The 55,739-nt window shown below is 64.3% G+C and carries 55 protein-coding genes, 2 tRNA genes and 4 pseudogenes (2 of these 61 cut by a window edge); 27 read left to right on the forward strand and 34 right to left on the reverse strand.

Translation table 11 applies throughout. From position 1 onward, the window contains the following. Both GT370_RS04335 and GT370_RS04340 read right to left on the reverse strand, forming a co-directional pair. Nucleotides 1-1,067, reverse strand: the 5' portion of a protein-coding gene (locus tag GT370_RS04335) for a dihydroorotase (RefSeq protein WP_008493011.1). The gene continues 175 nt to the left of window position 1, outside the view; the window shows 1,067 of its 1,242 coding nt (coding positions 1-1,067); its start codon is at nt 1,065-1,067; its stop codon lies off the left edge, out of view. Nucleotides 1,068-1,093: 26 nt separating this feature from the next. Further along, nucleotides 1,094-2,017, reverse strand: coding sequence for an aspartate carbamoyltransferase catalytic subunit (locus GT370_RS04340; RefSeq protein WP_008493010.1), 924 nt, complete (start codon nt 2,015-2,017; stop codon nt 1,094-1,096). 103 nt (nt 2,018-2,120) lie between these two features. Between GT370_RS04340 and GT370_RS04345 the strand changes: the two genes are divergently transcribed. Continuing rightward, nucleotides 2,121-2,528, forward strand: a complete 408-nt coding sequence (locus tag GT370_RS04345) for an OmpA family protein (protein WP_008493009.1) — start codon at nt 2,121-2,123, stop codon at nt 2,526-2,528. A gap of 695 nt (nt 2,529-3,223) precedes the next feature. Next, nucleotides 3,224-4,390, forward strand: a complete 1,167-nt coding sequence (locus GT370_RS04350) for a Hint domain-containing protein (protein ID WP_051060187.1) — start codon at nt 3,224-3,226, stop codon at nt 4,388-4,390. Nucleotides 4,391-4,534: 144 nt separating this feature from the next. Here GT370_RS04350 and GT370_RS04355 read toward each other — a convergent pair whose 3' ends face one another. The 9 genes from GT370_RS04355 to GT370_RS04395 all read right to left on the reverse strand — a co-directional run bounded on the left by GT370_RS04355 (nt 4,535) and on the right by GT370_RS04395 (nt 11,038). Beyond that, nucleotides 4,535-5,248, reverse strand: coding sequence for an MBL fold metallo-hydrolase (locus GT370_RS04355; RefSeq protein WP_333490017.1), 714 nt, complete (start codon nt 5,246-5,248; stop codon nt 4,535-4,537). A gap of 70 nt (nt 5,249-5,318) precedes the next feature. After that, a complete protein-coding gene (locus GT370_RS04360; protein WP_008493006.1) occupies nt 5,319-6,098 on the reverse strand; it encodes a TatD family hydrolase in 780 nt (259 codons plus the stop codon). After that, a complete protein-coding gene (metG, locus tag GT370_RS04365) occupies nt 6,098-7,624 on the reverse strand; it encodes a methionine--tRNA ligase (RefSeq protein WP_008493005.1) in 1,527 nt (508 codons plus the stop codon). The genes GT370_RS04360 and metG overlap by 1 nt, the downstream gene beginning before the upstream one ends. Beyond that, nucleotides 7,621-8,589 (reverse strand): DNA polymerase III subunit delta', encoded by a 969-nt coding sequence (locus GT370_RS04370; protein ID WP_008493004.1) that lies wholly within the window; start codon nt 8,587-8,589, stop codon nt 7,621-7,623. Before GT370_RS04370 ends, metG begins: the two co-directional genes overlap by 4 nt. Further along, the gene (tmk, locus tag GT370_RS04375) at nt 8,589-9,209 is read right to left on the reverse strand and encodes a dTMP kinase (RefSeq protein WP_008493003.1); all 621 of its coding nucleotides are present in this window, start codon (nt 9,207-9,209) and stop codon (nt 8,589-8,591) included. Before tmk ends, GT370_RS04370 begins: the two co-directional genes overlap by 1 nt. Further along, nucleotides 9,210-9,695 (reverse strand): SPOR domain-containing protein, encoded by a 486-nt coding sequence (locus tag GT370_RS04380; protein WP_270183943.1) that lies wholly within the window; start codon nt 9,693-9,695, stop codon nt 9,210-9,212. It abuts the gene before it with no gap. Next, nucleotides 9,656-10,081 carry a septal ring lytic transglycosylase RlpA family protein gene (locus GT370_RS04385; RefSeq protein WP_270183944.1) on the reverse strand — a complete coding sequence of 142 codons (426 nt, stop codon included), beginning with the start codon at nt 10,079-10,081 and terminating at the stop codon, nt 9,656-9,658. The genes GT370_RS04380 and GT370_RS04385 overlap by 40 nt, the downstream gene beginning before the upstream one ends. Further along, the gene (locus GT370_RS21240) at nt 10,078-10,209 is read right to left on the reverse strand and encodes a lytic murein transglycosylase (RefSeq protein WP_442865488.1); all 132 of its coding nucleotides are present in this window, start codon (nt 10,207-10,209) and stop codon (nt 10,078-10,080) included. Before GT370_RS21240 ends, GT370_RS04385 begins: the two co-directional genes overlap by 4 nt. Further along, nucleotides 10,163-11,038: a lytic murein transglycosylase gene (locus tag GT370_RS04395; RefSeq protein ID WP_442865489.1), complete on the reverse strand. Its 876-nt coding sequence runs from the start codon at nt 11,036-11,038 to the stop codon at nt 10,163-10,165. Before GT370_RS04395 ends, GT370_RS21240 begins: the two co-directional genes overlap by 47 nt. Nucleotides 11,039-11,119: 81 nt before the next feature. Here GT370_RS04395 and GT370_RS04400 point away from each other — a divergent pair, with 81 nt between their 5' ends. From GT370_RS04400 to GT370_RS04420, 5 genes are all read left to right on the forward strand, one after another. Continuing rightward, the gene (locus GT370_RS04400) at nt 11,120-11,608 is read left to right on the forward strand and encodes a YcgN family cysteine cluster protein (protein WP_008492999.1); all 489 of its coding nucleotides are present in this window, start codon (nt 11,120-11,122) and stop codon (nt 11,606-11,608) included. Continuing rightward, complete coding sequence (locus tag GT370_RS04405) at nt 11,605-12,354, forward strand: M48 family metallopeptidase (RefSeq protein WP_270183946.1); 750 nt, start codon at nt 11,605-11,607, stop codon at nt 12,352-12,354. Before GT370_RS04400 ends, GT370_RS04405 begins: the two co-directional genes overlap by 4 nt. A 27-nt stretch (nt 12,355-12,381) precedes the next feature. Beyond that, nucleotides 12,382-13,392 (forward strand): zinc-binding alcohol dehydrogenase family protein, encoded by a 1,011-nt coding sequence (locus tag GT370_RS04410; RefSeq protein WP_008492997.1) that lies wholly within the window; start codon nt 12,382-12,384, stop codon nt 13,390-13,392. Nucleotides 13,393-13,395: 3 nt separating this feature from the next. Continuing rightward, complete coding sequence (locus GT370_RS04415; protein ID WP_008492996.1) at nt 13,396-14,349, forward strand: aldo/keto reductase; 954 nt, start codon at nt 13,396-13,398, stop codon at nt 14,347-14,349. 364 nt (nt 14,350-14,713) lie between these two features. Then, on the forward strand, nt 14,714-15,745 hold the full coding sequence (locus tag GT370_RS04420) for a sensor domain-containing diguanylate cyclase (RefSeq protein WP_008492994.1): 1,032 nt from the start codon (nt 14,714-14,716) through the stop codon (nt 15,743-15,745). Between the two features lie 307 nt (nt 15,746-16,052). Here GT370_RS04420 and GT370_RS04425 read toward each other — a convergent pair whose 3' ends face one another. After that, complete coding sequence (locus GT370_RS04425) at nt 16,053-16,409, reverse strand: hypothetical protein (protein ID WP_270183947.1); 357 nt, start codon at nt 16,407-16,409, stop codon at nt 16,053-16,055. Between the two features lie 219 nt (nt 16,410-16,628). Here GT370_RS04425 and GT370_RS04430 point away from each other — a divergent pair, with 219 nt between their 5' ends. Then, nucleotides 16,629-17,684, forward strand: coding sequence for a PQQ-dependent sugar dehydrogenase (locus GT370_RS04430; protein ID WP_270183948.1), 1,056 nt, complete (start codon nt 16,629-16,631; stop codon nt 17,682-17,684). Here the strand turns inward: GT370_RS04430 and glnT are convergent, their stop codons facing one another. The 4 genes from glnT to GT370_RS04450 all read right to left on the reverse strand — a co-directional run bounded on the left by glnT (nt 17,685) and on the right by GT370_RS04450 (nt 22,092). Further along, nucleotides 17,685-18,986, reverse strand: coding sequence for a type III glutamate--ammonia ligase (gene glnT, locus GT370_RS04435; protein ID WP_008492991.1), 1,302 nt, complete (start codon nt 18,984-18,986; stop codon nt 17,685-17,687). It abuts the gene before it with no gap. A 174-nt stretch (nt 18,987-19,160) separates the two neighbouring features. Beyond that, a complete protein-coding gene (locus tag GT370_RS04440; protein WP_008492990.1) occupies nt 19,161-20,498 on the reverse strand; it encodes an FMN-binding glutamate synthase family protein in 1,338 nt (445 codons plus the stop codon). A gap of 2 nt (nt 20,499-20,500) precedes the next feature. Then, nucleotides 20,501-21,217 (reverse strand): protein glxC, encoded by a 717-nt coding sequence (locus GT370_RS04445; protein ID WP_008492989.1) that lies wholly within the window; start codon nt 21,215-21,217, stop codon nt 20,501-20,503. Beyond that, nucleotides 21,214-22,092: a class II glutamine amidotransferase gene (locus tag GT370_RS04450; RefSeq protein WP_008492987.1), complete on the reverse strand. Its 879-nt coding sequence runs from the start codon at nt 22,090-22,092 to the stop codon at nt 21,214-21,216. The genes GT370_RS04445 and GT370_RS04450 overlap by 4 nt, the downstream gene beginning before the upstream one ends. A 172-nt stretch (nt 22,093-22,264) precedes the next feature. Here GT370_RS04450 and GT370_RS04455 point away from each other — a divergent pair, with 172 nt between their 5' ends. The 3 genes from GT370_RS04455 to GT370_RS04465 all read left to right on the forward strand — a co-directional run bounded on the left by GT370_RS04455 (nt 22,265) and on the right by GT370_RS04465 (nt 24,202). Further along, nucleotides 22,265-23,320 (forward strand): NAD(P)-dependent alcohol dehydrogenase, encoded by a 1,056-nt coding sequence (locus GT370_RS04455; protein WP_008492986.1) that lies wholly within the window; start codon nt 22,265-22,267, stop codon nt 23,318-23,320. A gap of 121 nt (nt 23,321-23,441) precedes the next feature. Next, nucleotides 23,442-23,516: transfer RNA gene (locus GT370_RS04460), tRNA-Lys, on the forward strand. Between the two features lie 35 nt (nt 23,517-23,551). Further along, nucleotides 23,552-24,202, forward strand: a complete 651-nt coding sequence (locus GT370_RS04465) for a phosphorylase family protein (protein ID WP_008492984.1) — start codon at nt 23,552-23,554, stop codon at nt 24,200-24,202. A gap of 91 nt (nt 24,203-24,293) precedes the next feature. Here GT370_RS04465 and hpnH read toward each other — a convergent pair. After that, nucleotides 24,294-25,458 (reverse strand): annotated as a pseudogene (gene hpnH / locus GT370_RS04470) (adenosyl-hopene transferase HpnH). A 12-nt stretch (nt 25,459-25,470) separates the two neighbouring features. Then, the gene (gene ispH, locus GT370_RS04475) at nt 25,471-26,424 is read right to left on the reverse strand and encodes a 4-hydroxy-3-methylbut-2-enyl diphosphate reductase (protein WP_008492982.1); all 954 of its coding nucleotides are present in this window, start codon (nt 26,422-26,424) and stop codon (nt 25,471-25,473) included. A 317-nt stretch (nt 26,425-26,741) separates the two neighbouring features. On the opposite strand from ispH, the gene dxs reads away from it, so the two are divergent. The 4 genes from dxs to hpnJ all read left to right on the forward strand — a co-directional run bounded on the left by dxs (nt 26,742) and on the right by hpnJ (nt 31,921). Further along, nucleotides 26,742-28,673: a 1-deoxy-D-xylulose-5-phosphate synthase gene (gene dxs, locus GT370_RS04480; protein WP_039884997.1), complete on the forward strand. Its 1,932-nt coding sequence runs from the start codon at nt 26,742-26,744 to the stop codon at nt 28,671-28,673. A gap of 18 nt (nt 28,674-28,691) precedes the next feature. Beyond that, nucleotides 28,692-29,303 carry an ABC transporter substrate-binding protein gene (locus GT370_RS04485; protein WP_039884996.1) on the forward strand — a complete coding sequence of 204 codons (612 nt, stop codon included), beginning with the start codon at nt 28,692-28,694 and terminating at the stop codon, nt 29,301-29,303. Nucleotides 29,304-29,471: 168 nt separating this feature from the next. Further along, entirely contained in the window at nt 29,472-30,476 is a 1,005-nt protein-coding gene (gene hpnI, locus GT370_RS04490; protein WP_270183949.1) for a bacteriohopanetetrol glucosamine biosynthesis glycosyltransferase HpnI, read from the forward strand. A gap of 8 nt (nt 30,477-30,484) precedes the next feature. After that, on the forward strand, nt 30,485-31,921 hold the full coding sequence (gene hpnJ / locus GT370_RS04495) for a hopanoid biosynthesis associated radical SAM protein HpnJ (RefSeq protein ID WP_008492977.1): 1,437 nt from the start codon (nt 30,485-30,487) through the stop codon (nt 31,919-31,921). A gap of 222 nt (nt 31,922-32,143) precedes the next feature. Here the strand turns inward: hpnJ and GT370_RS04500 are convergent, their stop codons facing one another. The 10 genes and pseudogenes from GT370_RS04500 to GT370_RS04545 all read right to left on the reverse strand — a co-directional run bounded on the left by GT370_RS04500 (nt 32,144) and on the right by GT370_RS04545 (nt 41,214). Next, on the reverse strand, nt 32,144-32,632 hold the full coding sequence (locus GT370_RS04500; RefSeq protein ID WP_008492976.1) for a peptidylprolyl isomerase: 489 nt from the start codon (nt 32,630-32,632) through the stop codon (nt 32,144-32,146). A gap of 56 nt (nt 32,633-32,688) precedes the next feature. Then, nucleotides 32,689-33,195: a pantetheine-phosphate adenylyltransferase gene (gene coaD, locus GT370_RS04505; protein WP_008492975.1), complete on the reverse strand. Its 507-nt coding sequence runs from the start codon at nt 33,193-33,195 to the stop codon at nt 32,689-32,691. Beyond that, nucleotides 33,188-35,922: pseudogene (gene gyrA / locus GT370_RS04510) on the reverse strand (DNA gyrase subunit A). The gene coaD and the pseudogene gyrA overlap by 8 nt, the downstream one beginning before the upstream one ends. Nucleotides 35,923-36,063: 141 nt before the next feature. Further along, on the reverse strand, nt 36,064-36,651 hold the full coding sequence (gene gmk / locus GT370_RS04515) for a guanylate kinase (protein WP_083878472.1): 588 nt from the start codon (nt 36,649-36,651) through the stop codon (nt 36,064-36,066). Further along, nucleotides 36,644-37,543, reverse strand: a complete 900-nt coding sequence (locus GT370_RS04520; protein WP_008492971.1) for a YicC/YloC family endoribonuclease — start codon at nt 37,541-37,543, stop codon at nt 36,644-36,646. The genes gmk and GT370_RS04520 overlap by 8 nt, the downstream gene beginning before the upstream one ends. 742 nt (nt 37,544-38,285) lie before the next feature. Continuing rightward, entirely contained in the window at nt 38,286-39,263 is a 978-nt protein-coding gene (locus GT370_RS04525) for a KpsF/GutQ family sugar-phosphate isomerase (protein ID WP_008492969.1), read from the reverse strand. Next, a pseudogene (gene kdsA, locus GT370_RS04530) lies at nt 39,260-40,092 on the reverse strand (3-deoxy-8-phosphooctulonate synthase). The gene GT370_RS04525 and the pseudogene kdsA overlap by 4 nt, the downstream one beginning before the upstream one ends. Before the next feature lie 222 nt (nt 40,093-40,314). Beyond that, nucleotides 40,315-40,620 carry an ETC complex I subunit gene (locus tag GT370_RS04535; RefSeq protein ID WP_026438692.1) on the reverse strand — a complete coding sequence of 102 codons (306 nt, stop codon included), beginning with the start codon at nt 40,618-40,620 and terminating at the stop codon, nt 40,315-40,317. Nucleotides 40,621-40,637: 17 nt separating this feature from the next. Beyond that, a tRNA-Pro gene (locus GT370_RS04540) sits at nt 40,638-40,714 on the reverse strand. 14 nt (nt 40,715-40,728) lie between these two features. Beyond that, on the reverse strand, nt 40,729-41,214 hold the full coding sequence (locus GT370_RS04545; protein WP_008492966.1) for a DUF192 domain-containing protein: 486 nt from the start codon (nt 41,212-41,214) through the stop codon (nt 40,729-40,731). Here GT370_RS04545 and GT370_RS04550 point away from each other — a divergent pair. After that, complete coding sequence (locus tag GT370_RS04550; protein ID WP_270183950.1) at nt 41,213-42,697, forward strand: hypothetical protein; 1,485 nt, start codon at nt 41,213-41,215, stop codon at nt 42,695-42,697. The two genes, GT370_RS04545 and GT370_RS04550, sit on opposite strands and share 2 nt — an antisense overlap. 4 nt (nt 42,698-42,701) lie before the next feature. On the opposite strand, the gene GT370_RS04555 is transcribed toward GT370_RS04550, so the two are convergent. Further along, nucleotides 42,702-43,196 carry a hypothetical protein gene (locus tag GT370_RS04555; RefSeq protein WP_008492963.1) on the reverse strand — a complete coding sequence of 165 codons (495 nt, stop codon included), beginning with the start codon at nt 43,194-43,196 and terminating at the stop codon, nt 42,702-42,704. A 150-nt stretch (nt 43,197-43,346) separates the two neighbouring features. Between GT370_RS04555 and GT370_RS04560 the strand changes: the two genes are divergently transcribed. Continuing rightward, the gene (locus GT370_RS04560) at nt 43,347-43,970 is read left to right on the forward strand and encodes a 2OG-Fe(II) oxygenase (protein WP_008492961.1); all 624 of its coding nucleotides are present in this window, start codon (nt 43,347-43,349) and stop codon (nt 43,968-43,970) included. Continuing rightward, nucleotides 43,963-44,616, forward strand: coding sequence for a 2OG-Fe(II) oxygenase (locus GT370_RS04565; protein WP_008492959.1), 654 nt, complete (start codon nt 43,963-43,965; stop codon nt 44,614-44,616). Before GT370_RS04560 ends, GT370_RS04565 begins: the two co-directional genes overlap by 8 nt. 299 nt (nt 44,617-44,915) lie before the next feature. Here GT370_RS04565 and GT370_RS04570 read toward each other — a convergent pair whose 3' ends face one another. After that, nucleotides 44,916-46,373, reverse strand: coding sequence for an amino acid permease (locus GT370_RS04570; RefSeq protein WP_205619767.1), 1,458 nt, complete (start codon nt 46,371-46,373; stop codon nt 44,916-44,918). A 209-nt stretch (nt 46,374-46,582) separates the two neighbouring features. After that, nucleotides 46,583-47,199 (reverse strand): annotated as a pseudogene (locus tag GT370_RS04575) (YjbE family putative metal transport protein). 96 nt (nt 47,200-47,295) lie between these two features. On the opposite strand from GT370_RS04575, the gene purB reads away from it, so the two are divergent. The 9 genes from purB (at nt 47,296) to GT370_RS04620 (ending at nt 53,667) form a co-directional block, all read left to right on the forward strand. Further along, a complete protein-coding gene (gene purB, locus GT370_RS04580; RefSeq protein ID WP_008492956.1) occupies nt 47,296-48,627 on the forward strand; it encodes an adenylosuccinate lyase in 1,332 nt (443 codons plus the stop codon). 84 nt (nt 48,628-48,711) lie between these two features. Beyond that, nucleotides 48,712-49,062: a hypothetical protein gene (locus GT370_RS04585; RefSeq protein ID WP_270183951.1), complete on the forward strand. Its 351-nt coding sequence runs from the start codon at nt 48,712-48,714 to the stop codon at nt 49,060-49,062. Nucleotides 49,063-49,132: 70 nt separating this feature from the next. Then, complete coding sequence (locus tag GT370_RS04590) at nt 49,133-49,273, forward strand: hypothetical protein (protein WP_270183952.1); 141 nt, start codon at nt 49,133-49,135, stop codon at nt 49,271-49,273. Between the two features lie 289 nt (nt 49,274-49,562). Continuing rightward, nucleotides 49,563-50,204 carry an NUDIX domain-containing protein gene (locus GT370_RS04595; protein WP_008492953.1) on the forward strand — a complete coding sequence of 214 codons (642 nt, stop codon included), beginning with the start codon at nt 49,563-49,565 and terminating at the stop codon, nt 50,202-50,204. Beyond that, nucleotides 50,197-50,529 (forward strand): NRDE family protein, encoded by a 333-nt coding sequence (locus tag GT370_RS04600; RefSeq protein ID WP_270183953.1) that lies wholly within the window; start codon nt 50,197-50,199, stop codon nt 50,527-50,529. Before GT370_RS04595 ends, GT370_RS04600 begins: the two co-directional genes overlap by 8 nt. Continuing rightward, complete coding sequence (locus GT370_RS04605) at nt 50,433-50,882, forward strand: hypothetical protein (RefSeq protein WP_270183954.1); 450 nt, start codon at nt 50,433-50,435, stop codon at nt 50,880-50,882. Before GT370_RS04600 ends, GT370_RS04605 begins: the two co-directional genes overlap by 97 nt. An 80-nt stretch (nt 50,883-50,962) precedes the next feature. Next, a complete protein-coding gene (locus tag GT370_RS04610; protein ID WP_026438682.1) occupies nt 50,963-51,151 on the forward strand; it encodes a DUF3311 domain-containing protein in 189 nt (62 codons plus the stop codon). Beyond that, the gene (mctP, locus tag GT370_RS04615; RefSeq protein WP_008492950.1) at nt 51,148-52,665 is read left to right on the forward strand and encodes a monocarboxylate uptake permease MctP; all 1,518 of its coding nucleotides are present in this window, start codon (nt 51,148-51,150) and stop codon (nt 52,663-52,665) included. Before GT370_RS04610 ends, mctP begins: the two co-directional genes overlap by 4 nt. Nucleotides 52,666-52,908: 243 nt before the next feature. Then, nucleotides 52,909-53,667, forward strand: coding sequence for a MipA/OmpV family protein (locus GT370_RS04620; protein WP_008492949.1), 759 nt, complete (start codon nt 52,909-52,911; stop codon nt 53,665-53,667). Between the two features lie 121 nt (nt 53,668-53,788). Here GT370_RS04620 and GT370_RS04625 read toward each other — a convergent pair whose 3' ends face one another. The 3 genes from GT370_RS04625 to GT370_RS04635 form a co-directional block, all read right to left on the reverse strand. Beyond that, nucleotides 53,789-54,199, reverse strand: coding sequence for a hypothetical protein (locus GT370_RS04625; protein WP_008492948.1), 411 nt, complete (start codon nt 54,197-54,199; stop codon nt 53,789-53,791). Nucleotides 54,200-54,289: 90 nt separating this feature from the next. Then, a complete protein-coding gene (locus GT370_RS04630) occupies nt 54,290-55,045 on the reverse strand; it encodes a gamma-glutamyl-gamma-aminobutyrate hydrolase family protein (protein ID WP_008492947.1) in 756 nt (251 codons plus the stop codon). 5 nt (nt 55,046-55,050) lie between these two features. Next, a protein-coding gene (locus GT370_RS04635; RefSeq protein WP_008492946.1) for a multidrug effflux MFS transporter crosses the window boundary here: on the reverse strand, nt 55,051-55,739 show its 3' portion. 502 nt of this gene lie beyond the right edge of the window; only the last 689 of its 1,191 coding nucleotides appear in the window; its start codon lies beyond the right edge, outside the window — the gene reads right to left on this strand; its stop codon occupies nt 55,051-55,053.

A 55,739-nucleotide genomic window follows, 5' to 3' on the forward strand; every position in this document is an offset into this window, starting at 1 on the left:
GCCTCGATGCCCAGCCAGGCGGCGGGCCTGGCGGTGAGCAGAGCCAGCGCCTGGGGCAGAGAGAGATCGCCATTCTGCACCCGCGCCAGCGTCACGCTGAGCAGCGTCGCCAGGCCGCATCCGCCGGGGGCGGCCTCGGCGAAGGGTTGGCGCTTGTCATCGGCATCGCGCGGCTGGTGGTCGGAGGCGATGGCGTCGATGGTGCCGTCCTTCAGCGCTTCCACCACGGCCAGACGGTCGGCTTCCACCCGCAGCGGCGGGGACAGCTTGGCATAGGTGCGGTAATCGCCGATGGCGGTTTCGTTCAGATCGAAATAAGGCGGGGCGGTGTCGCAGGTGATCTTCAGGCCCTTCTCCTTGGCGCGGCGGATATGCTCCAGCGCCTCGGCGGTGGTCACATGCGCGAAATGCAGCGCGCCATTGGTGAGTTCAGCCAAACGGATGTCACGGGCCACGCAGATCGCCTCGGCGGCGGCATAGACGCTGGGCAGGCCCATCCAGGTGGCGCGGGGCCCGGCGGTGGCGGCGGCCCCACGAGCCAGCTCCACATCCTCAGGATGCTGGACGATGCGCATGTCAAAGCCCGAAGCGTAGAACAAAGCCAGGCGCATGGTGCGCGAGGAGGCGATGGCTTTGGAACCGTCGGTAAAGGCCACGGCGCCGGCGGCCTTCATCAGCCCGTATTCGGCCAGCTCCTTGCCCTCCAGCCCGCGCGTGGCGGCGCCATAGGGCAGCAGAGTGAGGCTGCCGGTTTCCTCTCCGCGCGAACGCAGGAAGCGCACCAGGGCGGGATCGTCGATTACCGGATCGGTCTCTGGCAGCACGGCGATGGAGGTGATGCCACCGGCGGCGGCGGCCTGCGCGGCGCTGGCGATGGTCTCGCGATATTCAAAGCCCGGCTCGCCGATGGCGGCGCGCAGATCGACCAGGCCGGGGCAGAGGATGGCGCCCTCTGCCTCGATGATCTCAGCGCCGTCCGGGTTGCCCAGAGAGGGCCCGAAATCGGCGATCTTGCCGTCCTGCACCAGCAGCTCGCCTTCATGCAGGCTCCGCGCTGACGCATCCAAATATCGGATTTTACGAAATAAAGTGCTCAATGGTTGCTCCGCGCGCAGGTTTCCAGAACCGCCATGCGGACGGCCACACCCATTTCCACCTGTTCCTTGATCAGCGAGCGCGCGGCATCGTCCGCCACCTCGCTGTCGATCTCCACCCCCCGGTTCATCGGGCCCGGATGCATCACCAGCGCATCCGGCTTGGCGTAGGCCAGCTTCTTGCGGTCCAGCCCGTAGAAGGCGAAATATTCGCGGCTTGAGGGGATCAGCCCGGCGGTCATGCGCTCTTTCTGCAGGCGCAGCATCATCACGATGTCCGCACCTTTCAGCCCTTCCTCCATGTCGTGGAAAATCTCCACGCCATTCACGCCGATCGAGCCCGGCACCAAGGTCGGCGGGCCGACCAGGCGGACGAAATTGCCCATCATCGTCAGCAGCAGGATATTGGAGCGGGCGACGCGGGAATTCAGCACATCGCCGCAGATGGCGACGGTGAGGCCGGAGATCCGGCCCTTGTTGCGGCGGATGGTCAGCGCATCCAGCAGCGCCTGGGTCGGGTGCTCATGCGTGCCATCCCCGGCATTGATCACCGAGGCCCCGACCTTCTGCGCCAGCAGGGCAGGGGCGCCGGAGGATTTATGGCGCACCACCAGCAGATCGCAATTCATCGCGTTCAGCGTGGCGGCGGTATCCAGCAGCGTCTCGCCCTTGGTGACGGAGGAGGTGGCGACGGACATGTTCACCACATCAGCCCCCAGCCGCCGGCCGGCCAGCTCGAAGCTGGTGCGGGTGCGGGTGCTATCCTCGAAGAACAGATTGATGAGGGTGCGGCCGCGCAAGCTGTCGCGTTGGGTTTTGCCGGAGCGGTTCAAAAGCGCGTAGCTTTCGGCCAGATCCAGCAGGGTGGTCACGGAGGCCGGGTTGAGCCCCTCGATCCCGAGCAGATGTTTCAATGACGCCATGGCGAGCCGCCTTAGACCATAATCCAGCCCGCCAGGGAATGCGCCAGTTGATTTTTTGGCCCGGCTCCTGAAATGATGTATTGTAAAGCAATACGGGGGCTCGATGAAAAAACTTCTGATTCTCAGCGTTCTGGCCGGTTTGGCCGGGTGCGCCGAACTCGAGGGGCCGGTCGGCCCGCCGCCGCCGGCAACCCCTGTGTTTTTCCAGCCATTCTCCGCCGCGCTCGACCAGCCGGCGCTGACCACCATCGCCACCATCGCCAAGGCCGCCAATGAGCAGCCCGATGCGCCGGTCACCGTTATCGGAGCGGCGGACAGTGTCGGCGACCCGCAGGCCAATCTGTATCTGTCCAAAACCCGGGCCCAGGTGGTGGCGGACCAGCTGGTGGCGGATGGCGTGGATCGCGCCAGGCTGCGGATCCATGCGCGCGGCGAAATCCGGCCCACGAGCGAGGCGCCAGGGGCGCCGGTGCAGGCGGCGCGGCGGGTGCTGGTCGAAATCGGGCACTGAAGGAAGGCGGCTTCGGCCGCCTTTTTCACGCCTCAGCAAAACGCAGAATCTATATTATGGAAAGTAAGCATGCCGGCGGCGTTACGGCGGGCTGGCGGGGCGTGTGAGGATCATCACTGAACGCTGAACAACCGGCGCGGCGCGCGCACCCCCCATGGCCGCCATAGGCCTCCCAGCTGTCTTTGTCCTCGACTTAATCCTCGCCGCGTGCTGGAGTTATTCGTTAATATATCGAAGTTTTTAAAGATTTTTTGCGGCTTTTGTTAACATATAAATCTAACCAGATCCGTGGCTTTAAATTTGTTTTTCCACGAACCACTTCGCCCGCCCCGCCCTCAAAGGCGGGGTTATTACCGCCCTGAAACCCAAAGCGCCGCATTGATGACGAATAGATCGCCTGTTTTACTTCATCTATGGCAACAAACCCTACCATTTCATAAACTTTTATTTAGGACAATTATCTTGATCCGCCCGCAAATGTAGGCCGAATATGCTTCGGGATCGATATATTGATCGATTCACGGCGGGTAAATGTTAGTTATCTAATCGCGTCTTTGTCACGGTTATGTTTTGAAGCCGTCCTGGATGTGCGCCTCGTTAGAGAGCTGACCTGGAGCCGTAAAACCAGTTTGGGGAGAAAAAAGATGGCGAATTACGGTACAGGCACTTTTGACTTGACTGGGGTTATCCTCCCGGTGACCGCGGCGGCGGATACCAACTCCACGACGACGTTCAACCTGATCGGCCTGCTGGACACCTTCAACATCTACTCCGCCGCCGGCTCGTCGGTGACGGTCAACAACAATGTCGACGTCGCCAACACTCTCAATCTCTACACCAATGGCGGCAGCCTGACGCTGGCCTCCTCGGTCGGGGCGCTGGGTGCCACGACTGTCAACATCAATGGCGGCTCCTTCACCATTGCCTCCAGCCTGATTTCCGCACAGCTCCTGTCGAATACCGTGCTGAGCTTCGGCAGCAGCGGCGGCACCGCCGTGTTCGGCTCGGCGAGCAGCGGCCTGCTCAATCTGAGCCTGGTCTCGGTCTTCGGCCCGATCCAGAACTTCGTCGCCGCGACCGACAAGCTGGACGATCCGGCGCTGAATTTCACCAATGTCACCGGCTACACGATCTCCGCCGTTTCCGGCCAGGCCGGCGTGCAGCAGATCGTCGTCAACGCCAATAATGGCGGCAGCTTCACCTTCGATGTCACCGGCGCCGGGCTGACCAACGGCACCTACAGCACCACCAATGGCCCGCTTTACCTGGTGTCCGACGGTACCGGCGGCACCATCATCGAGGCGGCCTGTTTCCTCACCGGCACGGCGATTTCCACCCCCCATGGCGAGGTGGCCGTTGAGAGCCTGAAGATTGGCGATCTGGTGCTCACCGATACGGGCGAAGCGGTGCCGGTGCGCTGGATCGGCACGCGCCGCGTCTCGCCGCGCTTCGCGGACCCGGTGCGCAGCCAACCCATCCGCATCGCCGCCGGCGCCCTGGGCGACGGGCTGCCGCGGCGCGATCTGCTGATCTCGCCGGATCATGCGCTGCTGGTCGATCATGTGCTGGTGAATGCCGGGGCGATGGTGAATGGCAGCGACATCACCCGTGAGGCGATGAGCGAGATTTTCACCTATTATCATGTCGAGGTGGATGCGCATGAGCTGATCCTCGCCGAAGGTGTTTCGGCGGAGACCTTCATCGACCATGTCGGTCGCATGGCCTTTGATAACTGGGCCGAGCATGAAGCGATTTTCGGTGACACGCCGGAGAAACCCGAAATGGGCTATGCGCGCGTGAAATCCGCGCGCCAGCTGCCGATGGCGCTGCGCCGCCGGCTCGGCATCGCCGCCGCCGCCTGAGCATTCGAGGGGGAAGCCGGGGCCAGCGATGGCTCCGGTTTTTTAGAGCAATATGTGTTTAGGTCGACGCGACAGCGTCAACCTAAACACATGAAATTGCTCGCCAAAACAAAGCCTGGAGCGTCAAGCTAAAAGCTTGATGCTCTAGGCGTGAAATTCCATGCCGTCATAGCCGGGCTCGATGCAGTCCGGCAGCGTGCGGCGCAGTTTCGCGTAATCCATCGCAGGGCCCATATGGGTGAGGATGGTGCGCTCGATTTTCAGCGCCTGCACCCAGCCTTGCACGGTGCCAAGCCCGGCATGGGTGGGATGGTTATTGTCCGGGGTGAAGCAATCCACCACCAGGGTTTTCACCCCTTGCAAGGCCTCCATCTGCGCCGGCTCGAAGCGCACCACATCCGTGCAATAGGCGAAATCGCCGATGCGCAGGCCAAGCGAGCGCGAATAGCCGTGATCCTGGTCGATGGGCAAAATCGACAGGCCGAAAAGTTCGAAGGGCGTGCCTTCGACGATGTCATGGGTGAAAAAGGCCGGGCGGCCGAAGAAGCCGCCTTTCCACTCCCTGAACGCGTAGGAGAAGCGCGCGCGCAGCTGCTCCCAGACCGAGGCGATGGCGTAGGCCGGCATCGGCGCTTCCAGGATGCGGTTGAGGATGCGCACATCATCCAGCCCGGCGACATGGTCGGCATGGTCATGGGTGTAGATCACCGCATCGATTTTCGGGATGGCGCAGTTGAGGAGCTGTTCGCGCAGATCCGGCCCGGTATCGACGAGGATGCGCAGGCCAGTATCGGTTTCGATGACGATGCTGGGCGGGTGCGGCGGTTGCGGGGTTCGGCCGGGTCCGCCTGGCCCCAATCGCCTCGCCCGTCCGGCCCGCCGATTTGCGGCAGCCCCGCCGAGCCGCCGCTGCCCAGCAGGGTGATTTTCATGAAGCCGCTTTCGGGAAGAGGGTGCGGAAATTGCGCGTGGTCAGCGCCGCCAAATCCGTTTCCGAAAGCCCCCTCACCTGCGCCAGTTTCGCCGCAGTGTAGGCGGTGTAGGCGGGTTCATTGCGCTTGCCGCGATATGGGGCGGGGGCGAGGTAGGGGCTGTCGGTCTCCACAAGGATGCGATCCGCCGGGACCATCGCCGCGACCTCGCGGACAGCCTCGCCTTTCGGGAAGGTGATGATGCCGGAGAAGGAGAAATAGCCGCCGAGTTCCATCGCCTGCTCGGCCAGCCAGCGTGAGGAGGAGAAGCAATGCAACAGGAACTCGAAATGCCCCCCTTCCCTTTCCTCACGAAGAATCCTGGCGATATCCTCATCGGCGTCGCGGGCATGGATGCAGATCGGCATGCCGGCCAAGCGGGCGGCGCGGATATTGGCGCGGAAATTCTGTTCCTGTACGTCCTTCGGCGCCTTGTCGTAGAAATAATCCAGGCCGGATTCGCCGATGCCGATGACTTTCGGATGTTCGGCCAGCTTGGCCAGCACCTCCGGCTCCACCACCGGCAGCACATCGGCGGCGTGATTGGGATGCACGCCGACACAGGCCCAGACATTTTCATGCGCCTCGGCGATGGCGAGGATCTCGCGGCTTTGCGCCAGCGTCACGCCGATGCTGACCATCTCGCTGACCCCGGCGGCGACGGCGCGGGCGATCACCTCCGCCTGTTCGCCGGGCTGGTTGAAATAATCGAGATGGCAGTGGGAATCGACGAGCATCACACACCCACGCGCGGGAACAGGCCGGTCGGCGTCGGCAGCGCTGTGCCTTCCACCAGCGCAGTGTCCAGCACGGCCAGCGAACGGGCTTCGTCCAGACCCAGATAATCCAGCAGCTTGGCCATCGTCTCCGGCATGAAGGGTTGCAGCACCACGCCCAGCGTGCGCAGCACCACGCAGAGCGTGTAGAGCACGCTGTTCATGCGATCGAGATCGGTCTTGCGCAGGCTCCAGGGGGCCTGGGCGTCGATATAGCCATCGGCGGCGCGGATCAGGCGCCAGATTTCATCAAGCGCTTCATGGAAGGCGAGCTTGTCCATCGCGGCATGCAGCTTGGCCGGCAGCGCGGCGGCTTCGGCGAGCAGCGCTTCATCCGCCTCGGTCAGCGTGCCTTTCGGCGGCACCACCGCGCCGGCATTCTTGCCGATGAAGGAGAGCGTGCGCTGGGAGAGATTGCCGATGCCGTTGGCGAGGTCCGAATTGATCCGGCGATGCAGAGACTCCTTGGAGAAATCCCCATCATTGCCGAACGGCACCTCGCGCAGAATGAAATAGCGGATCTGGTCCAGACCGTATTCCTGCACCAGCGGCCGCACATCGATGAAATTGCCGAGCGATTTCGACATTTTCTCGCCCTCGACCGTCCACCAGCCATGCGAGAACACCTTCTTCGGCAGCTCCAGCCCGGCGCCCATCAGGAAAGCCGGCCAATAGACGGCGTGGAAGCGGATGATCTCCTTGCCGACCAGATGCAGGCTGGCGGGCCAGAATTTCGCGCGCGGGCCGGACATCTCAGGATAGCCGATTGCGGTGAGATAATTCACCAGCGCATCCAGCCAGACATACATCACATGCTTTTCATCGCCGGGCACCTTCACGCCCCAGGAGAAGGAGGTGCGGGAGATGGAGAGATCATTCAGCCCGCCGCGCACGAAGGAGAGGATTTCGTTGCGCTTCGCGGCGGGCGCGATGAATCCTGGATTTTCCTCATAGAACGCCAAGAGCCTGTCCTGGAAGGCGCTCAGCTTGAAGAAATAGCTGGGCTCCACCACCCATTCCACCGCAGCACCGGAGGCGAGCGCGTAGCGTGTGCCGTCCGGCTTCAGCGCGGTTTCGCCCTCGTCGTAGAAAGCTTCGTCGCGCACCGCGTACCAGCCTTCATAGGCGCCGAGATAGATGAAGCCGTTTTCCTGCAGCTTGGTCCAGATCGCCTGGCAGGCGGCCTTGTGGCGCGGCTCGGTGGTGCGGATGAAATCATCGTTGGAGATGTTCATCGCCTGCGCCATGTCGCGGAAATCGGCCGAGACGCGGTCGGTAAACTCCTGCGGGGCGATGCCGGCATTACGGGCGGCGGCTTCCACCTTCTGGCCATGCTCATCGGTGCCGGTGAGGAAAAACACCTCATCGCCGGCGAGGCGGTGCCAGCGGGCCAGCACGTCGGCGGCGGTGGAGGTGTAAGCATGGCCGAGATGCGGCGCGCCGTTCACGTAGTAGATCGGCGTGGTGATATAAAATGTCTTGCTCATGACCTATGCAACTGTTCCAGCGCCACGAGGATGGCGGCGCGCTTATCCAGGTTCAGTCCTAACACCTCACGCTCCAGTTTTCCAAAATCCTGCCAAAGCGTGACGTTATGGGAGAGGTTGCCCGTCCCGGCGCGGGCGGCGGCACGGGTGCGCGCCGCCAGGCGGGTACGCAGCAGGGAGAAGAACAGCTCGAACTTGTCGGTCCCCTCCACGCTGCGGGCGACGCTGTCGGCCATCGCCTGGGCGCGGGCGGGGGCGACAGGCGCGTCCAGCGCCTCGTCCACCAAGGCGGCGACGGCGACACCGCCGCCCTCCGCCAGGTTCAGCGCATTGCCGATGCTCCCTTCCGCCAGCTCGATCAGCCGGGCCGCATCGGCGTCCGGGGCGTAATCGGCCAGCAAGGCGCGCATCACCGCATCCGGCAGCGGCGACATTGGCAGCACCCGGCAGCGGCTGCGGATGGTGGGGAGTAGCCTTCCGGGTGCAGCGCTGGTCAGCAGCAGGATTGAGCGCGGCGGCGGCTCCTCCAGCAGCTTCAGCAGCGCGTTGGCGGCGTTGCTGTTCATATCCTCCGCGCCATCCACCAGCACCACGCGCCAGCCGCCCTCGGCGGGGGTCAAGCGCATGAAGGCGCTGGCCTCCTGGATCGTGGCGATGACGATTTCGCCTTGCAGCTTCTCGGTCTTGGCGTTGATCCGCCGCTCGACGGTGAAGAAATCCGGATGGGTGCCGGCGGCGATGCGCCGGAACGGGCCGGAGGATTCGGGGATGGAGAGATCCTCGCTCTGCCCGGCCGCCAGCAGCCAGCGGCCGAAGCGATAAGCCAGGGTCGCCTTGCCGATGCCGGGCGGGCCGGCGAAGAGCCAGCCATGATGCAGCCGCCCGGCGGTGACCGCCGAGCGCAGCGCATGGATCGCCGCCTCATGGCCGCGAAAATGCGGGTTGGCGCGCGGATCGGGCGGCATCAGCGTCCGGTCCGGGCGCGCAGTGCCGCCCGCATGGTGGCAACCACCGCCTCCGGCGCCGGGCTGGCATCGATGGTGACGACACGCTCAGGCGCGGCGGCGGCGATTTCGGCAAAGCCTGCCTGCACCCGGGCGAAGAAATCGCGGTTCATCTGCTCATAGCGGTCGGTCGCGGCGGCGCGCTGGGCCAGCCGCGCCTGGGCCTGGGCTTCGGGGAGGGCGAGCAAAAAGGTGATGTCCGGCTGAAGCCCGACCAGCTCGATCAAGGCGCGCACCTGGGCAATGGGCACGTTCTGGCCATAGGCCTGATAGGCCATGGTGGAATCATAGAACCGGTCGCAGATGACGATGGCGCCGCGCGCCAGTGCCGGGCGGATCAGCCCGGCCACATGGTCGGCGCGGGCGGCGAAATGCAGCATGGTCTGGGCCAGCGCATCCAAGGGCAGGTCCTGGTCGAGCAGCAGCGCGCGGATCGCCTCCGCCCCCTTGGTGCCGCCGGGCTCGCGGGTGAGCACCACCTCATGCCCCTCGGCCCGCAGCGCCTCGGCGAGGCCGCGGGCGGCGGTGGATTTGCCAGCCCCCTCCCCGCCCTCCAGCGTGATGAACAGACCCTGCGCCACTTACCGGACGATGATCTCAGGGTCGGTCATGCCGGCATTCAGCACATGCTGCAGCGCCTGGTCGGCATCCTCCACCGAATGATAGGGCCCGATATTCACCGCCCAGAGCGTGCGGTCCGCCCCGAACACCGGCACGATGCGCGCCGGCATCCCGTAGAGCCGGGCCATCACCCGCGCCGCGTCGCTTTCTCTTCCATAGCCGGGCAGTTGCACGAAGAGCGGGCCGGGGGCGGGCTGGGCCTGGATGACCTGGCCGGAGAGGGTCGGGCCGGTATTTTGCGGGGCGTTGTCGTTGGCCTGCACCAGCTGATGCGCCACCCCGATCGGCCCGGCACTGCCTGGCGCGCCCAGCGATTGCGCGGTGATGCCGGCGACCGGGGCGGCCTGCAGCTTCGGCCCGGCGCCGAGCGCGCCCTGCAGCGCCGAACTGGCCTGGGCGTTCAGCTTCACCTCGACCTCGACCACGCCGCCGGACGGGAAATCCAAGAGCCGGGCCACCCGCGGGTGACGGCGATGACGCGCCCGGGCACGTTCGGCCCGCGCTCATTCACCCGCACCTGCAGCGAACGGCCATTCACCAGATTGGTGATGGTGACGATGCTGGGCAGCGGCAGAACCGGGCTCGCGGCCATCAGCCCGTCAGGGTCATAGAGCTCGTTATCGGCGGTGTAGGGATCGTCCCCATGTTCGATGATGATGCCCAACCCGGTGACGTCATAGGCGCCGAATTCACGCGGATAGCGCCATTCCCCGCCGACCTGATAGGGGTTGCCGATCGTATAGGTCACCGGCCCCGGGGCGGGCGGTGGCGGCGCCTTGGGCATGCAGCCGGCCAGAAACGCGCACAGCCCCAGGATCAGCCGGCTGCTCATGACAGGATCATCCGCCCCAGCGCGCCGACCGCCAGCGCATAGAAATCGGACGGGTTATAGCGGCGGATCGCCTTGAAATTCTCATAGACCAGAAAGGCCTGGCCGCCGGCGCCATCGGGCAACAGCAAGGCGGCCGGGTGGCGGCGGAGAGCTGCGGCGCGCCGGGCAGGCGCTGCACGCCGAGTTTTTCCCAATAGCCGATGGTCTGCATGTTTTCGCGCCCGGCCATCGCGGCATTGAAACTGGCCGGGCCAGCACCGGCTCGGAGGAGGGCGCATCCGCCTGCCAGCCGGCCTTGGCGAGGTAATTCGCCATCGAGGCCAGGGCATCGGCATCGGAATTCCAGATATCCGGCGCGTGGTTGCCGGAGAAGGAGACGGCGGTGGTGAGATAGGTGCTGGGCATGAATTGCGGCTGTCCCATGGCGCCGGCATAGGAGCCGAGCAGATTGGCCACCGGCGCATCGCCGCGCGCCACGATGGTCATCGCCTTGATCACCTCATTGCCGAAATAATGGCTCTGGCGGTCCCAGGCCAAGGTGGTCAGTGCGTCGATCACGTTGAAATCGCCCTGGTTGGCGCCGAAATTCGTTTCCAGCGCCCAGATCCCCAGCATCACATCGGCGGAGACGCCGTAGCGGCTGGTGATGGCGGCGAGCAGGCTGCGCACCTGCGCGTATTTCGCCTTGCCGTTGGCGATGCGGGTCTGGCTCAGCACCCGGCTGGAATATTGCGCCCAGGTCAGGGTGAATTCGGCCTGGTGATGGTCGAGCTTGATCACGTCCTGGTTCGGCGTGAGGTTGCCGGTGCTGGCCATGACGATCCGCTCAGGGATGCCCGCCGCCCGCGCGCGCGCCTGCAGCTGCGCCAGAAATTCCGGGAAAGGCTGTGCCGCCCTGCCCGCTTGCGGCAACACCAAAGCGCTGCCAAGCCCCGCCAACATCATGCGTCTGAACATGGGACGGAGTTTGCCACGCGATGCCGCGCCGCCGCAACGGGGCCCGCGCGCGCCTGCACAACTTGTCATGAAGCGGGCGGCATGGCGCGGCGCGGCGCGCTCCTGTATGTTGGCGGCATGGGATTCTGGCGTGAAAAAACTTTGGCGCAGATGAGCCGGGCGGAGTGGGAGTCGCTTTGCGATGGCTGCGGGCGCTGCTGCCTGCATAAATTGCGCGACGAGGATACAGACGAAATCGCCTTCACCAATGTCGCCTGCCGGCTGTTGAATGTGAATACCGCGCGCTGCCGGGATTATGCCAACCGCAAATCGCTGGTGCCGGATTGCGTGAAGCTGACCCCGAAGAAGCTGGAGAAAATGGACTGGCTGCCGCCGAGCTGCGCCTATCGGCTGGTGCATGAGGGCAAGGATCTGCCGGCCTGGCACCCGTTGCGCTCGGGCCGGGCGCAGAGCGTGATCGAGGCCGGGGCGTCGGTCGCCGGGCGCTGCCTGGATGAGCGCCAGGCCGGGCCGCTCGAAGACCATATCATGGACTGGCCGGGGCAGATGCCACGGCGCCGGCGCGCATGAGCCAGGAGCCCCTCACCACGGAGCTGGTGCCCGTGCAGGGGGCGCTGATTGCCGTGGCCTTCAAGCGTTCGGCCCGGGCAAAGCGGATTTCGCTGCGGGTGGACCCGGCCCAGGGGGTGGTGATCACGCTGCCGATGCGCGCCTCCCGCCGCGCCGGGCTGGCTTTGCTGCATGCGCATGAGGCATGGGTGAATGAGAAGCTGGAGGCCCTGCCCCAGCCCTTGCGCCTGACCCAAGGCGCGCTGGTGCCGGTGCATGGGCTGGCGCATGAGATCGTGCATCGCCCGGAGGGGCGCGGCGGCGCCTGGATCGAGGAGGGGCGGATCATCGTCACCGGCGAGGCGGAGTTTCTGGCGCGTCGCGTCGCGGACTGCCTGAAGCGCCTGGCCCGGCAGCGTTTGACCGCGATGGCCGCGGACATTGCCCGCGAGGCCGGGCTGCGGCCGAAGATCGTGCGGATCAAGGACACGCGCTCACGCTGGGGAAGCTGCGCGCCGGATGGCACGCTGGCTTTCTGCTGGCGGCTGATCTGCGCGCCCGAGCCGGTGCAGCATTATGTGGTGGCGCATGAGGTGGCGCATCTGCGCCATATGAATCACGGCCCGCATTTCTGGGCGCTGACCGAAACCCTCACCCCGCACAGGCAAGCCGCCACCGCATGGCTGGCCAGCGAGGGGCGGGGCTGTTGCGCATCGGCGCATGAGTTCAAATGTAACATCGGATATGTCTTAGATATCAATGTCTAGCAGGCCAACTGAAGAGAAAGTCGTCCCATGAAAGCCGTTGCCTTTACCCATGCCCGCCCGATTACCTCCATGGATGCGCTGCAGGATGTCGATCTGCCGGTGCCCGTCCCCCGGCATCATGATCTGCTGGTCGAGATCAAGGCGGTTTCGGTCAATCCGGTCGATACCAAGATCCGCCAGTCGGCCGAGCCGTTGGGCGAGCCGCGGGTGCTGGGCTATGACGCCGCCGGCATCGTGCGCGCCATCGGCCCCGAAGTGCAGAATTTCTCCGTCGGCGACGAGGTATTCTATGCCGGCGTGCCGGACCGCCAGGGCAGCAATGCCGAGTTCCAGCTCGTCGATGACCGCATCGTCGGCCATAAGCCGAAAAGCTTGAGCTTCGCGCAGGCGGCAGCCTTGCCGCTGACGGCGCTGACCGCCTGGGAGATGCTGTTCGAGCGCTTCCGCATCCCGCGCGACCAGCCGCATGGCGGCACCATGCTGGTGGTGGGGGCTGGCGGCGGTGTGGGCTCGATGGCCATTCAGCTCGCTGCGCAGCTCACCGACATGACCATCATCGCCACCGCCTCCCGCCCGGAGACGGCGGAATGGTGCCGCAGCCTGGGCGCGCACCATATCGTCAATCACCAGCATGATCTCGGCGCGCAGATTTTGCAGGCTGGCCTCAACCCGCCCGGCCATATTTTCTGCGTCGCGCATGTGAAGCAGCATTTCCACAAGCTGGTCGAGCTGCTGGCGCCGGAGGGTGCGGTCGGCATCATCGAATCCAATGCCGGCGAGCTGAATGTTTCGCCGCTGATCCGTAAAAGTGCCACGCTGCATACCGAATATGTCTTCACACGCGGGCTTTTGCACACACATGACATGAGCGTGCAGCACCGCACGCTGGAGGCCATCGCGCATCTCGTCGATAACGGCACGTTGAAGACGACGATGACCGAGAATTATGGCCCCATCAACGCGATAAACCTGATCCGCGCCCATGCCGCCCTGGAATCGGGGATGACGATGGGCAAGATCGTGCTGGAAGGATTCTGATTGATGGCGCTTCCCACCAAAATGCTCGGCCGCTCCGGCCTGGCGCTGCCGCCCGTGGTTCTGGGCGGCAATGTCTTCGGCTGGACCGCGGATATCAAAACCTCGCTCGATCTGCTGGATGCCGCGCTGGAGGGCGGGCTGAATGCGATCGACACGGCGGATATGTATTCCACCTGGGTCGAGGGGCATGAAGGTGGGGAGAGCGAGGCGATCATCGGCGCCTGGATGAAGGAGCGCAAAAACCGCTCCCAGGTGAAAATCCTCACCAAGGTCGGCATGGCGATGGGCCATCATCCGGCCAGCCTGTCCAAGGCGCGGATCTTCGCCGCCGTCGAGGCGTCGCTGACCCGGTTGCAGACCGATTATATCGATCTCTACCAGGCGCATCAGGATGATCCGGAAACGCCGCTGGAGGAGACGCTGGGAGCCTTCGCCGAACTGATCAAGCAGGGCAAGGTGAAGGCGATCGGCGCCTCCAACTACACCGCGCCGCGCTTGAAAGCGGCGCTGGATGTGGCCAAGGCGAACAACCTGCCGCGTTATGAAAGCCTGCAGCCGCTCTATAATCTGATGGAGCGCCCGGCCTTCGAGGCTGAGCTGCAATCGCTCTGCATCGCCGAGGAGGTGGGGGCGATCAATTACTTCGCCCTGGCCGCTGGCTTTCTCAGCGGCAAGTACAAGAGCGAGGCGGATTGCGTCGGCCGGCGCGGGGAGAGCGCGAAAAAATATCTGGCGACGGCAAAGGGCAAGGCGGTGATCGCGGCGTTGCTGGCGCAGGCGCAGCGGATTGGCGCGGCGCCTTCCGAGGTGGCGATTGCCTGGTGCCGGGAGAAATCCGGCATCACCGCGCCGATTGCCAGCGCCACCAGCCTGAGCCAGATGCAATCGCTGATCCGCGCCGCGGCGCTTGAGCTGGATAAGGACAGCATCGCGGCGCTGGATGAAGCCAGCGCCTGAGGCGAGCTCTGGTTTGATGAAAGGCAATTAACCTACCGTTAATATCAGGCGCGCCTCCCGCCCGTCTCGGTTTTGAGGCGGCACGGCGGCTGCGCTCAATTTTTACCGCAACCACGACATAAGATGTCGGCGCGCCCGCCGCGCCGCCATCCGGTGGACATCGCATCGCGCACTGAAAACTTCCGCGTGCAAACTACATTCACATCCGCGTGATGCCGGTTTTATCAGGCCAAAAAAACGCCAGAGCAAACGAGTTGGTCCTTGAAAGCCGTTCGGAAACGATACAATTTAACGCTGTGTTAACGCCGTTCTGGACGATGAGAGACTTCGCATGTGGACGAACCAACAGACGACGACGTCCAGCTTGCTGACGCCTGAGGGCGGGTATCTCAGCCTGGCCGAATCGCAGCGCCTGAAGGATCTCAACGCCCTCAATCTGCTCTACACCCCGGCCGAGGAGCGGTTTGACCGGATCACCCGGCTGACGGCGCGGGTGCTGCAGGCACCGATCGCCACGATCAGCTTCATCGCCGGCGACAAGCAATGGCTGAAATCCAGCGTCGGCATGCCGATGGCGGAAATTCCGCGCGCGCTGTCCTTCTGCGGCCATGCGATCGAGGCGCATCATCCGCTTATCATCCCCGATACCACGCAGGATGAGCGCTTCGCCCAAAATCCGCTGGTCACTGGCAACCCGAATGTGCGCTTTTATGCCGGCCAGCCGATTCATGCCGGGGCGCGCTCCTGCGTTGGCGCGCTCTGCGTGATGGATACGCTGCCGCGCCGCCCCAGCCGCGCCGGGCTGGACACGCTGCGCGATCTGGCGGTGATCGTCGAACGCGAGCTGACCCGGGTGATGCAGGGGTCTTTCCAGGAATCGCTGATCAAATCCCAGGACCCGCTGGCCCGGCGCGATTCGATCGACGGCTTGACGCAGATGTGGAAGCGCAACGTGATCATGGATCTGGCGCATCTGGAATGTGCGGCCGCCAGCCGGGGCTCGCCGCTCAGCCTGTTGCTGGTGGATATCGATCATCTGAACCAGATCAACGAGACATACGGCACCCAGGCGGGCGATACCGTGCTGTTCGAGGTCGCCGCGCGGCTGCGCCAGAGCGTGCGCGAGGTGGATGTGATCGGCCGCTATGGCGCGGGCACCTTCCTGGTGCTGCTGCGCGCCGGCATCATCGATTCCAAGCTGGTGGCGGAGCGCATCCGCGAGGCGGTGGCGCGCCACAGCGTGCCGGGGATGGACATGCCGATCACAGTGAGCATCGGCGTGGCGGCGGCGAAGACCGTCTCCCCTTCCCCCGCGCTGCTGATCAGCGCCGCCGACAAGGCGATGCGTCAGGCCAAGGAGAATGGGCGCAATCTGGTGGAAAGCGTGCTGCTGTAGACATTTTACCGCCCCGGACCCGCTTGGTGCGTATTGAGACGGAATCCGGGACAGCCCTGAACAGGTCCGCGGCGCTCGAGCGAGATGGGTTTACACCCACGCGCTCTACTCATGTTTTGGCGAGCAATTTCATGGGTTTATCTTGACGCACGCGCGTCAACTCAAACGCATATTGCGCTCCGCTGACCTCAAAGCGTTTTTACGAAATATCTGACGGCTTTGCCGTTGGGCAGCTTGGCCTGGCCGGCCAGTGAAAACCCGAAACGGGCGTGGAACGCGTCCGAGGCCGGATTCGGCGGGTCCTCATTCACCTCGCACACCGCGATCGTATGGCCGGCCAGACGCGCCTGCTGGAACAGTGCATCATACAGCGCCACCCATGGCCCCGGCCGCGCGCCGCCTTTGCGGTCACCACCCGGTCGATATAGACGAATTTCAAAAACCGTTGCTTGAACCAGAGGAAATTCGGTGAATCATAATCCGCGTCCTGATCGAAGGCGATCAGCAGGGCCTCGCTGTCATTGATCGAGGCGGCGTAAAAAGCCCGCTCCAGCAGCAAGGCGAAGCGGGCTTCATCCGCCGCCGAAAGCTCCTGCGCGTGTTCGTTATTGAGCGTCAGCAACGCTGAAAAATGCGGCGTATCGGTGGAAAGACGTGTAAGCATGCCTGACAATTGGCCGACACCTCGCCCCTGACAAGAGCCATATTTCAACGAAGCTCTGCGAAATTTGCGTGAAAGGAACGCCATGAACCGGCTTCTTAGTCTGCTCCTGCTCTGCCTGCCGTTGCGCGCGCTGGCGGCGCCCCCTTATCACCCCAGGGCAGCTGCGCCGGCTTTGCGCGCCTTGATCTCGCCAGCCTGCCCGGCACCTGCGTCGGGCTGGTGGCCAAGGGGTTGCACTTTCCGCGCGGCCTCGCCGTGGTTGGGCATGATGTCTATGTCGTGGAGATGGGCGGCTGGGTGAAGGGGCGCGGCGCGCTGCTGCGTTTCGCCGATGACGGCACGGCACCGCCGCAAACCCTGCTCACCGGGCTGGACGAGCCGAACGGCATCGCGGTTGCCCCGGATGGCACGATCTATCTCGGGCTGCTCGGGCGCGTTGCCCGGCTGCGGCTTTCGGGCGGCAAGGCGACGCTGGAGGATGTGATCACCGGCCTGCCCGATACCGGCCGCCATCCGCTGACCGCCCTGGTGGCCGAGCCGGACGGCGCGCTGGACATCAATATAGGCTCGGCCACGAATAATTGCGAAGGGCCGGGCAAAACCCCGCCCAACCCCGCGAAACCCTGCCCGAAAACCGCCGCCACCCCGCCGCGTGCGAGCATCGCGCGCATCATGCCCCAGCCCGGCAAGGTCTTGCGGTTCCAGGACGCGCAGATCCTCGCCAACGGCCTGCGCAATTCCATGGGGCTGGCGATCCTGCCGGACGGCAAGCTGGCGGCGGCGGTCAATGCGCGGGATTTCATCAACCTGGCCGACCCGAATCTCTCCGACGAGACCGAACCGCGCGACACGCTGGATATCATCACGCCCGGCGCGGATTATGGCTGGCCCTATTGCTTCGACGCGAACCGCCCCAGCCCGGAATATCCGCGCTTCGATTGCGCGAAAATGACCGCACCCAGCGTCCTGCTCGCGCCGCACGCCGCCCCTCTGGGGCTGCTGGTCTATCGCGGCGTCGCGATTCCGGCGCTGAAAGATACGCTGCTGATCCCTTATCACGGCTATCGCGCGCAAGGGCACCGGCTGATGGCGATGACGCTGAACGCCCAGGGCCTGCCGGAAGGCCAGCCCTGGCAGGTGATCTGGGGCTGGGCCGGCACGCCCAGCCAGGCGCCGATGGGCAGCCCCGTTTCACTCGCGGAGCTGCCGGATGGCAGCGTGCTGATCACCGAGGACCATAATGGCACGCTGCTGCGGCTTGCCCCGGCGGGTTGATCAGCAATCCAGCGTCGCCTGGCGCTCCCAGTCCGAGAGATGCGCCGCGTAGGCGTTCCACTCGCCATGCTTGAGCTTGGTGTAGGCAGAGACGAAACCCTCGCCCAACGTTGCCTTCAGCGTGTCATTCGCCTCCAGCGCGCGCAGCGCGTCCAGCAGGTTCAGCGGCAGTTTCTTGGCGTCCTTCACCAGATGGCCGTCCGTGTACATGTTGATATCCAGCCGCTTGCCCGGATCGGTCTGTTTGGCGATGCCATCCAGCCCCGCCGCCAGGATCGAAGCCTGCAGCAGATACGGGTTCACCGCCCCATCCGCCAGCCGCATCTCAAAGCGCCCAGGCTCGGGGATGCGGATCATATGGGTGCGGTTATTGCCGGCATAGGTCACGGTGTTCGGCGCCCAGGTGGCCCCGGAAATTGTCCGCGGCGCGTTGATGCGCTTATAGCTGTTCACCGTCGGGTTGGTGATCGCCGCCAGCGCGTCCGCATGCTGGATCACGCCGCCAATGAAATGATAGCCGAGCTGCGAGACACCCAGCTCGCCCGTCTCATCCTCAAACAGATTCTCCTTGCCCTTCCACAGCGAGACATGGCTGTGGCAGCCCGAGCCGGTGAGGCCCAGGAAGGGCTTGGGCATGAAGGTGGCGCGCAACCCATGCTTCTCGGCGATGGATTTGGCCATGAATTTGAAGAACACATGCCGGTCGGCGGTCAGCAGCGCCTCGTCATAATGCCAGTTCATCTCGAACTGGCCGTTCGCGTCCTCATGGTCGTTCTGGTAGGCCTCCCAGCCGAGCTCCTGCATCGCATCGCAGATCTCGGTGATCACGTCATAGCGGCGCAGCAGCGCGCCGGCGTCGTAACAGGGCTTGCTGCCGGTATCGAGCGCGTCCGAAATCGCCTGGCCATCCGGCGTGGTGAGAAAGAACTCGCACTCCACCCCGCTTTTCATCAGGAACCCGGCCTTGTCCGCCTGGGCGATGACGCGCTTGAGCACGTTGCGCGGCCCCTGCTCCACCTTCTGCCCGTCCATATAGATGTCGGAGGCCAGCCAGCCGACTTCCCTCTTCCAGGGCAGCACGGTCAGGGTTTCCGGGTCCGGCAGGGCGAACATGTCGGAATCCGCCGGCGACATATCGAGCCAGGTGGCAAAGCCCGCGAACCCGGCGCCGTTCTTCTGCATGCCCGCGATGGCGGAGGCCGGCACCAGCTTGGCGCGCTGGCTGCCGAACAGATCCGTGTAGGAAATCAGAAAATATTTGAGGCCGAGTTCTTTCGCCTTTTCGGCAAGCTTGATCGCCATCGTCGTCCCTTGCTTGGTGTTGTGTCTGGTGGAGCAAGCTGTGTGACTTTTGTCCCGGTTTTTGTCGGGTATTTTTAGAAATTATCGCAAAAGTTTTTTGGGCCGCTTTTTTTCAAAAAAGCGGCGAAAACGTTCGGGCGGTGGCGATTTCGTCGCCAACACCCCGAACCTTCATCAGAACCCCTTCCCCGGGATCCAGCTCGTCCCCGCCAGCGGCACCTGCGCCATGGCGGCGGCCTCCAGCGTCAGCGCCACCAGATCCTCGGGCTCCAGATTATGCAGATGGCTCTTGCCGCAGGCCCGCGCGATGGTCTGCGCCTCCAGGGTCAGCACCGAGAGGTAATTCGCCAGCCGCCGCCCGGCCTTCACCGGGTCCAGCCGCGCCGCCAGCGCCGGGTCCTGGGTGGTGATGCCGGCCGGGTCGCGCCCTTCATGCCAGTCATCATAGGCCCCGGCGGTGGTGCCGAGCTTGCGATATTCGTCCTCGAATTCCGGCGAATTGTCGCCCAGCGCCACCAAGGCCGCGGTGCCGATCGCCACCGCATCCGCGCCGAGCGCGATCGCCTTGGCCACATCCGCCCCGGTGCGGATGCCGCCGGAGACGATCAGCTGCACCTGGCGGTGCATGCCCAGATCCTGCAGCGCCTGCACCGCCGGGCGAATGGCGGCGAGGATGGGAATGCCGACCTGCTCGATGAACACTTCCTGTGTGGCCGCGGTGCCGCCCTGCATGCCATCCAGCACCACCACATCGGCCCCGGCCTTCACCGCCAGCGCGATGTCGTAATAAGGCCGCGAGGCGCCGACCTTCACATAGATCGGCTTCTCCCAATTGGTCAGCTCGCGCAGCTCCAGGATCTTGATCTCCAGGTCATCCGGCCCGGTCCAGTCCGGATGCCGGCAGGCGGAGCGCTGGTCGATCCCTTCCGGCAGATTGCGCATCTTCGCCACGCGCGGGGAGATCTTCTGTCCCAGCAACATGCCGCCACCGCCCGGCTTCGCGCCCTGGCCCACCACCACCTCGATCGCATCCGCCTTGCGCAGATCAGCGAGATTCATGCCGTAGCGCGAGGGCAGATATTGATAGACCAAGGTCTGCGAATGGCCGCGCTCCTCCGGCGTCATGCCGCCATCGCCGGTGGTGGTGGAGGTGCCCACCGCGGTAGCGCCACGCCCCAGCGCCTCCTTGGCATTGCCCGAGAGCGCGCCGAAGGACATGCCGGCAATCGTCACCGGGGTTTTCAGATGAATCGGCTTTTTGGCAAAGCGCGTGCCGAGCACGACTTCCGTGCCGCATTTCTCGCGATAGCCTTCCAGCGGATAGCGCGACATCGAGGCGCCGAGGAACAGCAGATCATCGAAATGCGGCAGCTTGCGCTTGGTGCCGCCGCCGCGAATATCATAGATGCCGGTGGCGGCGGCGCGCTGGATCTCGGCGATGGTATGCGGATCGAAGGTCGCGGAAAAGCGAGGCTTGGTCTGCGGAATATGAGAGATCGGCGTGTCGTTCATGGTCAGTACGCCCCGGCATTATCGACGTGGAAATGATACAGCGTGCGCGCCGAGCCATAGAGGGTGAATTCCTCCGGCTTCGCCGCCACACCGGCGCGTTGCAGAAGATCGCTGAGAATGGCGGCATCTTCCGCACCCATCTGTTTCTTCTCGCAATCCGCACCCAGGCTCTTCACGCTGCCCTTCACGAACAGCCGCGCCTCATACAGCGAATCCCCCAGCGCATCCCCGGCATCGCCGCAGACCACCAGATTGCCGCTCTGCGCCATGAAGGCGCTCATATGGCCGACATTGCCTTTCACCACGATATCGATGCCCTTCATCGAAATCCCGCAGCGCGCCGAGGCATTGCCGTCGATGATCAGCAAGCCGCCATGCGCGGTGGCGCCGGCCGACTGGCTGGCATCGCCTTTCACATGCACGCGGCCAGACATCATGTTTTCCGCAACCCCGGTGGCGGCATTGCCATTGATGGTGATGGCGGCGCCATCATTCATCCCCGCCGCATAATAGCCGGCATGGCCGTCGATCAGCACCTGTACCGGGGTGGTGATGCCCACCGCCAGCGCATGCGCGCCGCGCGGGTTGACGATCCTCCAGGCGGTCTGGTTGGTGCCGCCGGGCAAGGTTTGCAGCTTCTCATTCAGCTCCCGCAGCGGGGCCGCGGCGAGATCAAACGTAATCGTATCTTCCATGGTTTTTTCCAACGCCGCGCTCATGCCGCGCGCTCCCAGAAATAGACGCGTCCCGGTTCCGGCTCGAACAGATGCGCCGCCTCGATGCCCGGCAGATCCGCCAGCGCGCGATATTCCGAGGCGAAGGCGACATAATCATCCGTCTCCGCCATCACCGCCGGCTTGCAGGAAACCGGATCGCGCAGCACACCAAAGCCGGTCTCGGTGCCGACGACAAAATTATAGAACCCGTCGAGATCTTCCAGCGCCTGCGTCAGCGCTGCATCCAGCTTGGCACCTTCGCGCAATTTGTAGGAGAGATAGCCCGCCGCCACCTCGGTATCATTCTGGGTGGCGAAATTGATGCCTTCGCGCATCAGCCGGCGGCGCACATCATTATGGTTGGAGAGCGAGCCATTATGCACCAGGCATTGATCCGCCCCGGTGGAGAAAGGATGCGCGCCTTCCGTGGTCACCGCCGATTCGGTCGCCATGCGCGTATGGCCGACCGCATGGCTGCCGGCCATGCCGGCCAGCCCGAAGCGCGCGCCGACCTCTTCCGGCAGGCCGATGCCCTTGAACAGCTCGATGCGATTGCCGACGGAGACCACGATAATCTCCGGCATCTTCGCCAAGGCGTTGCGGAGTTCGGCCGCTTTCTCCTGGGCCAGGCTCAGCACCGCATGGTCGTCATGCACCGCCAGGCTGGCGCCGAAGCGAGCCGCGAATCCGGCCATGTCAAACCCGGCCGGCGCGCGCAGGGTGAATTTCACCTGGCCCGGCGCCGCCGCGCCATAAATCGCAAACCCGGCGGAGTCAGGCCCGCGCTCGGTCAGCACATTCAGCATATGGCTCATCAGCGCGCCCAGCTGCGGCTCCAAGGCTGAGTTCTTCAGAAATAATCCGGCAATCCCACACATCTGCGCAACCTGCTCCTTTCCGCTGCGCACAGGTTATCCAAGGGTTTTGGTGCCGTCAACTTATAAGAACAAAGATTTCTTAAAAAGAAACTGAACGCGTCGCCCGGCGCATTGGTTGAATCGGGTTTTCCCGGGCCATATCCTCTCGGATTTTTAACCCCGGGAGATTCATATGCTTATTTGCACCGGTTACGGCGCCGCCAGCCCCACTGAGGCGCTGGCCCCCCTCACCTTCAATCGCCGCGATGTCGGCCAGAATGATATCGAAATCGAAATTGAATATTGCGGTGTCTGCCATTCGGACATCCATTTCGCCCGCGATGAATGGCATTTCACCCAGTACCCCGCCGTGCCGGGCCACGAGATCGTCGGCCGGGTGAAGAGTGTTGGCCCGGGTGTCACCAAATATAAAGTCGGCGAGCGCGTTGGCGTCGGCTGCATGGTCAATAGCTGCCGCACCTGCCCCTCCTGCCAGGAAGGGCTGGAGCAATATTGCGCCGAGGGCCTGACCGGCCAGACCTATGGCGGCACCGACAAGGTGATCAACGAGCCCTCCAAGGGCGGCTATTCGGACAAGATCGTGGTGGATGAGAATTTCGTCCTGCGCATCCCGGAAAATCTCGACCCGGCCGCCGCCGCGCCGCTGCTTTGCGCCGGCATCACCCTCTATTCGCCGCTGCGCCATTGGGGTGCCGGGCCGGGCAAGAAGGTCGGCATCATCGGCCTCGGCGGGCTCGGCCATATGGGTGTGAAGCTGGCCCATGCGATGGGGGCTGAAACCGCGCTGTTCACCACCTCCGCCAGCAAGGTTGCGGATGCCAAGCGCCTGGGGGCGAGCCTGGTCATCCTCTCCAAGGATGAGGCGCAGATGGCCGAACATGCCGAGAGCTTCGATCTGATCATCGACACCGTTTCCGCCAGCCATGATCTCAGCCCCTTCTTCGGGCTGCTGAAGCGTGACGCGACCATGGTGCAGGTGGGCGCGCCCGAGCATCCGCTGCCGATCTCGGTGTTCCCGCTGCTGATGCGCCGGCGCAGCTTCGCCGGCTCGATGATCGGCGGCATCAAGGAAACCCAGGAGATGCTGGATTTCTGCGGCAAGCACAACATCACCGCGGATGTGGAGATGATCAATATCCAGCAGATCAACGAAGCCTATGAGCGGATGCTGAAATCGGACGTGAAATACCGCTTCTGCATCGACATTAAGAGCCTGAAGGCGGCCTGAGCCAACGCGGCGCGCCTTTCATCGAGGCGCGCCGTTTTCGCCCGGCAATGGGTTGACTTCATACGGCGAAAAATGGTTTTTGCGCCTCACCGTGCGGCGCCGCCCCACGGGACCTTGGTAAGAGCCTGTAGCTCAGTGGTAGAGCATCCGACTTTTAATCGGACGGCCGTGGGTTCGACCCCCACCGGGCTCACCAAGCGGATCTCAATGCGGCATATTTCGGAATTCTGAATGGACCGTGCCAAAATCGGCATCGTGACGGGCCTGCAGGCGGAAGCTCAATGGCTCCGCGATGCGGGATTCACGGTGATGATTGGCGGCGGCACGCCGCTTGGCGCGCGCAAGGCCGCTGAGGCGCTGGTGGATGAACAAGGCGTGCTGGGGCTGCTCAGTTTCGGCCTGGCCGGCGGGCTGCAAAAGGGCCTCAAGCCCGGCCGCATCCTGGTGCCCTCCGCGATTCAGGCCGGCCTGCTCACCTTCCCTTGCGATTACCGGCTGCTGGAGTTCCTCGGCGGCCCGCTCGCCGGCCCGATTCTCGGCTGGCACAAAATCGTCACCAGCGCCGAGGAAAAGCAGTTGCTCAGCCAGCGTTATCACGTTGCGGCGGTGGATCTGGAATCCGGCGCGGTGGCGGAGGTGGCCAAGGAGCGGGAACTGCCATTCGCGGTGCTGCGCGCCGTGGCCGATCCGGCGGAGCGCGATCTGCCGCCTGCCGCTTTGGTCGCGCTGAAGGCCGATGGCAAGTTGGACGGCATGGCCCTGGCCCGCTCCATCCTGCGCCAGCCCCGGCAAATTCCAGGCCTGATCAAAGTCGGCCGCGACGCCGCCGCCGCCCGCAAAGCCCTGATAAACTGGGTCAAAACCCTGCCCGAAAAAATCTAGCCCGAAACGCTCACGCGCCCCGGGCCAAAAATCGCAAAAGTTTTTGAGGGGGCTGGGGGATGTTTTTCCAAAAACATCCCCCAGCCTTACCTCACTCCGCCGGCTGCGCCGCCGCCTGGCGCGCCGCCTTGGCGGCATGGATCTCGGCCATCTTGCTGTCCACGTGCCGGGTAAACACGTTGAAATCGGCCTTGCGGGCCTTATCCAGCGGAATATCCTTGGCCATGGCGCCCTCGGTCTTGATGCCCTTCAGCGCGACCTTGGCGATCTGCCAGGGGCGCTTGATGGAATCCATCACCGCCGTGGCCTCAAAACCGGAATGCACCATGCAGTCGGAGCATTTCTCGTAATTGCCCACACCGTATTTATCCCAGTCGGTGCTGTCCATCAGCTCCTGATAGGTCTTGGCGTAGCCTTCGCCGAGCAGGTAGCAGGGGCGCTGCCAGCCGAACACGTTGCGGGTCGGGTTGCCCCAGGGGTGCAGGCGTAGGACTGGTTGCCGGCCAGGAAGTCCAGGAAGAGCGGGACTGGGTGAATTTCCACACCTTGCCGCGCTTCTTGCTCTCCTTGCCACGGCGGAACACCGCGCGGAACAGCTCCTTGGTGCGCTGGCGGTTGAGGAAATGCTCCTGGTCCGGGGCGCGCTCATAGGCGTAGCCCGGCGAGGTCATCACGCCTTCAATGTCCAGATCCGCGACCATGTCGAAGAACGCCGCAACCCGGTCCGGGTCGGCGCCATCGAACAATGTGCAGTTGATGGAGGTGCGGAAGCCCTTGGATTTGCTGAGCTTCAGCGCGTCGATCGCGCGCTCATAGACGCCATCCTGGTCGACGGAGCGGTCATGCATCTCCTTGTCGCCGTCCAGATGGATGTCCCAGCAGAAATTCTTGTGCGGCTTGTACTGGTCGATCTTCTTCTCCAGCAGCAGCGCGTTGGTGCACAGGATCACGAACTTGCCCATCTTCAGATAGGCCTCGACGATCTGCGGCATTTCCTTGTGCAGCAGCGGCTCACCGCCGGCGATGGCGATGATCGGGGCCGGGCATTCCTCGGCCGCCTTGATCGCATCTTCCAGCGAGATGCGCTGGTTGAGGATCTCGTTCGGGTAATCGATCTTGCCGCAGCCCTGGCAGGCCAGATTGCAGCGGAACAGCGGCTCCAGCATCAGCACCAGCGGATAGCGCTTATTGCCCTTGAGATGCTGCTTGAGAATATAGCCGCCAACGCGGACGGCCTGGTTCAACGGTACACCCATATTTGGTTATCCTTAAACTTCAGCCACTTCGGCGGGCAATTTAAACTTCACATCTTCCGGCGTGCCGGCCAGCAGCTCGATTTCGACCTGGCCGAACCGGCGCATCCCGTCGATCACACCTTGCACCAGCACCTCCGGCGCGGAGGCGCCGGCGGTAAGCCCCACCTTGGCCACGCCATGGAACCATTCCGGCTGCAGGGCGGCGGCATCGTCGATGAGATAGGCCGGGCGGCCCAGCTCCGCGCCGATTTCACGCAGGCGGTTGGAGTTGGAAGAATTTTTGCTGCCCACCACCAAAATCAAGTCCACCAGCTCGGCCAGCTGATGCACCGCCTCCTGGCGGTTCTGGGTGGCATAGCAGATATCCTTGACATCCGGGCCGACAATCGCCGGGAAACGCGCGCTGAGCGCGGCGATGATGCCGCGCGTATCGTCGACGGACAGCGTGGTCTGGGTGATGTAGGAGAGCTTTTCCGGATCCTTGACCTCCAGCGTCTCCGCATCCTCGACCGTCTGCACCAGATACACGGTGCCGTCGATCTGGCCGATCGTGCCTTCCACCTCTGCGTGCCCGGCATGGCCGATCAGCACAATTTCACGGCCTTGCGCGGCGTAGCGGCGGCCTTCGGCATGCACCTTGGCCACCAGCGGGCAGGTCGCGTCGATCACCGGCAGCTCGCGGTCGGCGGCGGCCTGCACCACTTTGCGGGCGACGCCATGGGCGGAAAACACGGTCCAGGCGCCTTCCGGCACCTCGTCCAGCTCATCGACGAACACCGCGCCGCGCGAGCGCAGATCCTCGACGACGTGGCGGTTATGCACGATTTCGTGGCGCACATAGATCGGCGGGCCGAATTTGGTCAGCGCCCGTTCGACAATGTCGATCGCCCGCTCCACCCCGGCGCAGAAGCCGCGGGGCTGCGCCAGAATGACCCGCAATGTTTTCGGGGGCTGTGAACCGTCCATGTTTTCTCAATCCTGTCTGCTGGCTGTTGCCCGCGCGTCACGCCGCAACGCATTCTCGCACAGCAATAAGTCATTGCCTCCACAATCCGCAAGCGTGCACATAGTATAAGCTTGCATCTCAGGCGGCGGCTGCGGAATGGCAGCCTCCTGTTTCGGTTGGGGCTTCTGGCTTTTCGGCGCCCGGTCGCCTATGTGTGAGGGATGTATAAATAATAGCCCCGCCGCGAATCGGGTGGAGCGTTTATGAATAGGTTAGAGCGTATGACAGGGACCACCATGGGCAAAGCAGCGCGGACGCAAAACGGAGCTTGTTGCTGATGCCCCCGAAAACCCCCTTGCTCGACCGGGTGAATGTGCCTGCAGACCTGCGCAATTTCTCGATCGAGCAGCTGAAACAGCTGGCGGACGAGCTGCGCGCCGAGACCATCGATACCGTCTCCGTCACCGGTGGCCATCTGGGCTCCTCGCTCGGCGTGGTCGAGCTGACCGTCGCCATCCATGCCGTGTTCGACACCCCGCGCGACCGGCTGATCTGGGATGTCGGGCATCAATGCTACCCGCATAAAATCCTCACCGGCCGGCGCGATCGCATCCGCACGCTGCGCCAGCCGGGCGGGCTGTCCGGCTTCACCCGCCGCTCCGAGAGCGAGTACGACCCGTTCGGCGCCGCCCATTCCTCCACCTCGATCTCCGCCGGGCTCGGCATGGCCGTGGCCCGCGACCTGAAGAAGGAAGCGGACCCGCGCAACGTCATCGCCGTGATCGGCGACGGCTCGATGTCCGCCGGCATGGCCTATGAGGCGATGAATAATGCCGGGGCGATGCGCTCGCGCCTGATCGTGGTGCTGAACGACAATGACATGTCGATCGCCCCGCCGGTCGGCGCGATGAGCGCCTATCTCTCCACCCTGATCTCCTCGCGCAGCTTCATGAGCCTGCGGGATTTCGCCGCCAAGATGGCCAAGCGCTTCCCCCGCCCGATCGAGCGCACCGCCCGCAAGGCCGAGGAATATGCCCGCGGCATCCTCACCGGCGGCACTCTCTTCGAGGAGCTGGGCTTCTATTATGTCGGCCCGATCGATGGGCATAATATGGAGCATCTGATGCCGGTGCTGCGCAATCTGCGCGATTCGGAAGCGAATGAGCCGGTGCTGCTGCATATCGTAACGCAAAAGGGCAAGGGCTACGCCCCGGCCGAGGCCGCCGCCGACAAATATCACGGCGTGCAGAAATTCAACGTGGTCACCGGCGAGCAGAAAAAGGCGCCGCCCGGCCCGCCGACCTATACCTCCGTTTTCGCCAAGGCGCTGATCGCCGAGGCCGAGGCGGATCCCGCCGTGGTTGCGGTCACCGCCGCGATGTCGCCGGGCACCGGGCTGGACAAGTTCGAGGCGAAATTCCCGGACCGCATGTTCGATGTCGGCATCGCCGAGCAGCATGCGGTCACCTTCGCCGCCGGCATGGCGACCGAAGGGCTGAAGCCGTTCTGCGCGATCTATTCCACCTTCCTGCAGCGCGGCTACGACCAGCTGGTGCATGACGTGGTGCTGCAGAGCCTGCCCGTGCGCTTCGCCATGGACCGCGCCGGCCTGGTCGGCGCGGACGGCGCCACCCATGCCGGCGCCTATGACCTCGCCTTCCTCGGCCCGATGCCGCGCATGGTGATCATGGCCCCGTCCGACGAGGCCGAGCTGATGCATGCCGTGGCCACCGCCGCCGCCATCGACGACCGCCCCTCCGCCTTCCGCTATCCGCGCGGCGAGGGTCTGGGCATCGAGCTGCCGGCGCGCGGCACGCCGTGGGAGATCGGCAAGGGCCGCATCCTGCGCGAGGGCGGCAAGGTTGCCATACTCGTGCTCGGCACCCGCCTGCAGGACGCGCTGAACGCCGCTGACCAGCTCGCCGCCAAGGGCTTCCCCGCGACAGTCGCGGATGCGCGCTTCATGAAGCCGCTGGATACCGATCTGATCGACCAACTCGCCCGCCATCATGAGGTGCTGATCACCATCGAGGAAGGGGCCGCCGGCGGCTTCGGCGCGGCGGTGGCGCATCACTTGGCCTGGAGCGGCGCCTTCGATAAAGGGCTTAAATTCCGCCCGATGACGCTGCCGGACCGGTTGATCGACCATAACAGCCCGGCCGCGCAGATGATCGAAGCCGGGCTGACGGCGCAGGATATCGCCACCCACGCGCTGACCGCGCTCGGGTTGCAATCTTTCCATGATTTTGTCGCGATGCCGGCGCAATAGGTCTCCTATATGAAGCGCATGAAACATTCACTCCGCTTCACGGCGCTGGCGCTCAGCGCCAGCCTCGCTTTCCCCCCCTGCGCCTTCGCGGCCGGTTCCGCCGCCAGCGCGCCCGTCTCCACGCTGGACACCGCGCTCATCGCCTCGATGAAGGCGGCAAAGAGCCAGGGCTTCCAGGCCCGCTACCAGGCGCTCGCCCCGGTGGTGGAGAAAGCCTATAACCTGCCGGAAGTGACGAAGAATTCCGTCGGCTTCCTGTGGTCCACCCTGCCGGCGGACCAGCAGAAAGAGCTGATCGAGCTGTTCACCCAGTTCACCATCACCAGCTATGTCGCCGAGTTCAACGGCTATAGCGGCCAGACCATCACCATCCTGCCCGAGGAAAAGAGCCTGGGCGGTAAGAAGATCGTCGAAACCAAGCTGGCCTCGCCCGGCGATACCGGGGTTGAGATCGATTATGTGGTGGCGCAAGGCGCGAATGGCTGGCAGATCGAGGATGTGCTGCTGAATGGCACCATCAGCCAGGTCGCCGTGCACGCCTCGGACTTCGCCTCGCTGGTGAAATCCGGCGACGCCTCGCAGCTGATCGCGGCGCTGAAGACCAAGATCAAAGCCCTGCAAGCGAGCTAATTCCCTTCCCTTCTGTTCGGTAAACGCGCCTCCTTTGCAATTTCTGGCTTTACTCACCGCTCTGTTCGCCCTTGTCGGGGTGGTGCAGCTTTTCCTGGGCGCGCGTCTGACCGAGCGTTTCTGTGCCCCCGGCCCCGCCGCGACTCCGCGGCGCGGCCGGGTGTCACCGTGCTGAAGCCGCTGCATGGCGATGAAATCCTCAGCGAAGTGGCGCTGGAATCCTTCTTTTTGCAGGATTATCCGGACTACCAGCTGGTCTTCGGGGTGCAGAGCCAGGATGATCCGGTGTTGCCGCTGATCGGCCGCTTGCGCAAACGCCATCCCGGGCGCGACGTGGCGCTGATGGTCAACGACACCCCGCATGGCCGCAATCGCAAGATCGCAAACCTCATAAATATGCGCCCGCTCGCCCGGCATGAGCTGCTGGTGATCTCGGATGCGGATGTGCATGTGCCGCCGCATTTCCTTTCGGATGTCGTCGCCACGCTGGAGATGCCCGGTGTGGGGCTGGTGACCAGCCTCTATACCGGCCTGCCCGGCAACCGGGACCTCCCGGCTCTGCTCGGCGCCATGCAGATCAACCAGGGTTTCCTGCCCGGCGTGCTGCTGGCCCGCCAGTTGGGGCGGCAGGATTGCCTGGGCGCGACCATGGCCATCCGCAAGAGCCTGCTGACCCGCATCGGCGGGCTGGAGGCGCTGGCCGACCATCTGGCGGACGATCAGCTGCTCGGCCGCAAGGTGCTGGCGGCGGGCGAGCGCGTGGCGCTGGCGCCGGTCATCCCCGCCACCACCGTGCCGGAAGAGAGCTTCGCCAGCCTGTTCAGCCATGAGCTGCGCTGGGCCCGCACCATCCGGGCGCTGGAGCCGCTGGGCTTTGCCGCCTCGGTGTTGCAGATCCCGCTGCTCTGGGCGGCCCTCACTCTGGTTTTCTCCGGCTTCGGGCTGTGGAGCCTGGCGCTGTTCCTGCTGGTGTGGGCGGCGCGGGTGGTGCTGGGCTGGCGGATCGAGGCGGCGCTGCGCATCGCCCGCACGCGAGAGATCTGGCTTTATCTGTTGCGTGATTTCTTCAGCACGATCATTTATATAGCCGGCTTCATGGGCAACCGCGTCGTCTGGCGCGGCCAGTCCATGGCCGCCGATAAGGGCCATCCAGCCCCTGGTTCGAGAGAGTGAGTGACAAAATGACGATGAAAACCCTGTTTCTGCAGCCACCCTCCTTCGATGGCTTCGATGGCGGCGCGGGCTCTCGCTACCAGGCCAAGCGCGAGATCAAGAGCTTCTGGTTCCCGACCTGGCTGGCCCAGCCCGCGGCCCTGCTGCCGGACTCCACCCTGATCGACGCCCCGCCGGCGAAGCTGACCATGGCGGATGTGCTCCCGCACGCCACCACCCACCAGCTGCTGATCATCCACACCTCTACCCCTTCTTTCGCCAATGACGTGAAGGTGGCGGAAGAGTTCAAGAAGCTGAACCCGGCGATGATGGTCGGCTTCATCGGCGCGAAGGTCGCGGTGCAGCCGATCGAGAGCCTGGAGCGCGCCCCGGTTCTGGATTTCGTCTGCGGCAATGAGTTCGATTTCACCATCAAGGAAATCGCCGAGGGCAAGCCCCTGCCAGAGGTGCTCGGCATCTGGTGGCGCAACGGCAATGGCGAGATCGTGAAGAACGAGGACCGCCCGCTGCTGATGGACATGGACGAGCTGCCCTTCGTCGTCGACGTGTACAAGAAGCATCTGCGGATGGAGGATTACTTCATCGGCTATCTGAAGCACCCCTACATATCGATCTATACCGGCCGCGGCTGCAAATCCCATTGCACCTTCTGCCTGTGGCCGCAGACGGTGGGCGGGCATAAATACCGCACCCGTTCCGTGGGCAACGTGATCGCCGAGGTCAAGCGCGCCATCGAGCTGTTCCCGAACGTGCAGGAAATCATGTTCGATGACGACACCTTCACGGATAACCTGCCGCGCGCCGAGGAGATCGCCCGCGAGCTTGGCAAGCTGAAAATCTCCTGGTCCTGCAACGCCAAGGCCAATGTGCCCTACAGCACGCTGAAAGTGCTGAAGGAGAACGGTCTGCGCCTGCTGCTGGTGGGGTATGAATCCGGCAACCAGCAGATTCTGCACAACATCAAGAAGGGTTTGCGCGTCGATGTCGCCAAGCGCTTCACCGCGGATTGCCACAAGCTCGGCATCAAGATCCACGGCACCTTCATCGCCGGCCTGCCGGGCGAGACGCAGGAGACGCTGAAGGAAACCATTGCATTCGCCAAGGAGATCAACCCGCACACCATCCAGGTGTCGCTGGCCGCCCCTTATCCCGGCACCTTCCTGTATAATCAGGCGGTGCAGGAAGGCTGGCTGGATGTGGCGAATGCCGAGCTGATCGACGAGCATGGCGTGCAGATCGCGCCGCTGCATTATCCGCATCTCTCCCACAAGGAGATTTTCGATTCGGTGGAGACGCTGTATCGCGAATTCTATTTCCGCCCGTCCAAGATCCTGTCGATCCTGAAGGAAATGGCGCTCTCGCCGCAGATGTTGGTGCGCCGCCTGCGCGAGGGGCTGGAGTTCAAGGCGTTCCTGAAAGAGCGTCAGGAAACCAAACTGGCGTAAAAAAGTTTTTGGTGCCGCTTTTTTCAAAAAGCGGCGTCCCCAAAACCCCAAGGCGCTCAACGCGCCTTGGGTTTTTCATGCCCGGCCGCCGGAGAAGGTCAATGCCTTCGCCGCGCACTCCATCAATCCCCAAGGCACGGGCATTAAAAAACCCGGAGGGCATCGAGCCCTCCGGGTTTTTGGTTTGCACCCTTTTTGAAAAAAGGGCGCCCCCAAAAACGTTTACGCTACGACCATCTTAATGATCGCATCCGGATCCTGCACCGAGCCCGAAGAGCCCGAGCCCTTCTTGATCTGCTGCACGGCATCCATGCCCGCCGTCACCTGGCCGACGATGGTGTACTGCCCATCCAGCCAGCTGCACGGATCGAAGCAGATGAAGAACTGGCTGTTCGCCGAATTCGGATCCTGGGTGCGCGCCATGCCCACCGTGCCGGTGAGGAAGCTCGCATCCTGGGTGAATTCCGCCGGCAGGTTCGGCAACTGGCTGCCGCCGGTGCCGGTGTTGGTCGGATCGCCGGTCTGCGCCATGAAGCCGGCGATGACGCGGAAGAATTTGCAGCCATCATAAAAACCCTGCGCGGTCAGCGTGCGCAGCCGCTCAGCCGCAAGCGGCGCCAGGTCCGGGCGCAGCGTGATGGTGACGTCGCCATATTTCAGCGTCATCTTCAGGTTGTTAGAGGCCGTGGTCTCGGCCATCGCGTCGCTCATGGTAGCTCCCGTCAGCAATGTAGCGGTTGTGGCAGTGATAAAGGTGCGGCGGGTGGTCATGCTTTCCCCTTCAGTTTTGCCTGGGTGGCCTCGCAGGTCTGCTTCGGCACGAAGCTGGAAATATCGCCGCCGAACGCGGCGATATCCTTCACGAACCGCGAGGAAATGAACTGATGCGTCTCGCTCGCCATCAGAAACACCGTCTCGATCTTGGAATCCAGCCGGTAATTCATCCCGGCCATCTGAAACTCATAATCGAAATCGGACACCGCGCGCAGGCCCCGGACAATCATGCCGGCTCCCACCTCACGGGCGAAATCGATCAGCAGGGAGGAAAACGGATATACCTCAACCGTAATCCCCACCTTCTCCGCAATCCCCGCCACCTCGGCGCGGACCAGTTCGACGCGCTCCTCCAGGCTGAAAATCGGCCCCTTGCCGATATTCACCGCCACCCCGATCACCAGCCTGTCCACCAGCCGCGCCGCGCGGGTGATGATGTCCAGATGCCCGTTGGTGATCGGATCGAAGGTGCCCGGATAGAGGGCGACGCGTTCAGGCATCGGCGGTTTCCCCAGGCTCCGCCTGCTCATCGTCCAACACCGGGAAGACGGAGGTGACGCGCTCATCATCATCGAGCCGGAACAAGGTCACACCCATCGCGGTGCGGCCGGTGAGGCGCACCTGGTCCGCCGGCACGCGGATCAGCCGCCCGCCATTGGTCACCAGCATCACATCATCGCCCGGGCGCACCGCGAAGCTCGCCGCCACGGCGGTGCCGTTGCGCTTGGCATTCAGCGTGATGTTGGCCACACCCTGGCCGCCACGGCCGGTGACGCGATATTCGTAGGCCGAAGAGCGCTTGCCAAAGCCGGAATCGGTGACGGTGAGCAGAATTTCTTCCGCCTCGCCAAGCTCCTTGATCTTCTCTTCAGAAATCGCGATCTCAGCCACCGCCTCGTCGCTCTCTTCCGGCGCCGCGCCCTCTTCATCCGCCGCCGCATTGCGCTGCTTCAGATAGGCCGCGCGCTCTTCCACGCTGGCCTCGACATGGCGCAGCACGCACAGGCTCATCACCTCGTCATCCTTGCCCAGCCTGATGCCGCGCACACCGGTGGAATCCCGCCCGGAGAACACACGCAGCGTCTCATCGCTGATCTGGAAGCGGATGCAGCGCCCCAGCTTGGTGGCGAGGAACACGTCATCCCCATCCCGGCAGGTGGCGACACCGATCAAGTGATCGCCCTCATCCAGCTTCATCGCAATCAGCCCGGAAGCGCGGACATTGCGGAAATCCGAAAGCTTGTTCCGGCGCACATTGCCCGAGGAGGTGGCGAAGACCAGATGCAGATTTTCCCACAGGCTCTCATCCTGCGGCAGCGGCAGCACAGTGGTGATCTGATCAGCCCCCAGCTCCGGCAGCAGATTGACCAAGGCCCGGCCTTTGGTATTCGCGGCGGCCTCCGGCAGACGCCAGATTTTCTCGCGATAGACCTTGCCGCCGGAGGAGAAGAACAGCACGAATTGATGCGTATGGGCGTTGAAGCTGCGGGTGACGATGTCATCCCCGCGCGTCGCTGCCGCCGAACGCCCGCGCCCGCCGCGATTCTGCTGGCGGAACACCTCCAGCGGGGTGCGCTTGATGAAGCCGTCGCGGGTGAGCGTAATCACCATCTGCCCCGGCTCGATCAGGCTTTCATCATCCAGATCCGCATCCAGATCCTCGATCGAGGATTTGCGCGCGCTGCCGATCTTGTCCTTCGCCGCGACGATCTCCTGCTGCATCACCTCCAGCCGACGGATGCGGCTGCCGATGATGTCCAGGAACTCCTTGATCTTCTCGGAGACTTCCGCAAGCTCGGCCTGGATTTTCTCACGCTCCAGCCCGGTGAGGCGGGCGAGACGCAGCTCCAGAATGCCACGCGCCTGCGCCTCGGTCAGCTTGATGGTGTTGTTGTCCGCCACCGCATTGCCGGAATCATCCACCAGGGCGAGCAGCGGCAGCACATCGTCCGCCGGCCAGTCCCGCGCCATCAAGGCCGCGCGCGCCGCGTTGGAATCAGGCGCGGCGCGAATGAGGCGGATCACCTCATCGATATTCGCCACGGCGATGCCAAGCCCGATCAACAGATGCGCGCGGTCACGCGCCTTGTTGAGGTCGAAGCGCGCCCGGCGCAGGATCACCTCCTCGCGGAATTCGATGAACAGGCGAAGCAACTCGCGCAACCCCATCTGCCGCGGCTTGCCGCGGTCCAGGGCCAGCATATTGATGCCGAAGCTCTGCTGCAGCGAGGTCAGGCGGTAGAGCTGGTTGAGCACCACCTCGCCGGTGGCATCGCGCTTCAGCTCGATGACGATGCGCATGCCTTCGCGATCCGACTCATCGCGTAGATCCGCGATGCCTTCGATCTCCTTGGCCCGCACCAGCTCGGCGATGCGCTCCAGCAGCGTCGATTTATTCACCTGATACGGAATCTCGGTGACGATGATTGCGTCACGATCCTTGCGGATCTGCTCGATCGTCGCGCGCGAGCGCATGATGATGGAGCCGCGCCCGGTCTCGTAGGCATTGCGAATGCCGGAGCGGCCGAGAATGATGCCGGCAGTCGGGAAATCCGGGCCCGGCACGATTTTCATTAGCTCTTCCAGCGTGATTTCCGGATTGGAAATCATCGCCAGCACCGCATCCATGATCTCGGTGGGGTTGTGCGGCGGGATATTGGTCGCCATGCCCACCGCGATGCCGCCGGCGCCATTGATCAGCAGATTCGGGAAAGCGGCGGGCAGAACCTTCGGCTCCTGCTCGCTTTCATCGTAGTTGGCCTGGAAATCGACAGTGTCCTTGTCAATATCGGCCAGCAGCAGCATCGCCGGCGGGGCCAGACGCATTTCGGTATAACGCGAGGCGGCGGGTTATCGCCGTCGATGGAGCCGAAATTGCCCTGGCCGTCGATCAGCGGCAGGCGCATGGAGAAATCCTGCGCCAGACGCACGCCGGCCAGATACACCGCCTGGTCGCCATGCGGATGGTATTTACCGAGCACGTCGCCGGTCATACGGGCGGATTTGCGGTAGGGCTTGTCGGGCGTGTTGTTCGCCTCGTTCATCGCGTACAGAATACGGCGATGAACCGGCTTCAGCCCGTCCCGCGCATCGGGGAGCGCGCGCGAGACGATGACGGACATGGCGTAATCCAGATAGGATTTACGCATCTCCTGCTCGATGGAAACCGGCTCCTGCCCGCGCGGCGTCAGCGGCCCCGCGCCCGGCTCGTCGGTGATCTCGCTCATGTCAGCGCAGAGTCGCGGTGGGGCCCGTTTGCCGTGCCGGCAGACAGGACGAAGATATTGATTTTACAGGCAAAAATTTTCCGCATTCTGCCTGTTTTATAGCATGCGCGCAGGGGCTTTACAAATCCGTGACCCCTGGCATCAGCCAGGGGTCTGGCGCTTCGTCTGCAACCGGCTGGCGCGCAGAATCGCGCGGATATCAGCCAGCGCCACATCCAGATCGTGATTTTCGACGATATAGTCGAACTCCCCGGCATGGCTGATCTCGGCCTCGGCATGCTGCATGCGGTGCGCCACCTGCTCGGGCGTGTCGCCGCGCTTGACCAGCCGGTTATGCAAAACCTCCAGCGAGGGCGGCTTGATGAAGACGCCGACCACATCCTCCCCCAGCGAGGCGCGCAATTGGCGGAAGCCTTGCCAATCGATGTCGAACATCACATCCCGGCCTTCTTGCAACGCCGCTTCCACCGGCTGGCGCGGCGTGCCGTAGGAGCGGCCGAACACCCGGGCATATTCCAGAAGCTCGCTCTGCTCCACCATTTCGTCAAAACGGTCCTGGGTGATGAAGAAATAATGCTTGCCTTCCTTCTCGCCGGGGCGGCGTTCGCGCGTCGTCACACTCACCGAGAGCGAGAGCTGGTCGTCAATCTCCAGCAACGCGCGCGAGAGCGTGGTCTTGCCGGCGCCGGACGGGGCGGCCAGCACCAGACAAAGCCCGCGCCTACTCAACGTTCTGCACCTGCTCGCGCAGCTGCTCGATGGCAGCCTTCAGCGCGAGGCCAAGATTGGTAAGCTCGGTGGACGCCGATTTGCTGCATAGCGTGTTCGCCTCGCGGTTGAATTCCTGCATCAGGAAATCGAGCTTGCGCCCCACCGCGCCGCCTTCGGCCAGCAGCGCGCGGGCGGAGGCGATATGCGCGGTCAGCCGGTCCAGCTCCTCGCGCACATCGGATTTGGTGGCCAGCAGAGCGATCTCCTGGGCCAGCCGCTCTTCCGGAAAACCAGTGGCATTGCCGAGCAGCTCCGCCAGCTGCGCGCTCAGCCGGGCGCGGTGCAGCGCCGGCTGCTGGGCGGCCAGGCTCAAAGCCTGAGCATGCAGCGTCTCGATCTCGGCCAGATTGGCACGCAAAATCTCGTCCAGCTTCTCGCCTTCATCGGCGCGGGCCCGCGCCAGCCCGGCCAGCGCATCGGCAAAGGCTGTCTGCACGGCGGCAACCAAGGAAGCCCGCTGCGCCTCGCTCTCCTCCGGCGCGGTGGAGCGCATCACGCCCGGCAGGCCCAGCAGCAGCTCGGCGCGGGGCGGCAGGGCGCCGGGGATCGAATCCGCCAGCTCGATCGCCAGCGCCTTGATCCGCGCCAGCGCCGCCATATCCGGCTGCACCTCATTCGCGCTGTCGCGCTTCAGGCTCAGCGTGCCCGAGACATTGCCGCGCTTCAGCGCCTTGCCCACCGCCTCGCGCAGCGGAAACTCCAACGCCTCCAGCCCCGGCGGCAGACGCAATTTCACGTCCAGCCCGCGCCCGTTCACGCTGCGCAGCTCCCAGGCGAAGCTCGCCGCCCCCTGCTCGCCCTGGGCGCGGGAAAAACCCGTCATCGAAACGATTTGCACTTGCTCTGTCATGGGCCCGGCTCTTAGCATTTGCGCGACCGACCCGCTACATGGAGCCCGCCTTGCCGGAATGGATGCGCGCAGCGCGCCGACTGGCCCCGGAGACGCTGGCGGCTTTGTTCGCCGCCTCCCGCCGGGAGGTCATCGAAACCCACATCGCCGCGCTGCCAGCCCTGGCCACAAGCTGGCAACCCGGCAAATGGCGACCTTGTCGATACGGATACGCAATGGCATACTCACCATGCTGGCCGCAGCGGCGTGGTGGGGCGCTGGAGCCAGCAGCTCGACCCGCCGCAGGCGGCCCACATCGCCGCACGGCTGCCGGGCTATATGGAGCGGTTCGGCTATCGCGCCTGAGGCGGCCGTGAACATTCAAAGATGTTTACGCAGTTCTCTGAATCTTAACCTTTTCCACCATATTCAGATGCTAAATTTTCCCATATCGGGCACGTCCAGCAGCGCCGAATGAGCGGCGCCGAAAAGGTAGACCAACATGAGCAGCCAGGCTCCTCAGACTGTTATATTGTGGGCGGTGCCGCGCTTTCGCCGGCCCGAGCCGGCCCATCCCCGCGCGCCCCTCGCCCCGCAAGGCTTCGCCGCCCCCGCCCGCGCGAGGCCGCCCCGGCGATGGCGCCGCACCCCGAGCAGGATTTCGATAAAGCGTCCTGAGGCACCATGCCGCGTCCATGCCGCTTTTTTGCGACAAGCGACATTTGGGCAGCGGAACCGAAGCCGCCCAAAACCGTTTATAACCTCAGACCACGCCGGCGCGCAGCAGATCGTGAATATGCAGCAGCCCGACGGGCTTGGTCTCTTCCACCACGAACATGCAGGTAATCTGCGTATCGCTCATCCGGGCCAAAGCCTGCGCGGCCATCGCGTCCGGGGTGATGGTTTGCGGCGGATGCCGGCGCCCCATCGCCTCACGCGCTGGCATATCCTTGAACCCGCCCTGAAAGGCCCGGCGCAGATCGCCATCCGTCAGCACGCCGATCAGCGCGCCGGCCTCATCCACCACCCCGGCAATGCCGAAGCGCTTCGAGGTCATCTCCACAATCCCGGCCGAGAGCATGGTATCCTGCCCGATGATCGGCATTTCCGCGCCTTTATGCATGAGCTGGCTCACGCTGATCAGCTGGGCGCCAAGCTTGCCGCCAGGATGGAAACGGCGGAAATCCGTCGCGGTGAAGCCACGCCGCTCCAGCAGCAGTACCGCCAGCACGTCGCCGGCCACCAGGGTCATGGTGGTGGAGGTGGTCGGTGCCACGCCGTTCGGGCAGGCTTCCTCGGCGGCGGGCAGAAACAGCCCGATATCGGCCGCCCGCCCCAAGGCGCTCTCCGGCCGGGCGGTGATGGCGATCAATTTATGGCCGAAGCGCTTGGCGTAATTGATGATATTCGCCAACTCCGGCGCCTCGCCGGACCAGGACAGCGCCAGCACCACATCATTGGGCGCGACCATGCCGAGATCGCCATGGCTGGCCTCGGCCGGATGCACGAAATGGCTATGGGTGCCGGTGCTGGCCAATGTGGCCGCGATCTTCTTGCCGATATGGCCGGATTTGCCCATGCCGGTGACGATGACGGAGCCGCCGCTCTGCTCGATGGCTTCCACCGCCGCCAGAAACGCATCGCCCAGCGCGCCCTCCAGAGCCGCGCGCAGCGCCGCCAGCCCCTCCATCTCGGTATCGAGCGTGCGCAGCATCCGCGCCCGCGCGGAGATCTCGCTCACGCCTTGGCCACCGCGTCGAACGCCATCAGCCGCGCCACCAGCGCCTCGAAATCCTTCAGCGCGATCATGTTCGGCCCGTCGGAGGGGCGTTATCCGGGTCCGGATGGGTCTCGATGAACAAACCGGCCACCCCCACCGCCACGGCGGCGCGGGCCAGCACCGGCACGAATTCGCGCTGCCCGCCGGAGGAGCCGCCCTGCCCGCCCGGCTGCTGCACGGAATGGGTGGCATCGAAAATCACCGGCGCGCCGTAGCCGGCCATCACCGGCAGGCCGCGGAAATCCGAGACCAGGGTGTTATAGCCGAAGCTGGTGCCGCGCTCGGTCAGCATCACCTTGGGGTTGCCGGATTCGGTGAGCTTTTCCACGACATTCTTCATGTCCCAGGGGGCGAGGAACTGGCCCTTCTTCACATTCACCACCGCGCCGGTTTCGGCGGCGGCGATCAGCAGATCGGTCTGGCGGCAGAGGAAGGCGGGGATCTGCAGAATATCGACGATTTGCGCCACCGGGGCGCATTGCTCGCGCTCATGCACATCGGTGAGCAGCGGCAAGCCGAGCTTGGCCTTGATGTCGGCGAAAATCTGCAAGGCCGCATCCAGCCCGACACCGCGCTTGCCCTTCAGCGAGGTACGGTTGGCTTTGTCGAAGGAGGATTTGAAGACGAGGCCGATGCCAAGGCGTGCAGCGATCTCTTTGAGGGCGCTGGCGCATTCGAAGGCATGGGCGGCGCTTTCGATCTGGCAAGGCCCGGCGATCAGCGCCATCGGCAGGTTATTGCCAAAGCGGACCCCGCCAATATTGAGGATAGGCTCCGGCAGATTGGCCATGTCGTTCATGAATCCTGAATAAAGTGATAAAAGTTTTTTGGTGCCGCTTTATTACAAAAAAGCGGCAAAACCGCCCGGGCGTATACTACGCCGCCGTCACTACCCCAAACGTTCGTGGGACTTTTTGAAAAAAGTCCCCACCCCTCCGGCGGCTTTCCACCACCGCTGCGCGGTGCCGGAACCTTGGCCGCCTACGCCCCCAAAAACCAAGAGGGTTGGTTTTTAGTGGGTCCAGTTTTCCTTGCGGTCAGCGCGGAAATTATCGGCGTAGGATTTCGGCTTATGCACGCGCGCCGGCGGGATCTCGACATCATAGGGGATGCCCTGCGCCTCGGCATAGGCGATGGCGGCTTCCTTGGTCTCGAAGCTCAGGCGGATCTGCTGGCGCATATCGTCGGAGCCGGTCCAGCCCATCAACGGGTCGCGGATCTTGGCTTTCTCCGGCTCATATTGCAGCACCCAACGATGGGTGCGCGCCAGACCGGACTGCATGGCCGATTTGGGAGGAAGAAAGATACGAGCCCGCATGCAACATCACTCCTGACTGGTCGGGGCGCCCGGATTCGAACCGGGGGCCTCTTGTACCCAAAACAAGCGCGCTACCAGGCTGCGCCACGCCCCGAACTGCCCGGGGACTTAGCTCCCCGGGAAGGGCTTGGCAATCACCTGGTCGCCGACACTGATATCATCCTTCGCCGTCAGCCCGCCTTGCAGCTCCAGCACGGCCTTCACCGGCGCCGGCGGGGCGATGGGCTTCAGCGAATAAGGCACGGTCATCTCGGCGATGGAGACGATTTTCCCGTCGGCGCCGATGAACACCATGTCCTCCGGCACCGGGCAGTTCTTCATCCACATGGCCGTGCTCTGCGGCTGCGGCCAGATGAACAGCATGCCGCTATCGGCGGGGATGTCCGTGCGGAACATCTCGCCCGTATCCTGCTGCTGCTGGGTCTTCGGGATTTCGACGGTGAAGTTGAAAACCTTGCCGGCGGCGGTTTTGATCTGCAGAGGCTGGGTCGGCAGCTTGGGCTGCGGGCCGGTGGGGTCATCGGTGGCCGGCTGCGCCAGGGCCATGGACCCGGCCAAAAGCGAGGCAGCCAGAGAATAGGCGAAAAGCTTCATGTCACTCCTCCGTGCGCTGCCCTATGTGCCGAAGCCCCGCGCCCAAGGCAAGCACACAAGCCAAGCACCCGCCCGATGGACAGGTGCCAAGCCCGCATGCGACAAATTCCGGGTGAGACGCGCCTGGCCAGTCGCCTGTTTTCTGCTCCTGGCCGTGCTGCTGCGGCTACCGGTGCTGCATCGTTCGGTGCTGGACTGGGATGAGAGCCTGTATGTGCTGATGGCGCAGGACTGGCTGGCCGGCCACCTGCCCTACACCCAAATCTGGGACAACAAGCCACCGGGCATTTATGCGATTTTCGCGGTCTTTCAGGCGATCATCCCCGGCATCGCGGCCATCCGCATCGCCAGCGCGCTCTGCCTGGGGCTGGAGGGCTGGGCGGTGCGGGGCATCGTGATGGCGCTGGGCGGGCGGGCCTGGGCCGGCTGGGTTGTGGGCGGGATCGCGCTGCTGGCCGGGCTCTCCAATGACGGGCTGTCCGCCAATACCGAACCTTTCATGGCCTGCTGCATCGCGCTGGCGGTGCTGTGCGTGCTGCGCGGCGGCCCGGCCTGGCTGGCGGGGCTTGGACTTGGGGCCGGGGTGATGGTGAAATATGTCTGCGCGCCGGAGGCGCTGCTGGTGCTTGCACTGCTCTGGCGGCTGCGCGGCGCGCGGGCGGCGCTGGCCGGTACGCTCGGCGCGGCGCTGCCCGCGCTGGCGGCCGCCTTACTGTATCTCGCCGCCGGACGGTTCGGGCTGCTCTGGGACGACGCGATCCTCGCCAATTTTCGCCGCGCCGGGGTGCCGTTATCCTGGGCGCAGGCGCGCTTCGCGGCGGCACAGCAGGCGGAGCGCTGGGGGATGCTCTATCTCGCCGCCCTGGCCGGATTGCTCCCCGCACAAGGCCGTGCGCCGCGCTGGTTCCTGCCGCTCTGGCTGCTGGCGGCCCTGCTCGGCGCGCTGAGTGCCAAGAGTTTCTACGACCATTATTTCCTGGAGTTGCTGCCGCCGCTTTGCGTGGCGGCGGGTCTGGCGCTGGCGCGGCTGCCTTGGCGCATGGCGCGCGGGCTCTCGGCCATGGCGATCGCCGCCCAGCTTGGCCTCGCCGCCTGGCACGCGTTCGCCCCCTTCACCGGGCCTGACAGCGTGCGCGCCGCCGCCCGGCTGATCCGCGCCGCCGCGCCGCGCAGCCTGTATGTCTTCGATTCGCAGCCCATTCTCTACGCGCTGACCGGGCGGACGCCGCCGACGCGGTTCGTGCTGCCCTCCGAGCTGACCGGCCGGACCCTGCCTGGCGTCGCCCGGGTCAATCCGGCGCAGGAAGTGGCGCGGATTTTGGCGCAGCGCCCGCAGATCATCGCCACCCATAGCTGGCCGCCCGACCCGGCCACAACAAATCCGGATGTCTATACGGAACTGCACGCCGCCCTGGCCGCGCATTACCGGCTCTGGGCGCATGTCCCGGGCATAAACCTGTTCCTGCTGCGCCCCAGCCCCTGAGCATCTACCCCTTCAATAAATCCGACAATTTCGCGCAGGCGGCCTCGGCCTGCAAAGCCGCCTCGCGCAGCGCCGGTTCTTCGAAAAACGCCAGCCCGCGCAGCGCGATCATCCCAGCCGCCAGCCCCTTGGTCTCGATCAGCCGCGCCACCTCCTGCATGCCGCGCGCAACCTCGCTGGAGCGCAGCGGCGCGCCGAGAAATTCCAGCCCGGCCTTGCTGCCCACCGCCCAGCAGCGCCGCGCCCGGCGTTGCGCGCCGCCGGCCACCTGCAGCACCATCTCCTCCGGCAGATTGACCACGGTACCGAGATCCACCAGCGCGCCGGTATCGGATTCATCCAGCACCAGACAATCATAGACACCCTGCGCATAGCCTTCCCCGACCAGCAGCTTGGCGCTTTTGATCACGCCGAATCGCGGCGCCACGCGGCGTTCCGCCAGCAGCGCCTTGCTGAAGGCGGCGCTATCGAACGGGCTGGGGGATTTGCCGGAAAACATCTGGGAAGGCCTGTGGTCCAATCTTCGCTTCAGCCAGGATGCGGGGAAAAGCTTAATAAAGGCCAAATGCCGCCGGCCAGGCTTGATCCAGGTCAATGAGATAGGCGCGCAACGCGCCTAGCTCCGGCCTATCCCCAGACTGGATCTCCCATGCCGATTCTCGATCTCGACCGGTTCGCCCGGACCAAGCTGACCACCGCCCCGTTCAAGCATATGGTGGTGAGCGATTTCATCGCCGCTGATCAGAAACAGGCGGTGCTGCGGGATTTCGCCGCCATCGACCATGCCGGGCTGCTGCCGGTGGAAGCCACCCGCCCCGGCCCCAGCTTCACCGCCTTGATCGACGAGCTGACCGGGCCGGCGCTGACCCTGGCCGTCTCGCGCAAATTCGGCATCGACCTCACGGACCGCCCGACCATGGTGACCATTCGCGGCCGCGCCCAGGAGAAGGATGGGCGCATCCATACCGACAGCGAGACAAAGCTGATCACCGCTTTGCTCTATTTCAACGAGGAGTGGCAATCCCAGGGCGGGCGGCTGCGGCTGCTGCGCACGGCGGATGATCTCAACGACATCATCACCGAGGTGCCGCCCAGCCTGGGCACGCTGGTCGCCTTCCAGCGCAGCGATAATTCCTTTCACGGGCACGAACCCTTCGTCGGGGTACGGCGCTATGTGATGATCAACTGGATGGCCAGCGGCTTCTCCGCGCAGCGCGAGCTGATGCGCCACCGCCTCTCCGCCCAGGCCAAGCGCCTGCTCAATTATGCTTGAGCTGCCGGTTACCAGCGCCCTCCTCGCCAGCCTGGGCGCGGCCCGGGCGCGGGGCGCGCCCTATCCGCACTGGCTGCTCAGCCATGTGCTGCCCGAGGCGTTGCCTGAGGAAATCTGTGCCCTGCCGCTCGCCCCGCCCGCCATTGACGACACGCAGGGGCGGCGCGAGACGCATAATTCCACCCGGCTGTTTTTCGGCACCGCGGCACGGGCGGACTATCCGGCCTGCGCCGCCCTCGCCCGCGCCTTTCAAAGCCAGGAGGTCACTGACCGGCTGCAGGCCCTGACCGGCGCCAGGCTGCGCGGCAGTTTTTTGCGCATCGAATATTGCCAGGACCGCGATGGGTTCTGGCTGGAGCCGCATACCGATATCGGGGCGAAATTCTTCACGCTGCTGATCTATCTGAATGATCCGCCGGCGGGGGAGAATTGGGGGACGGATATCTATACAAGCCCGGAAGCCTGCCTCGGCCCGGCGCCGTCCGGGCGCAATCGCGGGCTGATCTTCGTGCCGGGGACGGATACGTGGCACGGGTTTGAGGCGCGCCGCATCACCGGGGTAAGGCGCACGCTGATCGTGAATTACGTGACGCCCGAATGGCGGGCGCGGCATGAGCTGGCCTACCCGGAGGCACCGATAGGGTAAGAGACTGTTTCAAAAGCCACTCTGGCGGCCGCCAAGCGGCGATTTGCTGTGCTCCGGTGCTCACGTACCTTAAGTACGCTCCGCTCCGGTGCTCGCAAATCACCACTTGGCGACTCACCATAGCGACTTTTGAAACAGCCTCTAAAAGTTTTTGGTGCAGCTTTTTTCAAAAAGCTGCGAAAAACGCCGGGGCGAATGCAACGCCGCCATCCCCCTCAGATCCTTCCCAAAAACTTTGTCCCTCTCAGCCAGGCCCCACCATCATTGGCAGGGGCCTGGATCGTCTCGGCCGCGAAGGTTCAGTCCTTCACTTCGGTATCGCCGAGCAATTCGGTCAGCAGCGCCGAGGGCGCGGTGGGGCTGAACAGCGCGGATTTCTTCAGCACGAACCAGCCCACCGCCAGGCAGATGATCACCAGCGGGATCAGCGCCACGGTGAAGGTGCCGTCCGGATAATCGAAGCCCATCAGCACCAGCACCGCCAGCAGGAAGGCGAGTGTCGCCCAGGAGGTCACCGGCGCGCCCGGCATGCGGAACTCCACCTTCGGCACGCTGCCCTTGGCCTGGGCCTGGCGCAGTTTCATCTGGCAGATGATGATGAAGGCCCAGGTGCTGAGAATGCCCAGCGAGGCGACGTTCAGCACGATCTCGAACACCTGACTCGGCACCAGATAATTCAGGATCACCCCGAAGAAATAGATCACCAGCGTGACCACGATGCCGCCATAGGGCACTTTCGAGCGGTTCATCTTGCCGACGAAATCCGGCGCCGAGCCGCCCATGGAGAGGGCGCGCAGCACCCGCCCGGTGGAATAGAGCCCGGAATTCAGCGAAGAGAGGGCCGCCGTCAGCACCACCAGATTCATGATGGTGCCGATGCCGGGCACGCCGAGCGAGCCGAAGAAGGTGACGAACGGGCTGGTGCCGGCCTTGTAGCTGCTCCAAGGCATCAGCAGCACCAGCAGCAACACGGAGCCGACATAGAAAATGCCGATCCGGTACATCACCGCGTTGATCGCCTTCGGCAGAATGCGCTTCACATCCTGCGCCTCGCCCGCTGCGGTGCCGACCAGCTCGATGCCGGCATAAGCGAAGACCACGCCCTGCATCAGCACCACCGCCGGCAGCAGACCATGCGGGAAGATGCCGCCATGATCGGCGATCAGATGCAGCCCGGTCGCCTGCCCGGCGACAGGATGGCCGATGAGGAGGAACACCACGCCGATGATCAGGAACAGCACCAGCGCCCCGACCTTGATCAGCGAGAACCAGAATTCCATCTCGCCGAACCAGCCCACCGCCATCAGATTCATCGCCCCGATGATCGCCATGGCGATGAAGGCGAACAGCCATTGCGGCACGCCATCGAACATATGCCAGTATTTCATATAGAGAGCGGCGGCGGTGGTATCGACGATGCCGGTCATCGCCCAGTTCAGGTAATACATCCAGCCGGCGATGAAGGAGCCGCGCTCGCCGAGGAATTCCCGCGCATAGGAGACGAAGCTGCCGGAGGTGGGGCGGTGCATCACCAGCTCGCCCAAAGCGCGCATGATGAAGAAGCAGAAGATGCCGCACACCGCATAGACCAGCGCCAGAGACGGGCCGGCCTGCTGCAGCCGTCCGCCGGCGCCGAGGAACAGGCCGGTGCCGATGGCGCCGCCAATGGCGATCATCTGCACCTGCCTTGGTTTCAGCCCCTTGTGGTAGCCTTCCTCATGGGAGTCCAGCCAGGCGCGCTTCTGCGCGGCATTCATGTCCTCGACCTTCATGGTTTCGGTGGGTTCGGTCCCCATGCGCTGTCCTTTTCAAATATTTTTGCTTCAAAGCGGAGCGCCACGGCGCCGGCGGCGGGGCCGTGGCTTATGTCAGAAAGCTGAACCGACCCGCTTCATTCTGCAAAGAGAATTTTAAGCATTGCGGCTCTTACGGTTAACGCGTCGATGAACTCTGCGTCACGCGCGGCTCAGTGCAGCACATGTGCCAGATGTGGCGCCAGATGCGGCGCCACCTGGTGCCAGCCGTCCCAGATCATCTCCAGGGCGACATAGGCGACGATGGCGATGCCGACCCAGGCCACCCAGGGGAAGCGCCGCATGATCCTGGCGACGAAGCTGGCCGCCACCCCATCAGCGCCACCGAGACCACGAGCCCCACCGCCAGCAGCCAGGGATGGTCATGCGCCGCCCCGGCCACGGCCAGTACATTATCCAGGCTCATCGAGAGATCCGCGATGACGATCTTCCAGATCGCGGCGCGCAGGCTGGCAGGCGCGGCGCCGCCTGGTCCCTCTGGCGCATGCCGGTGCGCGTAAAGCTCGCGCGCGGATTTCCACACCACCCAGAGCAGCAGCAGCCCGCCGGCCAAAGTGAGCCCGATCACCGCCAGCAGCTTCAGCGCCAGCAGCGCGAAGATGATTCGGATGATGGTGGCGCCGCCAATCCCGGCCAGAATCGCCACCCGCCTTTGCTCCGGTGCCAGCCGCGCCACGGCGATGCCGATGACGATGGCATTATCCCCGGCCAGAACCAGATCGATCAGCAGGATCTGCACCAGGATGGCGGCAAGGCTGAGTATATCCATGCGCGGGAGGTGTCTCAGTCCGGCATGTCTTGTCAATGCGGACGCAACTGATTAGGCGAGGCGCAGATTTCCCCCGTTTCGCCGCAGGAGTGCCCGATGATCCCCCGCTATACCCGCCCCGAGGCCGCCGCCATCTGGACCCAGGAAAACAAGTACCGGATCTGGTTCGCGATCGAGGCTTATGCCTGCGAGGCGATGGCACAGGTGGGGGCGATCCCGGCCGAGGCGGCGAAGGTGATCCGCGAGAAGGGCGATGTGGCGATGGCCGCCTTCACCGAGGCGGATACCCAGGAGATCGACGAGATCGAGGCCGTCACCCGCCATGACGTGATCGCCTTCCTGACCTGGCTGGCCAAGCGCGTCGGCGAGGAAAGCCGCTTCGTGCATCAGGGCCTCACCTCCTCGGACGTGCTGGATACCTGCCTGGCGGTGCAGCTGACGCAAGCCGCCGACCTGCTGCTGGCGGATCTGGACAAGGTGCTGGCCGCGCTGGAGAAGCGCGCCAAGGAGCATAAATACACGCTCACCATCGGCCGCAGCCACGGCATCCATGCCGAGCCGACCAGCTTCGGCCTGAAGCTGGCCGGGCATTATGCCGAATTCGCCCGCAACAAGCAGCGTCTGATCGCGGCGCGCGCCGAGATCGCCACCTGCGCAATCTCCGGCGCGGTTGGCACCTTCGCGCATGTGGATCCGCGCGTGGAAGAGTACGTTGCCGAGAAGCTGGGGCTGGCCTCCGAGCCGGTCTCCACCCAGGTGATCCCGCGTGACCGCCATGCGGCGTTTTTCGCCACTTTGGGCGTCATCGCCTCCTCGGTGGAGCGTCTGGCGACCGAGGTGCGGCATCTGCAGCGCTCCGAAGTGCGCGAGGCGGAGGAATTCTTTCATGCCGGGCAGAAGGGCAGCTCGGCGATGCCGCATAAGCGCAACCCGGTGCTTTCGGAGAATCTCTGCGGCCTGGCCCGGCTGGTGCGCGCCGCGGTGGTCCCGGCGATGGAAAATGTGGCGCTGTGGCATGAGCGCGATATCTCGCACTCCTCGGTGGAGCGCGGCATCGGCCCGGATGCGACCGTGACCCTGGATTTCGCCCTGGTGCGCCTGGCCGGGATGATGGACAAGCTGACCATCTATCCCGAGCAGATGGCCGCCAATGTCGAGAGCCTGGGCGGGGTGGTGCATTCCGGCGAGGTGCTGCTGGTGCTGACCAAGGCCGGCTTCTCCCGCGAGGATTCCTACAAAATCATCCAGCGCAACGCGATGGCGACCTGGACCAGGCTGGGCCAGGCGGACGCCAAGAGCTTCCGCGAGAACCTGCTGGCGGATGAAGAGGTGGCGGCCCGGGTGCCGGTGGAGGCGATCGACAAGGCGATGAGTGCCGAGATGCACCACGCCCATGTGGATACCATCTTCAAGCGCGTGTTCGGCTGAAACCCGCCATAACGCTGCCATGATTCGGGTATGATGTTGGGCCGCGAAAATAAGGACGCGGCTTAAGCAACAAGGAAACCGAATATGATCAGTCCACGCATCACCGCCCGCCTGACCCTGGCCGCCGGCGCCCTGTCGCTGGGGGCGCTGGCATTGGCGGGCTGCACGGTTGAGGCGCAGCCGGCGCGGCCTGTGGTGGTGGCGCCGGGCCCGGTCGAGCCTGCCCCACCGCCGCCGCCGCAGGCTGAAACCGTGCCGCCGCCGCCCTCCGCCGCCTATGTCTGGCAGCCGGGCCACTGGCATTGGAATGGGGTGCGCTATGTCTGGGTGCGTGGCCATTATGTGGTGCGTCAGGCCGGCTGGCAGCATTGGGTGCATGGGCATTGGGCGCTGCGCGGCGGCGCCTGGGTGTGGGTGCCGGCGCATTGGAGCTGAGGCTCAACGCAGCCTTGCCGAAACAGGACTGGCGCGGGCGGGCTGAGTGCGGTTTAGGAGGCGCATGCGCTTGACCCTGCTCGCCCTTCTCGCCGCCGCCTTCATCGCTTTGGCTCTCGGGCTGGGCTTTGCCGGGATCGCGCCGATGGCGATGGATGGCAGCCCGTTCCGCACTTTGGCCGGCTCCTCGCTGCTCGGCCGGGGACGCTGATGGCGATTCTGTTCGGGGCAGCTTCGCGCTGCTGCCGCTGGGGCTGGTGGTGGCGGGCATTTTGGGCATGGCGCGCAATGCGCCGCCGCGCCCGCCCCGCGCCAAGCGCAGCCTGCGCCGGGCCAAGCAGGCCGAAGCCGAGCAGCTGCAGACGGTTTGACGGGCTGCGCCGGGCGTTCGGGTATCAAGCTTTTTGCTTGCGCCCCTAACTTTGTTTGGCGAGCAATTTCATTGGCTTAAATCGAGTATAGAGATTCGATTTAAACCAATATTGCTCTAAACTCCCGGCATGGATGAGCTTTTTCTGGACCATATGCTGGCCGATCCGCGCCTGCAGGCCGACATCATGGCGCGCTGTGCTGCCGGCCAGTTTCCCGATGAACCCAGCGCCATCGCCAATGATCTGGGGCTTTTGCGCCTGCCGGACGGGTCTGATGTGCGGGTCTGGCTGGTGCATGCCGCCGATGCGGTGCTGCTGGATGATTTAGGCCAGACGCTGCTTATCACGAGGCTGCATAACCCCGGACGTGGCAAACAGGCGCTGCCGGGCGGGCTGTTGGATGCGGCGCCGGGCGGGGTGGAGCGCTCCGAAATCGCAGCGCTACGAGAGGCGCGCGAGGAGACCGGGATCAGCGCCGCGCTGCTGGCGCGCGCGCTGGTGACGCAGCTGGGGGCGCGCCGGCATATACGCCCGTTCGATATCCGCCGCGCCTGGAACAACCTGCCCGGCACGCCGGTGCGCAAGAATGAGCTGTTCACTGTCTCCAGCCTCGCCTTTCGAGTGAAATTGCCGGGAGATTTGCGGGATATTCCCTTCAAGGCCGGGGACGACGCCACGGCGGTGAGCATTCTACCGGCCGCCGAGGTGAAGCCCGAAAATCTGGCGGTGCCGGACCATCTGGAGATGATCCGGGATGCGCTGAATGTGTAGCATCATCCTGCACCGGGACGCGGCGGGCATTTTCATTGCCGCCAACCGGGATGAGATGAAAAACCGGCCCTGGGACGCGCCGGCGGAATATTGGCCGGGCATTTGCGGCGGGCGGGACCGGCTGGGCGGCGGCAGCTGGGCGGCGCTGAACCGGGCCGGGGTGTTCGCCGCCCTGCTCAACCGGCACGGCACGCTGGGGCCGGCCCGGGCAAGCGCAGCCGGGGGGAATTGCCGCTGCTGGCGCTGGCGCATGACAGCGCGGATAAGGCCGCCGCCGCATTGGCCGGGCAGGATGCCGAGGCCTATCGCAGCTTCAATCTGGTGATCGCCGATGCCAGCGCGGCCTATCTGCTGCGCGGGCTGGGGGATGGGCTGATCGACGCGCAGGCGCTCACCGCGCGCGTTACCATGATCACCTCCGGCGAGCCGAATGAGCGCGCACTGCCGCGCATCGCCCGGCATTTGCCGCGTTTCGAGGCGCAGCCTCGCGAAAACTGGAAAACCCTGCTGGCGGATGCCAGCGGCACGCGCGAGGAGCAGCTGAATATTCCCGCCCCCGCCGATGGCTTCGGCACGGTCTGCGCGCTGCTGGTGGATTTGCCGAAAACCGGCCCTGCGACACAATGTTTCGCCCCCGGCCCGCCGGACAGGACCGGCTTCAACCGCCTCGATTGGTAGGCCCTCCAAAAAAGCGCCGCGAAATCTTGCAAAATCTTTCCCGCCGGATCATTGGCATAAACAACGTTCTGGGGGGTCTAATGATCAGATTATTGTTTTTCGTGATCATCTTTGTGATCGCGCTTTGGGTGCCGCTTTATAACAAGGTCGACCCGACGCTGTTCGGCTTTCCGTTCTTCTATTGGTTCCAGATGCTGGTGGTGATCGCCGCCTCGGTGATGATCTGGATCGTCTATAAGGTTGAAGACAAGGAAGGCGCCGACAAATGAATCATATCGTCGCGATCACGGTGTTCGTGGTCCTCATCGTCGCCGTCATCATCATGGGCTTCATGGCCGGGCGCTGGAAGGGCGGCAATCTCGACCATATCGAGGAATGGGGCCTGGGCGGGCGGCGCTTCGGCACGCTGATTTCCTGGTTCCTGATCGGGGGCGATGCCTATACCGCCTATACCTTCATCGCCATTCCGGCCTTGATCTACGGGGCCGGGGCGCTGGGCTTCTTCGCCGTGCCTTATACGGTGGTGTGCTACCCGATTCTTTATATGGTGTTTCCCAAGCTCTGGAAGGTGGCGCATAAATACGGCTACATCACTGGGCCGGAATTCGTGCGCGGACGCTATGGCAATCGCTGGCTGGCGCTGGCCGTGGGCGTGACCGGCATTGCCGCCACCATGCCGTATATCGCGCTGCAGCTGGTCGGCATGCAGGTGATCATCGGCGCGCTTGGCATTCCAGGCCACCTGCCGCTGATCGCCGCCTTCGTGGTGCTGGCCGCCTTCACCTGGACCTCGGGCCTGCGCGCCCCTGCGATGATCTCCATCGTCAAGGATCTGCTGATCTATCTGACCGTGATCGTCGCCATCATCGCGATTCCGATGTCGCTCGGCGGGTTCGGCAATATCTTCGCCAAGGTGAATCCGGCGAAGCTGATCCTGGCCGCTCCGCCGGCGCACAGCCTGGGCAGCTATGGCGGCTATGCGACGCTGGCTCTGGGCTCGGCGATGGCGCTGTTCCTGTATCCGCACACCACCACCGGCATTCTCTCCTCCGCCGGGCCGCGTGTGCTGCGCCGCAATGCCGCTTTGCTGCCGGCCTACACCATCCTGCTGAGCCTGCTGGCGATGCTGGGCTTCATGGCGGTGGCCACCGGCGTGGACAAGATGCCGCAATTCGCTGCCGGCTTTGCCCATTTCAAGGCGAGCTTCGCGGTGCCGGCCTTGTTCATGTATGAGTTTCCGGACTGGTTCGTCGGTGTGGGCTTCGCGGCCATCGCCATCGGCGCGCTGGTGCCCGCCGCGATCATGGCGATCGCCTCGGCCAACATCTTCACCCGCGACATCTACGAGCCCTTCATCAGCCGCTCCAAAGGCAGTGCGGAGACGCTGGTGGCGAAGATCTTCGCGATGGTGATGGTGGTCGGCGCGTTGTTCTTCATCGTCGCCATCCCCACCCAGTTCGCGGTGCAGCTGCAGCTGCTCGGCGGCATGTGGGTGATCCAGACCTTCCCGGCCATCGTCTTCTCGGTGTTCACCCGGTTCTTCAATGGCTGGGCGCTGCTGATTGGCTGGGCGGTGGGCATCGTCACCGCCACCTGGCTGGTGGCGCATAATAATTTCGGCGGCGTCTGGGCGTTCCATGTCGCGGGCTACACCTTGCCCGCCTACATCGCCTTCGCCACCGTGATTCTGAATGCGCTCATCGCTTATGTGCTCAGCTTCCCGCTGAACGCCATGGCGAATGACCGGCATAAAGACGAGACCGAGGCGGCGGATTACGCCTGAGCGTGAGGCGGCAAGGCGGCCCCTTCGCCGCCTTGCCGTCATTTCATCAAACCGCAGGGCAAAAATGGCCATAATTGCCGCCTGCCCTGCTGCGCTGAAGCGGCAAGTTCGTCATACTGCCTCATCAAACAACGACGGGATGGGGTTTTGATGGCGTGGCGTGAGATGATCTGCGGTGTTGGCGCGATAGGCACATTTAGCCTTGCTGGACTGCACCCGGCCGCCGCGCAGAGCGCGTCCGCCATGGCCGAATGGCAATATTCATCGGGCGTTCAGCTGCAACGGCTGTTCGAGCCGAAAGTCCCGACCTGGGAGGTCGAGGTGGGGGCCGGTGCCCAGTTCGGGCCGGCGGCCGATGGTCTGCGCCGCTATACCGTGCAGGGCGGCCCGGCGATCGATATCCGTTATAAGGACATCGCTTTCCTCTCCACCGGCGAGGGGTTGGGTGTGAATCTGTTCAGCTTCCGGCATATTTCGGTGGGCACGGCGCTGACCTATGATCTCGGCCGCTCGCCGCATGTGGATGGGCGGGATTTGAACGGGCTGGGCACCATCCATATGGCCCCCGAAGTGAAGCTGTTCGCCACCACCGTGCTCTCCAAGAGCTTTCCGCTGACGCTGCGGGTGGATGTGCGCAAGCAGCTGGGCGCCTCCTTCGGCTATGTCGGGGATATCGGCGCCTATATGCCGATGCCGGGCAGCTCGCGGAAATTCGCCTGGTTCATGGGGCCGAGCGTGACGCTGGCGGATACGCGCTACATGACCACCTATTTCGGTGTCAGCCACACCCAGGCGGCGAGCACGCGCTATCATTTCTTCAAGGCGCATGGCGGGGTTGAACAGGCCGGGATCGGCATTTCGGCGACTTATTTCGTGACGCCGCATGTGCTGGTGGATCTGAGCGGCGGCTATCAGCGGCTGATGGGCGACGCCGCGGACAGCCCGATCACGCAGACGCCGAATGACGAGAGCGTCTCGCTGGCGGTGATGTATAAGTTCTAAAAGTTTTTCGGGTGTGGGGACTTTTTACAAAAAGTCCCCACGAACGGCATGGGGCTGGCAACGCCGTGCCAACACCCGAAGGTTTTTCGCAGCTTTTTGAAAAAAGCTGCACCAAAAACTTTTAGAAAATCTTGTTGATGATATCTTCGCCGATGCCAAAGCCCGCGCCCATTTCCAGGGCGCGGCCGAAGCCGGAATTCAGGAAGCCGCCAAGAATGCCGCCGCTCTGCTGCGGCTGCGCATAGCCCTGTTGCGGATAACCTTGTTGCGGATAGGCTGGCTGGCCATAGCCCTGCTGCGCCTGGTTGGCGACAAAGCCGTGCAGCGCCTGCAGCAGATTGGCGACCTGATTCTGCTCCGCCTGGATGGCCAGCGCGATGCTCTTCAGGTCCAGGAACCATTCACGGGCATTCTGGTCGCCCGCATTGGCGGCATTTTGCAGTTTGCCCGCCAAATTCTGCAGCTCCATCACGGTCTGGCGCGCCTGGTTCTGCAACTGGTCGTATTGGTTGTCGATGGTTTGGATGTCCATGTGACCCTCCTTGATACCGACGATGATATAATCCGATTGAGGCGGCTTTATAGCCACCTCCGGCCCGGATGGCCCTATTGTTGCACTAAATTACGCGGCGCGCCGGGCTGAGCGCTGCGCCGCATAGGCCTGGCAGGCGGCGCCGAAGGCCTGGAACAAAGCCAGACGGTCGGGGAAATGCGTCACCTCCCATTCCGGATGCCATTGCACCGCCAGGGCGAAGGCTTTCGCCGCTTCCACCCGCACCGCCTCGATGGTGCCATCGGGCGCCGTGGCTTCCACCACCAGCCCGGGGGCGAGCTGGTCGATCGCCTGGCCATGCAGGGAGTTCACTTGGATGGAGGTGGCGCCGGAAATCCGCGCCAGCTCGCCGGAGAGCGCGACCTCGTGCTGCAGGCGGAAGCGGAACTCGTTATCGCCCTCGCCGGAGCGGTGGTCGGCGCGGCCGGGCACCTTGTGCACCTCCTGGAACAGCGTGCCGCCGAGGGCGACATTCAGCTCCTGCATGCCGCGGCAGATGCCCAGGATGGGGATGCCACGCTCGATCGCGGCGCGGATCAGCGGCAGGGTGGTGGCGTCGCGCTCGGGGTCATGCGCGTCCGGCGTGGCGTCGTAATCGGCGCCGTAGCGCGTCGGCATCACATTGGAGGGGGAGCCGTTGAACATGATTCCGTCCACCCGGTCCAAAAGCGGCAGCATCGCCTCACCCTCGGGCGGGATCAGCACCGGGATGGCGCCGGCGCCGTCCAGCAGCGCCTGGCCGTAGCGCGCCGGGGTGGCGTGCTGGATATAGCCGTTGATCAGTTTCGTGCAGGCCGGGATGCCGACCAGAATCGATGTTTGCATATCAATCACTCCGCTGCACCGAAACTTAAACGCGGCCGCTTGGTGGCGGCAAGCGCGGCGATTGCAGCGCAGCCGAGCATCACCAGCGCCATCGGCCGGGCGGTGCCGTCCGCCAGCACGCCCACCCCCAGCCCCGCCACCGCGCCGCCGGCATATTGCAGCGTGCCGAGCAAGGCCGCGGCCGAGCCGGCATGGTTCTGGTGCCGGGTGAGCGCGCCGACCATGCAGCAGGGCAGCAGCAGGCCAAACGCCCCCTCGGTGAGCAGCAGCCCGCCGGCCAAGGGCAGCCCGCCAAAGGGCAACATCGAAAGCAGCACCAGCAGCAGCGTGCAGACGAGCTGCCAGATGGTCATCACCGTGATCACCGGGGCGATGCCGAATCGGGCCGCCAGGATCGGGTTGAGCTGGCTATAGCCGATATAAGCCAGGGAATTGACCCCGAAGAGCAGCGCGTAACCGGTGCTCGACCAGTGGAAGCTTTCCTCGAAGATCTGCGGGGTGCCGCTGAGATAAGCGAACAGACAGGCGGCGACGCAGGCATTGATGATGGCATGGGTGAGAAAGCCGCGCTCGCGGAAGATCTCGACATAGCGCACCAGCACCGCGCCGACGCCAAGGCGCGAGCGGCGGGCCGGCGGCAGCGTATCCGGGATCAGCCACCAGGCGCAAAGCAGCGCGACGACGCCGTAGGCGG

This window comes from Acidocella sp. MX-AZ03, from assembly GCF_027626035.1.
GTDB lineage: Bacteria > Pseudomonadota > Alphaproteobacteria > Acetobacterales > Acetobacteraceae > Acidocella > Acidocella facilis.

Excerpts from the sequence above, each read along its gene's own strand:
- GT370_RS04340 (WP_008493010.1), bottom strand. The coding sequence starts at position 2,017 with ATGGCGTCATTGAAACATCTGCTCGGGATCGAGGGGCTCAACCCGGCC.
- GT370_RS04345 (WP_008493009.1), top strand. The coding sequence starts at position 2,121 with ATGAAAAAACTTCTGATTCTCAGCGTTCTGGCCGGTTTGGCCGGGTGC.
- GT370_RS04360 (WP_008493006.1), bottom strand. The coding sequence starts at position 6,098 with ATGCTCGTCGATTCCCACTGCCATCTCGATTATTTCAACCAGCCCGGC.
- metG (WP_008493005.1), bottom strand. The coding sequence starts at position 7,624 with ATGAGCAAGACATTTTATATCACCACGCCGATCTACTACGTGAACGGC.
- GT370_RS04370 (WP_008493004.1), bottom strand. The coding sequence starts at position 8,589 with ATGCCGCCCGATCCGCGCGCCAACCCGCATTTTCGCGGCCATGAGGCG.
- GT370_RS04385 (WP_270183944.1), bottom strand. The coding sequence starts at position 10,081 with ATGAGCAGCCGGCTGATCCTGGGGCTGTGCGCGTTTCTGGCCGGCTGC.
- GT370_RS04395 (WP_442865489.1), bottom strand. The coding sequence starts at position 11,038 with ATGTTCAGACGCATGATGTTGGCGGGGCTTGGCAGCGCTTTGGTGTTG.
- GT370_RS04400 (WP_008492999.1), top strand. The coding sequence starts at position 11,120 with ATGGCGCGGCGCGGCGCGCTCCTGTATGTTGGCGGCATGGGATTCTGG.
- GT370_RS04405 (WP_270183946.1), top strand. The coding sequence starts at position 11,605 with ATGAGCCAGGAGCCCCTCACCACGGAGCTGGTGCCCGTGCAGGGGGCG.
- GT370_RS04410 (WP_008492997.1), top strand. The coding sequence starts at position 12,382 with ATGAAAGCCGTTGCCTTTACCCATGCCCGCCCGATTACCTCCATGGAT.
- GT370_RS04415 (WP_008492996.1), top strand. The coding sequence starts at position 13,396 with ATGGCGCTTCCCACCAAAATGCTCGGCCGCTCCGGCCTGGCGCTGCCG.
- GT370_RS04425 (WP_270183947.1), bottom strand. The coding sequence starts at position 16,409 with ATGCTTACACGTCTTTCCACCGATACGCCGCATTTTTCAGCGTTGCTG.
- glnT (WP_008492991.1), bottom strand. The coding sequence starts at position 18,986 with ATGGCGATCAAGCTTGCCGAAAAGGCGAAAGAACTCGGCCTCAAATAT.
- GT370_RS04440 (WP_008492990.1), bottom strand. The coding sequence starts at position 20,498 with ATGAACGACACGCCGATCTCTCATATTCCGCAGACCAAGCCTCGCTTT.
- GT370_RS04445 (WP_008492989.1), bottom strand. The coding sequence starts at position 21,217 with ATGAGCGCGGCGTTGGAAAAAACCATGGAAGATACGATTACGTTTGAT.
- GT370_RS04450 (WP_008492987.1), bottom strand. The coding sequence starts at position 22,092 with ATGTGTGGGATTGCCGGATTATTTCTGAAGAACTCAGCCTTGGAGCCG.
- GT370_RS04455 (WP_008492986.1), top strand. The coding sequence starts at position 22,265 with ATGCTTATTTGCACCGGTTACGGCGCCGCCAGCCCCACTGAGGCGCTG.
- GT370_RS04465 (WP_008492984.1), top strand. The coding sequence starts at position 23,552 with ATGGACCGTGCCAAAATCGGCATCGTGACGGGCCTGCAGGCGGAAGCT.
- ispH (WP_008492982.1), bottom strand. The coding sequence starts at position 26,424 with ATGGACGGTTCACAGCCCCCGAAAACATTGCGGGTCATTCTGGCGCAG.
- dxs (WP_039884997.1), top strand. The coding sequence starts at position 26,742 with ATGCCCCCGAAAACCCCCTTGCTCGACCGGGTGAATGTGCCTGCAGAC.
- GT370_RS04485 (WP_039884996.1), top strand. The coding sequence starts at position 28,692 with ATGAAACATTCACTCCGCTTCACGGCGCTGGCGCTCAGCGCCAGCCTC.
- hpnJ (WP_008492977.1), top strand. The coding sequence starts at position 30,485 with ATGACGATGAAAACCCTGTTTCTGCAGCCACCCTCCTTCGATGGCTTC.
- GT370_RS04500 (WP_008492976.1), bottom strand. The coding sequence starts at position 32,632 with ATGAGCGACGCGATGGCCGAGACCACGGCCTCTAACAACCTGAAGATG.
- coaD (WP_008492975.1), bottom strand. The coding sequence starts at position 33,195 with ATGCCTGAACGCGTCGCCCTCTATCCGGGCACCTTCGATCCGATCACC.
- GT370_RS04520 (WP_008492971.1), bottom strand. The coding sequence starts at position 37,543 with ATGACAGAGCAAGTGCAAATCGTTTCGATGACGGGTTTTTCCCGCGCC.
- GT370_RS04535 (WP_026438692.1), bottom strand. The coding sequence starts at position 40,620 with ATGCGGGCTCGTATCTTTCTTCCTCCCAAATCGGCCATGCAGTCCGGT.
- GT370_RS04550 (WP_270183950.1), top strand. The coding sequence starts at position 41,213 with ATGTCACTCCTCCGTGCGCTGCCCTATGTGCCGAAGCCCCGCGCCCAA.
- GT370_RS04545 (WP_008492966.1), bottom strand. The coding sequence starts at position 41,214 with ATGAAGCTTTTCGCCTATTCTCTGGCTGCCTCGCTTTTGGCCGGGTCC.
- GT370_RS04555 (WP_008492963.1), bottom strand. The coding sequence starts at position 43,196 with ATGTTTTCCGGCAAATCCCCCAGCCCGTTCGATAGCGCCGCCTTCAGC.
- GT370_RS04560 (WP_008492961.1), top strand. The coding sequence starts at position 43,347 with ATGCCGATTCTCGATCTCGACCGGTTCGCCCGGACCAAGCTGACCACC.
- GT370_RS04565 (WP_008492959.1), top strand. The coding sequence starts at position 43,963 with ATGCTTGAGCTGCCGGTTACCAGCGCCCTCCTCGCCAGCCTGGGCGCG.
- GT370_RS04570 (WP_205619767.1), bottom strand. The coding sequence starts at position 46,373 with ATGAATGCCGCGCAGAAGCGCGCCTGGCTGGACTCCCATGAGGAAGGC.
- purB (WP_008492956.1), top strand. The coding sequence starts at position 47,296 with ATGATCCCCCGCTATACCCGCCCCGAGGCCGCCGCCATCTGGACCCAG.
- GT370_RS04585 (WP_270183951.1), top strand. The coding sequence starts at position 48,712 with ATGATCAGTCCACGCATCACCGCCCGCCTGACCCTGGCCGCCGGCGCC.
- GT370_RS04595 (WP_008492953.1), top strand. The coding sequence starts at position 49,563 with ATGGATGAGCTTTTTCTGGACCATATGCTGGCCGATCCGCGCCTGCAG.
- GT370_RS04600 (WP_270183953.1), top strand. The coding sequence starts at position 50,197 with ATGTGTAGCATCATCCTGCACCGGGACGCGGCGGGCATTTTCATTGCC.
- GT370_RS04610 (WP_026438682.1), top strand. The coding sequence starts at position 50,963 with ATGATCAGATTATTGTTTTTCGTGATCATCTTTGTGATCGCGCTTTGG.
- mctP (WP_008492950.1), top strand. The coding sequence starts at position 51,148 with ATGAATCATATCGTCGCGATCACGGTGTTCGTGGTCCTCATCGTCGCC.
- GT370_RS04620 (WP_008492949.1), top strand. The coding sequence starts at position 52,909 with ATGGCCGAATGGCAATATTCATCGGGCGTTCAGCTGCAACGGCTGTTC.
- GT370_RS04625 (WP_008492948.1), bottom strand. The coding sequence starts at position 54,199 with ATGGACATCCAAACCATCGACAACCAATACGACCAGTTGCAGAACCAG.
- GT370_RS04630 (WP_008492947.1), bottom strand. The coding sequence starts at position 55,045 with ATGCAAACATCGATTCTGGTCGGCATCCCGGCCTGCACGAAACTGATC.